The organism is Skermanella stibiiresistens SB22, assembly GCF_000576635.1.
Lineage (GTDB): Bacteria > Pseudomonadota > Alphaproteobacteria > Azospirillales > Azospirillaceae > Skermanella > Skermanella stibiiresistens.
Map to the genome: position 1 here is coordinate 171,770 of NZ_AVFL01000011.1, position 44,867 is coordinate 216,636.

Annotated in this window: 36 protein-coding genes (1 of these 36 cut by a window edge); 19 read left to right on the forward strand and 17 right to left on the reverse strand. The window is 65.3% G+C overall.

Annotated elements, in window-relative coordinates; all coding sequences use genetic code 11:
* Positions 1–744, reverse strand: partial view of a TonB-dependent siderophore receptor gene (locus tag N825_RS16655; protein ID WP_157619289.1) — the 5' end (the start) only. It extends 1,425 nt beyond the left edge of the window; only the first 744 of its 2,169 coding nucleotides appear in the window; it begins with the start codon at positions 742–744; its stop codon lies beyond the left edge, outside the window.
* A gap of 155 nt (positions 745–899) precedes the next feature.
* Positions 900–1,406, reverse strand: coding sequence for an RNA polymerase sigma factor (locus tag N825_RS16660; protein ID WP_037454092.1), 507 nt, complete (start codon positions 1,404–1,406; stop codon positions 900–902).
* Between the two features lie 205 nt (positions 1,407–1,611).
* Between N825_RS16660 and N825_RS16665 the strand changes: the two genes are divergently transcribed.
* The 6 genes from N825_RS16665 to N825_RS16690 all read left to right on the forward strand — a co-directional run bounded on the left by N825_RS16665 (position 1,612) and on the right by N825_RS16690 (position 7,612).
* Complete coding sequence (locus tag N825_RS16665; protein WP_037454096.1) at positions 1,612–2,850, forward strand: putative DNA modification/repair radical SAM protein; 1,239 nt, start codon at positions 1,612–1,614, stop codon at positions 2,848–2,850.
* A gap of 12 nt (positions 2,851–2,862) precedes the next feature.
* A complete protein-coding gene (locus N825_RS16670) occupies positions 2,863–4,269 on the forward strand; it encodes a UdgX family uracil-DNA binding protein (RefSeq protein WP_037454099.1) in 1,407 nt (468 codons plus the stop codon).
* Between the two features lie 44 nt (positions 4,270–4,313).
* Positions 4,314–4,544: a hypothetical protein gene (locus N825_RS16675; protein ID WP_037454102.1), complete on the forward strand. Its 231-nt coding sequence runs from the start codon at positions 4,314–4,316 to the stop codon at positions 4,542–4,544.
* A gap of 333 nt (positions 4,545–4,877) precedes the next feature.
* Positions 4,878–5,603, forward strand: coding sequence for a phosphatidylcholine synthase (gene pcsA, locus N825_RS16680; protein WP_037454105.1), 726 nt, complete (start codon positions 4,878–4,880; stop codon positions 5,601–5,603).
* Between the two features lie 249 nt (positions 5,604–5,852).
* Complete coding sequence (locus N825_RS16685) at positions 5,853–7,007, forward strand: S8 family peptidase (RefSeq protein ID WP_198038358.1); 1,155 nt, start codon at positions 5,853–5,855, stop codon at positions 7,005–7,007.
* A gap of 71 nt (positions 7,008–7,078) precedes the next feature.
* Complete coding sequence (locus tag N825_RS16690) at positions 7,079–7,612, forward strand: hypothetical protein (protein WP_157619291.1); 534 nt, start codon at positions 7,079–7,081, stop codon at positions 7,610–7,612.
* A 51-nt stretch (positions 7,613–7,663) separates the two neighbouring features.
* On the opposite strand, the gene N825_RS16695 is transcribed toward N825_RS16690, so the two are convergent.
* A complete protein-coding gene (locus N825_RS16695; RefSeq protein WP_051512471.1) occupies positions 7,664–9,475 on the reverse strand; it encodes an IlvD/Edd family dehydratase in 1,812 nt (603 codons plus the stop codon).
* A 307-nt stretch (positions 9,476–9,782) separates the two neighbouring features.
* On the opposite strand from N825_RS16695, the gene N825_RS16700 reads away from it, so the two are divergent.
* Positions 9,783–11,081 (forward strand): EAL domain-containing protein, encoded by a 1,299-nt coding sequence (locus tag N825_RS16700; RefSeq protein WP_037454111.1) that lies wholly within the window; start codon positions 9,783–9,785, stop codon positions 11,079–11,081.
* 30 nt (positions 11,082–11,111) lie between these two features.
* Here the strand turns inward: N825_RS16700 and N825_RS16705 are convergent, their stop codons facing one another.
* The 11 genes from N825_RS16705 to N825_RS16755 all read right to left on the reverse strand — a co-directional run bounded on the left by N825_RS16705 (position 11,112) and on the right by N825_RS16755 (position 26,869).
* Complete coding sequence (locus N825_RS16705; RefSeq protein WP_037454114.1) at positions 11,112–11,813, reverse strand: hypothetical protein; 702 nt, start codon at positions 11,811–11,813, stop codon at positions 11,112–11,114.
* Between the two features lie 111 nt (positions 11,814–11,924).
* Complete coding sequence (locus N825_RS16710; RefSeq protein WP_037454116.1) at positions 11,925–13,106, reverse strand: polysaccharide pyruvyl transferase family protein; 1,182 nt, start codon at positions 13,104–13,106, stop codon at positions 11,925–11,927.
* 53 nt (positions 13,107–13,159) lie between these two features.
* A complete protein-coding gene (locus N825_RS16715; RefSeq protein WP_084164794.1) occupies positions 13,160–14,569 on the reverse strand; it encodes a glycosyltransferase family 4 protein in 1,410 nt (469 codons plus the stop codon).
* Positions 14,566–16,785, reverse strand: coding sequence for a glycosyltransferase family 2 protein (locus N825_RS16720; RefSeq protein ID WP_051512472.1), 2,220 nt, complete (start codon positions 16,783–16,785; stop codon positions 14,566–14,568). The genes N825_RS16715 and N825_RS16720 overlap by 4 nt, the downstream gene beginning before the upstream one ends.
* Complete coding sequence (locus N825_RS16725) at positions 16,782–18,077, reverse strand: glycosyltransferase family 4 protein (RefSeq protein WP_037454118.1); 1,296 nt, start codon at positions 18,075–18,077, stop codon at positions 16,782–16,784. The genes N825_RS16720 and N825_RS16725 overlap by 4 nt, the downstream gene beginning before the upstream one ends.
* A complete protein-coding gene (locus N825_RS16730; protein WP_084164795.1) occupies positions 18,074–18,988 on the reverse strand; it encodes a class I SAM-dependent methyltransferase in 915 nt (304 codons plus the stop codon). The genes N825_RS16725 and N825_RS16730 overlap by 4 nt, the downstream gene beginning before the upstream one ends.
* Positions 18,985–21,282 carry a glycosyltransferase gene (locus tag N825_RS16735; RefSeq protein ID WP_051512482.1) on the reverse strand — a complete coding sequence of 766 codons (2,298 nt, stop codon included), beginning with the start codon at positions 21,280–21,282 and terminating at the stop codon, positions 18,985–18,987. Before N825_RS16735 ends, N825_RS16730 begins: the two co-directional genes overlap by 4 nt.
* A gap of 85 nt (positions 21,283–21,367) precedes the next feature.
* Positions 21,368–22,243, reverse strand: coding sequence for a calcium-binding protein (locus tag N825_RS16740; protein WP_084164796.1), 876 nt, complete (start codon positions 22,241–22,243; stop codon positions 21,368–21,370).
* Positions 22,244–22,509: 266 nt separating this feature from the next.
* The gene (locus N825_RS16745; protein ID WP_037454312.1) at positions 22,510–23,763 is read right to left on the reverse strand and encodes a glycosyltransferase family 4 protein; all 1,254 of its coding nucleotides are present in this window, start codon (positions 23,761–23,763) and stop codon (positions 22,510–22,512) included.
* Between the two features lie 14 nt (positions 23,764–23,777).
* Positions 23,778–25,121: an HlyD family type I secretion periplasmic adaptor subunit gene (locus N825_RS16750; RefSeq protein WP_037454119.1), complete on the reverse strand. Its 1,344-nt coding sequence runs from the start codon at positions 25,119–25,121 to the stop codon at positions 23,778–23,780.
* Positions 25,118–26,869: a type I secretion system permease/ATPase gene (locus N825_RS16755; protein WP_037454121.1), complete on the reverse strand. Its 1,752-nt coding sequence runs from the start codon at positions 26,867–26,869 to the stop codon at positions 25,118–25,120. Before N825_RS16755 ends, N825_RS16750 begins: the two co-directional genes overlap by 4 nt.
* Positions 26,870–27,350: 481 nt before the next feature.
* On the opposite strand from N825_RS16755, the gene galE reads away from it, so the two are divergent.
* The 5 genes from galE (at position 27,351) to N825_RS16780 (ending at position 33,055) form a co-directional block, all read left to right on the forward strand.
* Positions 27,351–28,376 carry a UDP-glucose 4-epimerase GalE gene (gene galE, locus N825_RS16760; protein ID WP_037454123.1) on the forward strand — a complete coding sequence of 342 codons (1,026 nt, stop codon included), beginning with the start codon at positions 27,351–27,353 and terminating at the stop codon, positions 28,374–28,376.
* Between the two features lie 374 nt (positions 28,377–28,750).
* Positions 28,751–29,320 (forward strand): MarR family transcriptional regulator, encoded by a 570-nt coding sequence (locus tag N825_RS16765; RefSeq protein ID WP_084164797.1) that lies wholly within the window; start codon positions 28,751–28,753, stop codon positions 29,318–29,320.
* A 34-nt stretch (positions 29,321–29,354) separates the two neighbouring features.
* Positions 29,355–30,542: a DUF2336 domain-containing protein gene (locus N825_RS16770; RefSeq protein WP_037454126.1), complete on the forward strand. Its 1,188-nt coding sequence runs from the start codon at positions 29,355–29,357 to the stop codon at positions 30,540–30,542.
* A gap of 114 nt (positions 30,543–30,656) precedes the next feature.
* A complete protein-coding gene (locus N825_RS16775) occupies positions 30,657–31,346 on the forward strand; it encodes a gamma-glutamylcyclotransferase (RefSeq protein WP_245613143.1) in 690 nt (229 codons plus the stop codon).
* Positions 31,347–31,471: 125 nt separating this feature from the next.
* Positions 31,472–33,055: a GMC oxidoreductase gene (locus N825_RS16780; protein ID WP_198038359.1), complete on the forward strand. Its 1,584-nt coding sequence runs from the start codon at positions 31,472–31,474 to the stop codon at positions 33,053–33,055.
* Between the two features lie 40 nt (positions 33,056–33,095).
* Here the strand turns inward: N825_RS16780 and N825_RS38935 are convergent, their stop codons facing one another.
* Positions 33,096–33,251 carry a hypothetical protein gene (locus tag N825_RS38935; RefSeq protein ID WP_157619295.1) on the reverse strand — a complete coding sequence of 52 codons (156 nt, stop codon included), beginning with the start codon at positions 33,249–33,251 and terminating at the stop codon, positions 33,096–33,098.
* A gap of 184 nt (positions 33,252–33,435) precedes the next feature.
* Between N825_RS38935 and N825_RS16785 the strand changes: the two genes are divergently transcribed.
* Positions 33,436–35,922 (forward strand): cation:proton antiporter, encoded by a 2,487-nt coding sequence (locus N825_RS16785; protein ID WP_037454128.1) that lies wholly within the window; start codon positions 33,436–33,438, stop codon positions 35,920–35,922.
* A 16-nt stretch (positions 35,923–35,938) separates the two neighbouring features.
* Here N825_RS16785 and N825_RS16790 read toward each other — a convergent pair whose 3' ends face one another.
* Positions 35,939–36,685, reverse strand: a complete 747-nt coding sequence (locus tag N825_RS16790) for an SDR family oxidoreductase (RefSeq protein WP_037454322.1) — start codon at positions 36,683–36,685, stop codon at positions 35,939–35,941.
* A gap of 190 nt (positions 36,686–36,875) precedes the next feature.
* Here N825_RS16790 and N825_RS38940 point away from each other — a divergent pair, with 190 nt between their 5' ends.
* The 4 genes from N825_RS38940 (at position 36,876) to N825_RS16805 (ending at position 39,548) form a co-directional block, all read left to right on the forward strand.
* Positions 36,876–37,070, forward strand: coding sequence for a hypothetical protein (locus tag N825_RS38940; protein WP_157619297.1), 195 nt, complete (start codon positions 36,876–36,878; stop codon positions 37,068–37,070).
* An 83-nt stretch (positions 37,071–37,153) separates the two neighbouring features.
* Positions 37,154–38,341 (forward strand): acyltransferase family protein, encoded by a 1,188-nt coding sequence (locus tag N825_RS16795; protein ID WP_051512473.1) that lies wholly within the window; start codon positions 37,154–37,156, stop codon positions 38,339–38,341.
* Positions 38,342–38,460: 119 nt separating this feature from the next.
* The gene (locus tag N825_RS16800) at positions 38,461–38,910 is read left to right on the forward strand and encodes a hypothetical protein (RefSeq protein ID WP_037454130.1); all 450 of its coding nucleotides are present in this window, start codon (positions 38,461–38,463) and stop codon (positions 38,908–38,910) included.
* A 128-nt stretch (positions 38,911–39,038) separates the two neighbouring features.
* Positions 39,039–39,548 (forward strand): GlcG/HbpS family heme-binding protein, encoded by a 510-nt coding sequence (locus N825_RS16805; RefSeq protein ID WP_037454131.1) that lies wholly within the window; start codon positions 39,039–39,041, stop codon positions 39,546–39,548.
* Positions 39,549–39,638: 90 nt separating this feature from the next.
* Here the strand turns inward: N825_RS16805 and N825_RS16810 are convergent, their stop codons facing one another.
* On the reverse strand, positions 39,639–43,373 hold the full coding sequence (locus N825_RS16810) for a vitamin B12-dependent ribonucleotide reductase (protein ID WP_037454133.1): 3,735 nt from the start codon (positions 43,371–43,373) through the stop codon (positions 39,639–39,641).
* A 506-nt stretch (positions 43,374–43,879) separates the two neighbouring features.
* On the opposite strand from N825_RS16810, the gene N825_RS16815 reads away from it, so the two are divergent.
* Both N825_RS16815 and mlaD read left to right on the forward strand, forming a co-directional pair.
* Positions 43,880–44,269, forward strand: coding sequence for an NADH:ubiquinone oxidoreductase subunit NDUFA12 (locus N825_RS16815; protein ID WP_037454136.1), 390 nt, complete (start codon positions 43,880–43,882; stop codon positions 44,267–44,269).
* A 59-nt stretch (positions 44,270–44,328) separates the two neighbouring features.
* The coding region (gene mlaD, locus N825_RS16820; protein WP_051512474.1) for an outer membrane lipid asymmetry maintenance protein MlaD at positions 44,329–44,867 on the forward strand (539 nt) is incomplete at its 3' end.

Genomic DNA, 44,867 nt, shown 5'->3' on the forward strand with positions numbered 1-44,867 from the left:
GACCTTTCCCGCGTTATGGGTGGTGTCGATGAAGGTGTCGCGGTCGGTGAACACGCCGACCGCCCGCGCCCGCGCCTTGCCAGACTCGACGAGTGGACCGGTCACGTCCGCTTCGGCGCGGTAACTGTTCCACGAGCCGGCCGTTCCCGATCCGCTGGCGGAGAAGGTGCCGAGCGCCCGCTTGCGGGCGAGGTTGACGGTTCCGCCCGGCTCACCGGTCCCGGAGAACAGGCCGGCGGGGCCGCGCAGCACCTCGATCCGATCGAAAGGCGCCAGATCCGGCTGGGTGCCGTAGACGCTGGACAGGGGCGACGGCAATCCGTCCACCATATACGCGTCGAGCTCGTAGCCGCGCGAGAAGATGCTGGAGCGCCCGTGATCGTTGGTCAGGATGGTCGTGCCGGTCGCCCGCCGAAGGGCGTCCTCCAGCCGCGTCATGTTTTGGTCCTCGATGCGCTGGCGGGTGACCACGGTGACGGACTGCGGAATATCGCGGAGGCTGACCGGCCCCTTGGACCCGACCGACGCGACTGGGCTGGTGTATGAGCGCGTCGCCTCGGTGCTGGCCGCGGCGTTCGCCGAGCCACCGCGGCCTTCGACGGTCAAGGGATCGAGCGTCACCGTGCCGCCCGCCTCGGCGGACGGATTTGCGGTCGTGGCATTCTCAGCCGCCCAGGACTGACCGACCGAACCGGCCGACACCAGCGCCGCCGCCAAACCAAATCGCACCCAAACAGTCTTCATCGCGGCATAAACCTTCTTTGGTCCATCATTCCCGAACACGAAATGGTGCAAATGACTATCATTCTTAACTGACGTTCGAGGATCGGCTTCACGACAGTGTTATTTTTTGGTGTTCGCTTTTTTCCCGCCGTGGATCAGGGGCGCGCTTTGGGCGGTCAGTGCGCCTTGTGGCAGCGCTGGCAGTGGCGGATCGCCCGCATGATGTGCTTGGACACCATGCTGGAAGAGACGCCGAGACGATCAGCCACCTCCGCGTGGGTCATCCCATCGACGCGGCTCAGCAGCAACGACGCCCGGCAGCTTTCCGGCAGATCATCCAGGGCGTTCCGCAGCCGCGCCATGCGCTGCCGTGATTCCAGCGCGGCCTCGGGCGAGGGCTGTGGGTCGGCGAGATGGTTGGCCATGTCCTCCAGCACGGCATGTTCGCCGCGCCGCCGGTCGCGGCGGCCGACATCCGCCGCCAGATTGATCACGATGCGGCAGAGGAAGGATTTGGGGCAGTCTATCCGCGAGCCGTCCGCCGTGTTCGCCATGTCCGCGTACCGGATGAAGGCCTCTTGCACCACATCGGCGGCCACGTCATGGCGGCCCACCCGGCGGTAGGCGAGGGTGCGCAGCTCGGTGTGGTGTTGGCGGTACAAGGCGTCGAGACGGTCGGTCATGGTGGTCCAGTGCCGGCGTAGGGGTGGCAGTCCGCATATCGCGATCGAAACGCGAGGCGATTTTTTGGATCCTATTGATTGTAAGAATCATTCTCAAAGCACTTTTGGCACCTTGGTCAACCTGCCGCACCACGGGTGGCTAGATCGAATACTGGGATACTCCCCTTGACCAACCCGGAGATCGAACTAGAACAATATGTGAACAATGACGGGTGGATCCGTGGAACTGCGCGAGAAGTTGGAGATTTTGGCCGATGCCGCCAAGTACGACGCGTCCTGCGCGTCGAGCGGTTCGGATCGCAAGACCTCGGCCGGGACGAAGAACGGCATCGGCTCGACCGAGGGCATGGGGATCTGCCACGCCTATGCTCCGGATGGCCGCTGCATTTCCCTTCTGAAGATCCTGCTGACCAATTTCTGCGTCTATGACTGCCTCTATTGCGTCAACCGGCGGTCGAGCAATGTCCGGCGCGCCCGGTTCACCCCGGAGGAGGTCGTCAGGCTCACCCTCGGCTTTTACCGCCGCAACTACATCGAGGGCTTGTTCCTCAGTTCGGGCATCATCCAAAGTCCCGATCACACGATGGAACAGCTGATCCGGGTCGCCCGGATGCTGCGGGTGGACCATGGCTTCCGCGGCTATATCCACTTGAAGACGATCCCCGACGCCTCGCCCGACCTGCTGACGGAGGCGGGGCTGTACGCCGACCGGCTGAGCATCAACATCGAACTGCCGGCCGAACAATCGCTCGACCGCTTGGCACCGGAGAAGGACGCCGGCGCCATCCGTCGATCGATGGGCCGGCTGCGGCTGCGGATCGAGGAGGCCAAGTCCAGCCCGAAGGAGCCCCGTTTCGCTCCCGGCGGGCAGAGCACGCAGATGATCGTCGGAGCGGACGAGACCGACGACCAGGGCATCCTCGCCACCAGCGACCGGCTTTACACCGGCTATCGCCTGCGGCGTGTCTATTACTCCGCCTTCAGCCCGATCCCCGATAGCAGTTCAAGCCTGCCGCCGGGAGCGCCGCCGCTGATGCGGGAGCACCGGCTCTATCAAGCCGACTGGCTGATGCGTTTCTACGGCTTCGACGCCGGAGAGATCGTGCCCTCGGGTGGGTTGCTCGATCTCCAGATCGATCCGAAACTCGCCTGGGCTTTGGTCAACCGCCACCTCTTCCCGGTCGACGTCAACAAGGCCGACCGGGAGAGCCTGTTGCGGGTGCCGGGCATGGGGGTGAGGACGGTCGACCGCCTGCTTTCGATCCGGCGTCACAAGGCGGTTCGGATGGAGGATTTGGGGCGATTGCGCGTCCAGCTTTCCAAGGTGGCTCCCTTCGTCACGACCGCCGATCCGCAAATCGGCCGCTCGTTGCTGGACCGCGTCGACCTGCGCCAGCGACTGGCACCGAAGCCGGCGCAGCTCAGCCTGCCGCTGCTGGCCTGACGGGTCTCGGGCATGCACGCGGTCGATCTCGCCCACCCCGTCGACTACGAGGGTTGGCGCGCCGCCGCCCGTCGGCTGGTGCTGGCCGATGCCCGGCCGGAGTCGGTCGATTGGCGTGTCGGGCCCCAGACAGGATTGTTCGGTGACCCGTCGGCGGTCCCGGCCATTCCCGCGGTGTCGCGGAACCGGGAGTTCTCGGTTCCGCGCGACTTCCTGGATTTGGCCGAGACGATCACCTGCCATCGTGATCCGGCGCGCTTCGCCCTGCTCTACAGCCTGCTGTGGCGTCTGACCCATGGGGAGCCCAAGCTGCTCGACATCGTGTCGGATCGGGAGGTCAGCCGGGCCGAGGCGATGGCACGGGCGATCCGCCGGGACATCCACAAGATGCACGCCTTCGTCCGCTTCCGGGAGCGGGAAGGGCATTACCTGGCGTGGTTCGAACCCGATCATTTCATCGTGGAACGCGCGGCGCCGTTCTTCGCCCGCCGGTTCGCCAACATGGACTGGTCGATCCTGACCCCAGACCGAAGCGTCCACTGGGATGGCGAGACGCTTCACTTCACGCCTGGAGCCAGCAAGGCGGATGTTCCGGACGACGACGCGCTGGAGGATTACTGGCGCAGCTACTATTCCAGCATCTTCAACCCGGCGCGTCTCAAGATCGAAGCCATGAAATCGGAGATGCCGCGCAAGTACTGGCACAACCTGCCGGAGGCGCGGATGATCCGTCCGCTGATCCGAGACGCCGGGCGCCGCGTCGCGGAGATGGCCGAGCGTGGCGCGACCTCGCCCTCGCCGAAATCCGAGCGCTGGGCCCTCGCGACCGTTCCCGAGCCCACACCGGAAAGCGGACTCGACAACTGCCGCCGCTGTTCGCTGTGGCGGAACGCGACCCAGGCGGTGCCGGGTGAGGGGCCTATGGGAGCGCGGCTGATGCTGGTCGGCGAACAGCCCGGCGATCAGGAGGATCTGGCGGGCCGCGCCTTCGTCGGCCCGGCCGGGCAACTGCTGGACCGAGCGATGGTCGACGCCGGCATCACGCGGGCGGACTGCTATGTCACCAATGCCGTCAAGCACTTCAAGTTCACGCCGCGCGGCAAGCGCCGCATCCACCAGAAGCCCGACGTCTCCGAGGTCGAGCACTGCCGCTGGTGGCTGACGGAGGAGGTCGCGGCGGTCCGTCCCCGTCTGATCGTGGCCCTGGGAGCCACGGCGGGAAGGGCTCTGCTGCGCCGGGACGTGGCGGTCCAGCGGGAACGCGGCGCGATCCTTCGGCTTGGCGGGGGCGGCTCGCTGCTGCTGACGGTTCACCCGTCGTACCTTCTGCGGTTGCCCGATCCCGCCGCCAAGGTCTTGGAATATGACAAGTTCGTCGCCGACTTGAGGACCGCTACCACCTATGCGATGTCCGCGTGAGCCCCGTTGGATGGCATTCTCCAACCATCCCAGGGAGATGTACGATGCGACCGCGCAATGGTTTGATGGTGATGACCGAGGACGATCGCCGCCGTCTGCTCGATCGGCTGGAACGGCTGGGCGAACAGAAGGTGCGGCTGATGTCCGGTGTCGACTGCGTACGCTTCTTCGGCAACTGGCAGGCCGCGGAATTGGTCGAGGAATGGCTTGAGTTCAAGTCCGTCGAGCGCCAGGAGCAGACCGGATTGCTGGGGCGGCTGTTTGGCAGACGGTGAGGAGTACGCCGCGTACGGACGGACCGATTGACGGCGACTCTTTCGCACCCGTGGGAAATATAGCCAGTCAAGAGTACAGGAAGCGGTACTATCCCTTCCCGTCGACCCGTTGTGACGCTACTATGTCAAATTCCGGTTTGCGGCGCCGGGATTGAACATTACCTGATCGCCGTATGTTTCAAACGAACCATGTCACTGTCCTTGAAGGCCATGAGCCCCGACGCCGAGCTTGGCGCCGCGAGAAGATAAAAGGCTGACGATATTGGCCGAAGATTTAGTCAGCGCCGGGCGTGATGCCGGCGCGGAGATGCGCAGGTGGAAATGACTTCCAGGATGACCGAAGTGACCGAGCCTTTTTCCCATGTCCAGAAGGCCGCCGCCTGGGTGGTCCACGCCGTCACGGCGAGTGGGGTCGTGCTCGGGCTGATGGCCCTGCTGGCGCTGGTCGACAGCAATCCCAAGGGATGCCTGCTGTGGCTGGGCGCCGCCTTGCTGGTCGACGGGGTGGACGGCACGCTGGCGCGGAAGTTCTCCGTCAAGCGGGTGCTGCCCAACTTCGACGGCGCCACCCTGGATCTGGTCATCGATTACCTGACATACGTCTTCATCCCGGCGATCTTCATTTACCGATTCATCCCGCTGCCGGGACCGCTGGAACTGGTCGCGGTCGCGTTCATCCTGCTGTCGGCGCTTTATTGCTTCTGCAATGTCAACATGAAGAGCAACGACAACTACTTCGTTGGCTTTCCAGCGGTTTGGAACGTGGTTGCCATGTACCTCTTCATCCTGGATCTCGATCCGGAGATGACCTTTGGCCTGATCACCATCTTCGCCATCATGACCTTCACCACCGCCAAGTTCGTCCACCCGTTCCGTGTGCCGCACCTGATGCCGGTCAACATCGCGATGACCGCCGTCTGGATGATCAGCAGCCTGTTGCTCATCCTCCGCCAGCCGGATGATCCGGTGATCCTGATGGTGCCATGGATCGTCTCCTCCGCCTGGTTCACTGGTATCTGCGCTTGGCGGACGGTGCTGGGGTACAAGCGCGGGATGTGATCCGCCGCTTTCCCAATTTGGCGCAAGTTGAAGAGAGGCCTGGGGATTTCCCAGGCCTCTCTTTTTGTTTCGCTCGTTTTCTCATTGGACGGGGAATGACGCCAAGAGCAAGCTTCCCGGGATCCACCGACAAGCATCAGTAATAGTTGGCTTGAGCACCGCCATGGTTTCATGAGAAACTTGGCGGTGAGTGGTGGAAACTTGGCCCGAGGAAGCTTCTTGATGCGTAAATATACTATTTTACGAAACATGAGCGCCGCGTCCACTGTCGAGCCTTTTGGCCGCCGGGCCCGGAGCCTCGCCCGTGAGCCGGTCGCCGTGCCTCCCGTTCCTTTGGTCGATGTCGCGCGGCTGACCTCCCGGCAGGTCCGCGAGATCGCGCGCGACCCGGAGGTTCAGGGCATCGCTCCCGTCATGCCGATCTCGCTGATCCGGCCGTTCGAGGTGGCGTCGGCCCAAGCCGCGACCTCGGCGTGGGGCATCAAGGCGGTCAAGGCCGACACGTCGGACTTCACCGGGGCTGGCGTCACCGTGTCCGTGTTGGACACCGGCATCGACGCCAGCCATCCCGCCTTCCAGGGCGTCGATATCATCCAGCGGGACTTCTCCGGCTCCGGGATCGGCGATGTCCAGGGGCACGGCACGCATTGCGCCGGGACGATCTTCGGACGCGACGTCAATGGCACCCGGATCGGCGTCGCGCGCGGTGTCGGCAGGGCGCTGATCGGCAAGGTGCTGGGTGACGACGGTAGCGGCGACAGCGACATGATCTTCAAGGGCATCCAATGGGCCGTCCAGGAGGGCGCCCAGGTGATCTCCATGTCGCTGGGCTTCGACTTTCCCGGATTGGTCGCATCTTTGATCGCGGACGGCTGGCCGCCCGAACTCGCGACATCGGTGGCGCTGGAGGCCTACCGCGGCAATCTCCGCATGTTCGACGCCTTGATGGAGATGGTCGAGGCGCGGGCCGCCTTCTCCGCCGGGACGGTCCTGGTCGCGGCGGCGGGCAACGAGAGCCGGCGCGACCAGAACAAGGACTTCGAGATCGCGGTGTCGATTCCGGCCGCCGCCCAAGGCATCATCTCGGTGGGCGCCTTGGGCGAGAAGGGTGCCACGCTGGACGTGGCGCCGTTCTCCAACACCTTTCCCCAGGTCAGCGCGCCGGGTGTCAACGTGCTGTCGGCCAAGCGGGGAGGCGGGTTGGTCGCCTTCAGCGGCACCAGCATGGCGACACCCCATGTCGCCGGCGTGGCCGCCCTATGGTGGGAGGCCCTGAAGGACACGCCCACCGGCATCGCGGCGGCCGCCGTTTCGGCCAAGTTGCTGGCCACCGCCCGAACCGACGTGTTCACGCCGGAAGTCGATCCGGCGGATCGCGGGTTGGGACTGGTCACCTCGCCGTGATCGCTCGGGCTTGGTGAAACTCCAAGCGGGCACGGCGTGTTGTCGAGGGTACCCCCATCCGCGAGGTTCTTTTGAAACGCGTCGTCCTCGGCCTGCTGCTTTTGATCTCCGTCACGGCTTGCCAAGCCCCTGTCCGAATGGCGAACATGATCGTTCCCGGTGACGAGGAGATCGCTGGACAAGCGGATCGGTCCCTCGCCGTCGAGGTTGGTTCCGTCACCGGCGGCAGTTCGTCCAACCTCCTCAACCAGATCGAGATCTCCGACCTGGACCTGCGCGAGGCGATCATCAATTCGTTCGCCGTGCGTGGAGCCTTGGCTCCCAGCCAGCCGCGCCACCGTGTCGACGCCGAGCTGATCCGGTCGAGCCGGGGCATCCAGGAGATCCTGCTGGGCCTCAGCGTGACTGCGGAGGTCGAGATGCGCTATCTCGTCACGACCCCCGCCACCGGCGCCGTCGTCTTCTCCAAGCCGATCCGGTCGACGGGCTTGGCGACATCATCGGATTTCTTCAGCCCGACCGAGCGGACCCAGGTCGCGACCGAGCGGGCCATCCAGGACAACATCCGCCTGTTGCTGGCCGAGCTTTACCGCCTTCCGACTTGAGGAGACCGCGCCGCATCGAGGCGGCGCGGTCCGATCTCCCAGTCCTGGGCGTCAGTGCGAGTGGCGCGGCATGCCGCTGGTGTGTACGACGTCCTGGTACTTGACCGCCATCTCCAGGCAGCCGCCATCCGAGAGCTGACCGACCAAGCCGCGGTAGATTTCCTGCCACGGTGTCTGATTCTTCAGTTCCGGCAGCTTGAGCGCCGCCCGGCGGGCCGCGATCTCGTCCTCGGAGGCGACCAGATCGACCCGACGGTTGCGAAGGTCCACCCGGACCCTGTCGCCGGTCTTGAGGATCGCCAAGCCGCCACCAACCGCCGCCTCGGGCGAGGCGTTGAGGATCGACGGGCTGGCCGACGTGCCGCTCTGGCGTCCGTCGCCGATCGTCGGCAAGGAGATGATGCCCCGCTTGATCAGGTGATCGGGCGGCTGCATGTTGACGACCTCCGCCGAACCCGGATATCCGACGGTGCCGCAGCCGCGGATGAACAGGATGCAGTTCTCGTCGATGTCCAGCGATGGATCGTTGATCCGCGAGTGGTATTCCTCCGGTCCGTCGAATACGATGGCGCGGCCGATGAAGGCCTCGGGATCGTCCGGATTGGAAAGGTACTGCGCGCGGAAATCCGGGCTGATGACGCTGGTCTTCATCACCGCCGAGTCGAACAGGTTGCCGCCCATCACCAGCATGCCGGCGTCTTCCATGAGCGGCTTGCCGTAGGGCCGGATCACGTCGTCGTCGGGCTCGGGTGCCCGCTCGACGTTCTCGCCCATCGTCTTGCCGGTCACGGTCGGGGCCTGGGTGTGGATGCGGCCCGCCTTGATCAGCTCCTTCATGACGGCGGGGATGCCGCCGGCGCGGTGGAACGCCTCGCCCAGATAGAACCCGGCCGGCTGGCAGTTGACCAGCAGGGGAACCTCCTGTCCGACCCGCTGCCAGTCCTCGAGCGTCAGTTCGACGCCGACGTGGCGCGCGATGGCGATCAGGTGGGGCGGACAATTGGTCGAGGCGCCGATGGCGGAAGCCACCACGATCGCGTTCTCGAACGCCTCCTTGGTCATCACCTTCCGGGGCGTCAGGTCCTCGCGGACCATGTCGACGATCCGCTTGCCGGTGAGATAGGCGATCTGGCCGCGCTCGCGGTAGGGACCGGGAATGGCGGCGCAGCCGGGCAGGGACATGCCGAGCGCTTCCGCCAGGGAGTTCATCGACAGGGCGGTGCCCATGGTGTTGCAGTGTCCGACGCTGGGTGCCGACGAACTGACCATGTCCATGAACTCGTCATAGCCGATCTTGTCGGCCGCGAGCATCCGGCGCGCTTCCCAGACGACGGTGCCGGAACCGGCCAGCTTGCCCTTGTAGTGTCCATCGAGCATCGGACCGCCCGACAGGACGATCGCCGGGATGTTGACGGTGGCGGCGCCGGTCAGCATCGCGGGCGTGGTCTTGTCGCAGCCGGTGGTCAGCACGACGCCGTCCAGCGGATAGCCGTACAGCACCTCGACCAGACCGAGATAGGCCAGAGTCCGGTCGAGCGCCGCCGTCGGGCGTTTGCCCGTCTCCTGGATCGGGTGGACCGGGAACTCCAGCGGGATGCCGCCCGCCTCGCGAATGCCGTCGCGCACGCGGCTCGCCAGTTCCATGTGATGCCGGTTGCAGGGCGCCAGATCGCTGCCGGTCTGGGCGATGCCGATGATCGGCCTGCCGGATTGGATCTCCTGCCGGGTCAGGCCGTAGTTGAGGTAGCGTTCGATATAGAGGGCGGTCATGTCGGGGTTCGACTTGTCGTCGAACCAGGACTGGCTGCGCAACCTGCCGCCGCTGTTGAAGCCGGCGTCCTTCGGTGATGTCTCTGAGGTCATGTTGATCCCCTCCCTCCGTTCTTTTGTGAGGGCCAGTGTGTCTGGTATGGCAGTCATGGACAATAGGGCGGCGTCGATAAATCCGCCACCTCGGCGAGGACGCGTTTCGATTGTTGGACATCGTCGCGGTTTCGCGCGTATTAGATAAAATGCGCGAGAATTAACGTTTTGTTGCCATACACGTGCTATCCTTTGGAACCTTGATCAAAAATTGTGTCTTCTCCGCCTGATGTTACTTCAGATTGAATGAAAATGGTTCGGGAAGGCAGATGAGCGCTTTCGAAGATTTGACTGGACCCGCGACACCATGCTGAACCGTCCCAAGCAGGATCGGCAACCGCGCGACTGGGTGCGCGTCAAACCGGGCGAGAAGGCGGCGGCCGTTCCGGAAAAGCCGGAATACGACGATGATCGCCTGCTCAAGCTGCTGCAATCCTCCAAGCGGGAATTGCAAGGGCTGCGCTTGGTCCATCTGCATTTGTCTCTGCTCCAGGACAAGAACTATGGCGATGTCCACGACATCCGGCGGACGGTCCAGTCGATCGCGGACAATTCGGCTTTTCTTCAGATGTTCAACCTGTCGAATGGCGACGCGCTCATCCTGTACAAAGGGATCAAGTTCTCGACGATCACGGAGGCCTGCCAGAAGATCGAGACGATGATGCTGGCCCGGACGAAGCTGACCGGGCCGAATCCCTACCGGGAAAACTCGCTTTATTCGATCATGGAGTTGTCGCTCAACTTCGCGACGATCATCCGCTTCATCGAAGGGCTGGCGCAGCAGGCGGGTGGCGCGGATGGGTCCGCCAAGGCCGCGACGAAGGAGCCGATCAGCCTGGAGGAACTGGCCAAGATCGAGCGGCAGATGGGCAATTTCGACCTGTCGCCGTTCATGCTGAACCAGCCGATCGTCGATATCCGGGATGATCAGAACAACCGGCGCGAATATTTCGAGATATACATCGCCGTGAAGAACCTCGAGGACCGCCTCAGTCCCGAATTCGACCTGACCGCCAATCGCTGGCTGTTCAATTATTTCACCGCCAGCTTGGACCAAGCGGTTTTGAAATCACTCAACCACGGTGTCGACTTCATCCGCGGCCACAAGATCGGCCTGAACGTCAATCTCAGCACGATCATGTCGGCGGCTTTCGTCAGGTTCGACGAGCGGTTGAGCATGGACTTGCGCGGCAATGTCGTGCTGGAGATCAACAAGGTCGATCTGGTCGAGAACATCGACACCTACAAGGAGGTCGTGGAGTTCGCCAGGAACCGCGGCTATTCGATCTGCATCGATGGCATCACGCCCATGTGGGTCGAGCACATGGACCTGGAATACATGGCCTGCGACTACGCCAAGATGTTCTGGAGCAACGAGCTTCAAGACATGGACGAGGCGGAGCAGGAAAAGTTCGGCGCCAAGATCCGCGAGCAGGAGAACTGCCGGTTCATCCTGGGACGGTGCAGCGGCGTCACGGCATTGCTGTTCGCCCGAAAGCACGGCATCCATCTGGTGCAGGGCCGCATGGTGGACAACATCCTGAGAAAGGGCGTCCGGCTGTCAGACGCCCTGAATACGGCCAACGTGCTGGAAACCGACGATTGAGCACCGCGCCGGCCCACCCACCACCCGTTTTCAGAACCTCATCCACGCCATGGCGGCGCCCGTCGCCACGACCGCCGCGGCGAGGCAGGACAGGGCGATCCACACCCGCTTGTCCGCGCTGGCGGCCGGCCGTTGCTTGAGGCTGACGTTCAGGTCATGCAGGCTCTCGTCGATCCTCAACAGGAACACCTCGATCCCGCTGACCTGACGCTGAAGCTCCTCCTGTGCCGCGACGATGCCATCGATCCGCGCGTCGTTCCGCTGGTCGTTGGCGGGAGCCGCCTGACCCTGCTTCAGCAGCTCGCGCAGTCCGCGCAGGACCGTCTGCTGATTGCGCTGCGTCGCGTCCATCAGCGCCGACAGGCGGAGCAGGACCGGGCCGATGACGTTCTCCGCCACGGTTTCCACATCGGACGGCATCCGGAGCGGCGCCATGTCACCGGTGACCGGTGACCGCGCCAGGGCGATGGGCGTCTCACCCTCCGCCAGTTCCAGCGCCAGTTCGAAGGAGTGGCAGCCGTCGCCGACGCCGTTGGCCTTGAGGTCGTCCCGCGGCTGGTTGGCGAACACGGTGGTGACCAGCCGATCTCCGACCCTGATCTCCACCTCCAGGTGATCGCTCGGCCGGGCTCGGTCCCAGGCCCAGCCGTAGAGCTTGCCACCGGTGATCGCGTCGATGCGGCCCTCGATATCGGCGGGTTGGGGGGCGAGTGTTTGGAGCGCTGCGGACATCACTTGTTTCCCGTGCTTCGAAACGAGAACGGCATGGCGCCAGGGATCGGTCCCGGTGCCATGCCATGCTCGGTATTGCGGAATGCTCCCTTTATCGGGCCATTCCCATCATCACGCCACTTGAAGTTGCCGCGGGCGGGCGACGCCGTGGTGCATCTTGTGATCGATGAAGTTCTCGTCCAGGAACGCCCGCATGTCGCGGAACCGCTGGTAGTAGGTGCGGTTGAAACGCTCGAACTTCGCTTGGTCCCAGTACTCCTCCAGCACGAACGGCTTCTGCGAGAAGACGTCATAGCAGGGAATCGCGAAGGTCTCGGCGAACTCGACCGTCCGGCTGTCATAGCTGAAGTAGATCGACGGCGTGCGGTTGGCCAAGGCCATCAGGTTGCCGTGCAGGCGGTAGCCCAGGACCATATCCTTGGAGCGGACGAGCGCCTCGTAGTCGGCGACGACGTCGGAGTACCAGAGCTTGGTCTTGTAAAGCTCCTCCATCTCCTCGTCCAGGAACCACTTGCCGATCCAGCCATTGTTCTTCAGCTCGGCCAAGGCGTGGGCCTTCTGCTCGTCGGTGCCCCAAAGCATCTTCTTCTCTTCGACCTCGCCCTGCATCATCATGACGATGTCGAACCGACGGGCCATTTCCTTGACCACGTCGCGATGGCGGGTCAGGTAGGTCTCGATGTTCTGGGCGTAGGCGGCCGAAACCTCGCGGCGCATGGTGAAGCCGACGTTCTTGACTTGGTCCAGCGGCGGCAGGTCGATGCGCAGGTCGGGATCGTTGTTGCGGAACGCGGTCGGGCAGCCGACGATGCGGACATTCTTGATGCCCAGATCCCACAGCACTTCCGCGGTGTAGGTGCCGCGCACGCCGAGCGAGGCCGACTTGTCGGCTATGATATTCCAGATCCGCTTGCTCTGTTCGGATAGCTGGAGCTTGCCCTCCACCGGCGCCTGCGCTCCGACGCCGAAGGCGAGGATCGGAATCTTCAGCTTGGGCAGGACCTGTTCGGCGTTCTCCCACTCCATGTGGCTGTGGATATAGTTGGAGCCACGCAGGAAAACATAGTCGTATTCGGCGTTGTAGCGCTCGACGTCGCCGGGCTTGACGTTGCGGATCGTGAGGACGTCGAGCTTGTCGTAGTTCAGCAGCTTCAGGGACGAGTCGAAGACGAACGCGTCACCGATGTTGTGATAGTGATCGATGTGCTTCTGAACCTGCTGGTACTCGTACCAACGGACGCAGTCGTGATTATAGACTTCGCCCGACGGGATCATGACGAGGATTTTGGCCAAGGGATTCTCCTGGGTACGGGATGGTCAGGGTAGCTAGGAAAGGTTGAAAAATGTTAAAGCGGCTGGGCGACGGCCCGGTCGAGGACTTGGGTCCCCTGTGCCGATACCGCCCGCGCGGATGTTTCCTCGCTGGCTTTTCCGGCCAAGAGCGCGTCGAACACCTCCGAGTGCCGGCGGGCGCATTCCCGCCGATCGATCGGACGCTTGATGCGGGCGCGGAGCCGGTCCCACAGGTCGGGAGTGCGCAGCACGTCGGTCAGGCGGTCGACCAGATCCTCGACGCTGGCATTGCGGAAGTGCAAGCCATCGACGTTGTGGGTGACCTTCTCGGCCATGCCGCCGATGTTGCTGGCGATGATCGGGCGGCCGTGTAGGAAAGCCTCCTGGATCACGACCGGAGAGTTCTCCCACCAGATCGACGGGATGATCAGCCAGTCGACGTCCTTCATCAGGCTGGGCAGCTCCGACGACCGGTAGCTGCCATAGAAGCGGACGCGGTTGCCGGCCTTCTCGGTCAACTCGTTGAACTTCTTCTGGAAGGCCTCGGGCTGGCGCTCCAGGTTGCCGCCGAAGATCATCAGGGCGCTGTCGTCGCCCCAGTCCTTCTCCGACACGCGCGAGACCGCCTCGACCAGCACGTGCAGGCCCTTGAACTCGGTCACCTGGCCGAAGAAGCCGAAGCGGTTGCGGCGGCCGGCCTTGGGCAGCGGGCGTGGCGGCACGATGTCCTCGACGGTCAGTCCGTTCTCGATCATGCGGAACTTCTCGCGCGGCAGGCCCCATTCGACATAGCGGTCGATCAGGAACTCGCTCGGGCTGATATAGTAGTCCGCCATCTCCAGGAAGGTCTTGAGGAAGGCCTCGCGCTTGAAGAACTGGCTTTCCGGAATGTGCGGAAAGCAATTGGTGCATTCCGCCGGCGACGACTTGTAGCACAGCGTGTTGCGGCTGGTCTTTACCATCTGCCCATGGTGGTGGCAGATCGACAGATACTCGTGGAAGGTCACCACGATCGGCACGCGCGGCAGCGCCTGCTTCAGCGCGAAGATGGTCTCGACCCCCAATCCCAGGAAGTGGTGGAAGTTGATCACATCCGGCTGCAGGTCGACCACATAGCGGACGAAATCCTGGCGCAGCCCCGGCAGGTTCTTGTTTGAGCAGCGGAAGTGGTCGTAGTCGTTGGCGTAGTAGAGGATCTCGCGCTCCTTCTGGCGAAGGCTCATCAGGGCGCTGTCCTTGTGCCGGTTGACCGGCGGGCCGACCCGGGCGAGATAGAAGCTTTCCCAGCCCGGCAGGTCGTGGATGCCGTTGAACAGGTTGTAGGACGCCACCTCGGCTCCGCCCAGCGAGAAGGTCGGGTGGCCGTGGCTGATGATCAGGACGCGCTTGTCCCTTGCGGTGGAGCCCTTCGGAGCGGGTTCCTTTTTCGCGACGTCCTTCTTCGCGAGTTCCTTGCCGGTCATCGGTCAACGCTCCCCTGGGCTTGAGTGGCGGTGGAGTGGGAGGAAACGAGGCGGGGCCACTTGCGCTCGAAGCCCCAGCGATCGACCAGCCCACCGGTCTGGAGCCAGTATTCCTGGGCCTGCTCGCGCGGGGTCTCGTCCAGGGCGATCAGTTCCACCGTCGGCAGCCACAGGCAGACATGTCCGGCGGCCCGCAGCTTCAGGCAGAAGTCGACGCTCTTGAAGTCGGAGCCGACGAAGTCGCGGCTGAACCCGCCGGTCTCCAGATAGAGGGCTTTCGGAATCAGCGCGCAATCGGTGGTCGCCGCCTGGACGGTCGCGATCTCGCGGCCCCTCAGCCAGTCGCGCGAATAGCCCGCGTATTGCGACACCGTCGCCTCCGAGCTGATCCGCTGGATGCCGGCGAACCGGATCGAGTAGTCCTCGTACAGCAGCGTCGGGCTGACCATGCCGGGCTTGCCGCAGGTCTTGTAGGCCCATTCCAGCTTCGACAGCCAGCCGGCCGAGGTGGGCAGGACGGACGGCGACAGCAGCAGCAGCATATCCGAGCTGGCGTGACGCACACCGGCGTCCATCGCCTGGAAGGCGTCGTGGGCGTGCGGGCAGGGGATCAGTTTGATCGACAGGTCGTAGAACTCGGCGAACCGGCGGAGCGAGGGCGCCAGCCGCTCGTGGGCCGAGGCGCCGGCGGCGATCACGATCTCCACCCCGTCGAAATCGCGGTCGACCGCCAGCTTCGCCAGCGTCACGTCGATGTCGTCGCGGGCGTCCGCCACCGGGATCACGACCGACAGGCGCGGCGCCGTCAGCGGCGCTCCCATCACATAGGACTGGACGTTGATCTCCGACGCGACCGGCAGGCGTCCGGCGGCTTGGACCAGCGGGCCGATGTGGCGGGAGACGATGGTCTCGGCGGCCGGGTCGTTCAGATTGATGGTGGACAGCAGGCGGCGGAGCGCGGGGGCTCCCGCCTTCGAGGTCGGCACCGGGATGAAGGCGCAAACGTCGTCGGTCAGCGACAGTTCGAGATAGCGTTCAGACTGGTCGGCCGACGCGGCGGGTTCCGGGACGAAGGCGAGGAAACCGTGGGAGTCCTGTCCAGGCGTGATCTTACCGGCGAACAGCCCGTCCTTGGCGAAGGCCTCGCTGACGTCGCGGCGGCTGGTCCTGCACCAATCCTGGTCGATCCGGGCCGAGACGCCGATGCCTTTCAGCATGATCGACATGACGTGGTGGTCGGGGTCGAGCACCCAGCCTGTCACCAGGGTGCCGGCGCCGGGCACCCGGACGGCGGTGTCCAGGCCGACGCGGACCGGCAGTTCCAGACGGCTGACCGTCTCGAAGCCCTCGTACTGGGCGTTCGACAGCCGCTTCAGGGTCCGTAGGACGGCGGGCTCGCCGGTCAGGGTCGGCAGCATGGCGCGCAAGTGGGGCACCGCGCTCTGGTCGTTCAGAAGCGTGCGATTTTCGAAGATCTCGAGATAGCACCAGCCCTTGGCGGCCTTGTAGTAGATCCGGCGGATCGCCGGCAGGTCGACCGTGTCGGCGCCATGCATGACGCCCAGCACGCCGCGCGCGGTGGAGGGCAGGTCGGACCGCTCGAAGCTGCCGATGGTGCCTTGGAAGGTGGCGCAGCCATCCGTCTCGATGATCAGGTCGCGCTCACCGGCGGCGAGGTTGAACGACCAACCCTGGACCAGCGCCCCCAGGCTTGGCATGCGGCCGAAGATCTCGGCGAAGCCGTCCGGCTGCGCCATCGCCTGGAGGAAGGCCAGCATCAACCGGGTCACCCGCTCCGACGGGCCGGGATCCTTGGCGGCGTTCCTCGACAGGGTCGCGTGCAGGAAGTCGAACACGACCGGCATCGCTTCCGGCAGGTCCTCCTTCAGGGTGGACAGCAGCGTCCAGGGGTTGATTTTGATGTTCTGGATCGCCGGGATCGCGTAGCGGGAGCTGCGGTCGGCGCCGGTGATCGACAGCCGCTGGGGCCGGATCTGCGCGATGTTGTCGAACCGCAGCAGCGCCACGAACCACTGGGAAACCTCGTCCCGATGCCAGAACCGGGCGTCGTAGGTGCCGGCGTTGTCGGCGCCGTCGGAGAAGCTGGCCGTCCCGGAGGTCGGCAGCGCGCGGTCGATCCAGCCGAACAGCAGCAGCGTCTTCTCGTCGACCAGCACCGCGATCTGGATATCGGCCTTGGGATTGATCTCTTTCATCGTCTGGAACTCCGCGGAGCGGCGGCTGGCGCCAGCCCGTCGTAGAGACGGCGGTGATCGGCGGCGCTGTCGGCCACCGTCGATACCGGCGTGATATTGGATGACAGGCGGTCCCACAGGGCGGGTTCGGCCATCGCCTCGCGCATCGCGCGCGCCAGATCGGCGGCGTCGCCTGTGCGGAAATGCAGGCCGTCATGATGGTCGGTGACCGCCTCGGCCATGCCGCCGATGTCGCTGCAAATCACGGGACGGCCCTGCTGGAACGCCTCCTGGATCACCAGCGGCGCGTTCTCCCACCAGATCGACGGGGTGATCACCCAATCGACCGCGCCGAGCAGGCGGGCCATCTCCTCGCGGCGATAGGCCCCGTGGCGGATCACCCGGGCGCCGGCGTCCTTGGCCAGCCCATCGACCTCGGCCTTGAAGGCGTCGCTCTGGAACGGCATGCCGCCATGGACGTGGAGTATGAAATCGGCGTCGTCGGCGGCCAGCGACTTGGCCGCCTCCAGCGCCACCCGGATGCCCTTGTAAGGGCTCAGGTTGCCGAAATAACCGAACACGTTGGCATGGCGGCTGCGGGGCCGTATGGTCTCCGGCGTCACCGGACGACCATTGCGAACCACCGTGATCCTGTCCGCCGGCAGGCCCCAGGCGATGTAGCGCTCGCGGAGGAAATGGCTGGGCGCCACGAACTGGTCGACCATAGACAGCATGCCCTTGAGGTGCTTCTCCCGCAGGACGAACTTGTCGGGCGTGCGCTCGGGGAAGCATCGGTGGCAGGCGTCGGGCGAGGCGCCGCCGCACAGCCGGTTGCCGTCGGTCGTGACCATCTGGCCGTCATTGGCGCAGATCGGATAGTAGTCATGCAAGGTGTAGACGATCCGGGCGTGGGGCACGACGCGCCGGATCAGGAACAGCATCTCGACACCCAACAGCAGTGTGTGGTGGATGTGGACGATATCCGGCCGGAACGTTTGCAGCAGGGTCGACAGATCGGGAACGATGCCGTGCAGGTCGATCTGGCTTTGATAGAAACGGTCGAAGTGTCCGGCCCACAGCACCAACTCGTCCGAGCTGCGGCCGACCGTCTGAAAGTTGGTTCCCGGCTTCTGGTCGCGGTGGACCTTGTTGGTGCAGGCCAGGAACATCGCCTCGATACCGCCCTCATCCTTCATGTGGCGGAACAGGTCGTGGGCGAAGATCTCCGTTCCGCCAGGGTGGAAGCTGGGATGGTTGTGGCAGATGAACAGGACGCGCGGCGCGCGCGCGGAGCGCGATTTCGGAGCCGTCATGGCAGGGGCGCCTTCTCGAGCACCAGCAGGTCCTGATAGCTGACGGCGTTGGGTCGGCCGCACCAGGTGCCGTAGACGATCGGCTTGGCCGGCTTCAGCCCGACCGAGGCGAACATGTCGAGCAGGAATTTCTCGTCATGGGCGACGGCGGCCGATGGGATCTCCGGGTTGGCCAGCCAGGTCGGGCCATCCTCGTCCGGCTTGAAGTCCAGGCGGCGGTCGCCGGCGCGCAGACCCTCGCGGGCGCTGTCGTTCATCAGGAACAGGCTGAGGAAGCAGCGTCCACCGGACCGCAGCAGCCGGCTGATGTCCCAAGCGTAGGCCAGGGTCTCGGCCGCCTGGAGATGGGTCAGGACGGAGGTCAGCAGGACGAAATCGAAGCTCTGATCGGCGAAGGGCAGGGTGACGGCCGTCGACTCGATCCGACCCGCCGGATTGTACAGGTCGTTCGCCACGTCCATGTGATGGAACCGGAACGTCGGATACACCGGGGTGATGTTCTGGCCGCACCACGTGATGCCGTCGGCCACCACGTCCATTCCGTCATAGGTGCCATCGGATAGGTATTGGGTCAGCGGCAGGGCCATGCGGCCGATGCCGCAGCCGATCTCCAGCACCCGGTCGGTCGGGCGCAGATCGCCCAGCTTGACGAAGTGTCGGAGGAACTCGGCGCCGATCGCTCGGAAGTCACCGTCGCCGACGAAGATGTTCTCCGATGGCGGCACCGGCATGAAGCGGTTGCGGGCGATGTGCTCGCACAGCGCGTCGAGCCGCTGCGCGTCGCGCGCGTCCTGGCGGACCAGCAGCTTGATGACGCGCTGGTTGGCGGGCACGGCCGAGGAGACTGGCGATGAATTCGCCGGTGACACGGTCGGGGAAATGGCCGAGGAAATGGGCTGGGGCGTGCTCATGCTGCCGAAATCTTTCTATCGCGGTTGCGGCGCCGGGGTGAAAGGGCGGTTGGCGGATCGGCCGGCCAATCCCGGCCCATCAGGTCCTCCATCAGGCCGGACCAGCGGCCCGCGTGGAGCCAGGCGTTGTATTCGGAGGCGACGCCGCGGGTGTAGCCGGCATGGCGGCTGATCGATTGGCGTTCCAGGTGGTACAGCTCGACGGCCGGCACGTAGCGGATCGACCGGCCCGACGCCCGGATCTTCAGGCACAAGTCCGAGTCCTCGTAGTCGCCGATGATGTAGTCGGTGGTGAAGCCGCCGACCTCGTCGAACACGGCGCGTGGCATCAGCAGGCAGGCTCCCGTGACGCCCGGAACGGCGCGGGGCGCCAGGGCTGGCGCGAAGTCTCGCGGCATTCCCTTGTGGTAATGCTGGTTGATCCAGCGGCCCCGGAAGTCGCGGCCGAAATAGAGGCCGGCGTGCTGGAGCGAGTCGTCCTCGAACAGCAGCTTGGGGCCGATGCCACCGATCTCTGGCGACGCCTCCAGCGCCGCCATCAGCACCGGCAGCCAGCCGGGCTTGTCGGGGATCACGTCGGAGTTCAGGAACAGCAGGTTCCGTCCGCGCGCGACCGCGGCGCCGGCGTTGTTGGCGGTCGAGTAGCCATGGTTGGCGGCGTTGACCACGAGGGTCAGCGGCAGGCCGTACAGGCCGAACAAGCCGTGCAGATAGTGCTTCAGTTCTTCCCGCTGCTCGGGGCTGTCGAGCACCAGGATGATCTCCGCGCCGCCCGTTCCATCACTCCCCAAGCCCCCCATCGCCCGGTCGATCGCGAAGGCACCGAGCTGGAAGCGGAGGAATTCCAGGTTCTTGTACAGGGGGATCACGACCGAGACGGCGGGGTCCACGACCGGAGTGCCATGGCGGACGACTTCCGGCGCCGGAAGATTGGCCATCATGGCGGCGTGGATCGGCGCCACCGCCGGCGCGACGCAGCTTTCCAAGGCGGCCTGGGTCACGAAGGCCGGCGGCATGGCGCCGAGCACGGCGGCGCGGACATCGGCCGGGTTGAGCGGGCGGGGCGGCGGCACGATGTCGATCCTGCCGCCCGAGCGCAGCAGCAGTTCGCAACGGTATTGCAACGCCGGCGCCGGCTCGGGCGAGCCTGGAACGAAGGTCGCGAAGCCGGCTTGGGCGTTGGACTTGTAGATCGCGGCCACATCGTCGCGCGGAAAGCGGTGGGGCAGGCTGGAAGTGATCCGCTGGTCGCCGAAGGGCGAGGTGACCCGGATCGACTCGATCATGTCATGGGGATCGTGCAGCCAGCCGGCCAGGAACAGCCCACCATCGCCGGTCGAGACGGCGACGTCGATGTCGCCGCCGACCGCGCGGTCCGGCGCGGCGACATGGCGGCGTGGCAGCGGCATCAGCACCTGAAGCTCGCGTAGCGCCGCCGCCGCCTGCGGCTCGTCGGTGGCGCGGACCGCCAGCGCCCGCATCAGGTGATCGCGAAGCGATTGCGGGCATGGCTTCCGCCGCTCCAGCCATTCCAGCAGGGTCGGGATCTCGGCCACCGTGGGAGCGACGGTGCGGCAGGCGAGCCCCGTGCGGCCAAGCAGCACCACCAGCGTCTCGGAACCACAGAGCGCCCTGTCCATCACGAGGTGGAGCGGCAGGCGGCCCCGCTTGTCCGGCACCGTGCCGATCGCCGGCGAGACCTCCAGCCGGCGCATGCCGCTGGGGGTCAGCACGACGGTCGCCATGATCTCGCCGAAACCGCCCGAGACACCGCCCTCGCACAGCGCCAGCTGGCGGGTCGGGGCGCAGCGCACCGTCAGGGACGAGGGGGTGGGCGATAGTTCCAGGATCAGCCGGCGGCAGAGCTGGGCGAATCGGTGGTCGTTCTGCAGGCTGAAGGCGCCCCGGCAGAAATCCAGCAGCAGGCGGACGACCCGCAGGCGGGCGCCACCGTCCAACCCGCTCATCAGCAGGGCCGCGTCGAAATCGGTCAGGCTGGATGGAAAGGCCGTAGCGACCGGACACGCCGCCTCGTCCCGCAGGGTGATCGTCCGGGATCCGGCCGGACAGCGCAGCACCGCGATGGTTCGCTCGCCGCCCCAACCGGTCGGAACCGTCAGCAGGGTATAGGGCCGCGGGGCCTCGACGCCGTCCACGGACGGGACGATGCGCCGCGAGACGCCGACCGTCGCGGTCTCCCATACCGCCATCACGAAATCGCCGCCGACACCATGCAGGCGGGCGGTGGGAACGAGGGCGTCGCCGGGAGGCGCTAGGCTGGTGGTCGGGGACATCGGCATCCGTGTCGGTTCGGGTCGGGGAGAAAGGGTCGCTTGGACGTGATCCGACGGCGGTCCGGAGACCGCCGCCAGCTGGCGCTTAGCTGATCACGAAGAAGGCGTTGGGGTTGTTCTGGACGTCCTGGGCGTTGACGTTCATCAGGGTGACGGTATCGCCATTGCCCAAGTCGATGACCGCGTTGCCGCCGACATCCAGGACGCGGGCCGCCACATCGTTGGCGCTGCCGATGTCGAGGCCGTTGATGTTGCGGGCGATCTGGAGGATGTCGTCGCCCTGGCGGAAGTCCATCACGACGTCCTGACCACCACCGCCCGCGAAGACGAAGGTGTCGTTGCCGGCACCGCCGAACAGCGTGTCGTTGCCGGCGTCGCCGTGGATGATGTCGTTTCCGGCACCGCCATAGATCACATCGTCGCCGGCGCCGCCGTACAGCACGTCGTTCCCGGCGTCGCCGCGGATGATGTCGTTACCGGTGCCGCCGAAGATGACGTCGTTGCCGGAGCCGCCGGACAGCGTGTCGTTGCCGGCGCCGCCGTCGATCACGTCGTTGCCGCCATCACCGGAGATGACGTCGTTGCCTTCGCCGCCGTTGATCACGTCTTCGCCGGCACCGCCGGACAGGGTGTCGTTGCCGTCGCCGCCAAGGATGACATCGTTGCCGGCACCACCGGAGATGATGTCGTCGCCCTCGCCACCGTTCAGGATGTCGTTGCCGGCGCCGCCGAGCAGGATGTCATTGCCGGCACCACCGAACAGGATGTCGTTGCCGGCGCCGCCGTCGAGCAGGTCATTGCCTTCGCCGCCGAACAGCATATCCGCGCCGGCTCCGCCGAGGAGCTGATCGTCGCCGCCTTCGCCCATGAGAATGTCGTTGCCGCCACCACCGAAGATCACGTCCGCGCTGGAAGTGCCGGTCAGGTAGTCGTCGTATGAACCACCGGGAAGGGTTGCCATTTCTATGCCTCCAGTAAAGGGATCAGCGAAGCGTCGTTTCCGTTTCTCGCACAGAAGGAAACTAGCGTCCGAAACATTAATCAGAAGTTAAATGCTGATAAGAAAATGGTGCATCGCAAACACTATAATATACATCTGAAAACATCAAGTGTAGAACCCTTAAAACGGATGTCTATTATTTTGAAACGCGAATTCAAAAGTTGGAGATTTGTTTCGAAAATCGAAATAAATACGCGAGCCTCGCCGCCGGGCCTCGATGCGCGGGATCAAGCCGTCGCGGCGAGTTCCAGTTCCGCCACCTCCGCCATCCCGACGCTGCCGGCGAGATGCCGGATCAGTTGGAGATGACGGGGCAGCAGGTCGGCCAGCGCGTAGCGTTCCAGCACCCGGCGCCGAGCCGCCGCCCGCATCCCCTCCGCGGCGCGCCGCTGGTCGAGCCCGCGGATGACCTTGGCCGCGATGTCGTCGGGCGAGAAGAAATCGGCCAGCAGGCCATTGACGCCATGATCCATCACCTCGCGGACGGCGGCGTTGTCGGCGGCCACCACCATGCAGCCGGTCGACTGCGACTCGAGCAGCGACCACGACAGGACGAACGGAACGGTCAGGTAGACGTGGACGTCGCTGGCGCGCAGCATGTCGCGGTAGAGGGGGTAGGCGAGGGGGCCGACGAAATGCAGGCGGGAGAGATCCAGCCCAGGCAACTCCTCAAGCATCATCCGCTTATAGGTCTGGCCCGGCGGCGGTAGCCGGCTGTACGACACGCTATCGTCGCCACCGACGATGATGTGCAGGTCGGGCCGCCGCCTCAGCAGGATGTCGGCGGCGCGCATGAACTGCGGAAAGCCCCTGTAAGGCTCCATTCCGCGGGTGGCGTAGGTCACGACCTCCTTGGCGCCGGACAGGTCGAGGCCGGGTAGGATCATGGGGGCCTCGGGGTCGGGCGAGAAGAAATCGGTGTCGATCCCGTCATGCATCAAGGTCAGCTTGTTCTGGAACGCCGCTGGGAACTGTCCGCGTTGGAACACGGTCGGGCAGAGCCCCCAGTCGCAATTCGCCAACTCCATCTGGATCGCGGCGTTGCGGCTTCGGATTCGGCAAGCATCGTCGGCGCCGACGGGACCATTCAAGTAATCCGCGTCGCTGCCCTTGGCGTTGTAGAACCACTCGAAGTACCCGAGCAGCGGCGTGTCCGGGAAGATGTCCTTGATGTACAGGCCCGGCCCAAACCCCGCGTGGGCGCAAACCAGATCGGGCGTGAAGCCCTCCCGCTTCAACTTGTCGCACAGGCGGTAGACCGCCTGACCGTGCAGGACGGCGTCCTCGAACGCCCGGACGTAATGGTGGGTTCCGGGGGCCGGCCCTCGGGCGGGCGTGAAGACCCGCTTGTCGACGCCCGGGATCGATCCGGAGGGGTCCTTGGTGATGAAGACGACCTGGTTGCGCGGGTCGGCGGCCAGCGCCGCCGCCACATGCTGGTAGTGGCCGGGAAAGTGATTGTGGACGAAGAGTATCCGCATGGTTCGCCGTTCGGTCATTCCTCGCGGAACGACCGCCTCATGCTGTCGGTGATGGGGCTGAGGAAGTAATCGATCGCGCGCCGCTTGGCGTTGATCATGATGACTTCGGCGGGCATTCCGGGGATCATCTGGACGTGATGGAGATCCGCCAGCGATTGGGCGTCCAACTCCACCCGCGCGGTGAAGTAGGCCTGTCCGCTCCGCTCGTCCATCGTCTGGTCCGCCGCGACATAGACCACGTGGCCGTCGATCGTCGGGACCTTCCGCTGCTTGTAGGCGGTCAGGCGGACATTGGCGATTTGGCCGACCTTGACGCTGTCGATGTCGGACGGGCTGACCTGCGCCTCGACCACGAGATCGTCGTCGACCGGAACCAGATCCAGGATCGGCGCGCCGGCGCCGATGACGCCTCCCGGCGTGTGGAAGCGGATGTCCGTGACCTTGCCCTCCTGGGGCGCCACGACATCCTTCCGCTGGAGGATGTCGGTGGCGCCACGCGACCGCTCGGTCATGTCGGCCATGGTCGACTGGGTCTGCTGGAGGTCGTTGGCGATCTCGGTCCGGCGGGTGTGCTTGAGCGACAGGATCTCGAGTTCGGCCGCCGCGATCGCCTGTTCCGCCTGCGCCTGATTGGCGGCCAACTCGCCGACCTTGCCCTTGAGTTCGGCCGACATGCGCTGCATCTCCAGCATGCGCGGTCGACGCTCGTAGCCCTTGTCCAGCAGGGCCTTGATCGTCCCCAACTCCTCGTTGGTGTAGCGGAGCTGATCGATGGCGGCGTTGGCCTGGGCCTTCAACGCCGAGATTTGCTCACGCAACTGGTCGATCTTGCGCCGGTTGATCGCCAGCGATCCGTCATAGCCGTCCCAGCGCGCGGCGAACAGGCGCTGCTCGGTCGCCATCGCGTCCGCCGCGACGCCGCTGCGCCTTGCCGCATCGACCAGATCGTCGGGGAAGACCAGCGAGCGCTGGTCGGCCTGCTCGGCGCGGAGCCGGGCGGTCCTGGCCTGCGCGGTCCACAACTGGTTCTCGACCTGACCCAACTGGGCCTGGGCCTGGGTCCCGTCCATCCGCAGCAGAACCTGGCCCGCCTTGACGAGATCGCCCTCCTTGACCAGCAACTCGTGGAGCATGCCGCCTTCGAGGTGCGAGACCGTCTTGCGGTGGCTGTTGGCGATGACGGTGCCGGTCGCGATCGAGGCGCTGCTGAGATCGGCGACCATCGCCCAGCCAAGGAAGCCGCCGAACGCCACCAGCACCGTCACGGTGCCGGCGATCATCGTCTTGCGCAGCGACGGCTCGGCCGGCTCGGCCTCCAGCGTGACGGTCCAGACGGGATTGGATGTTGGCAGGGTCATGATGCCTGCCCCACGATGGCCTGCTCGCTCTTGACCAGGCGCGCGACGTTGGGCGCGGTCGCGACCTGCCGCGCGCCGGGCGGGGCGGCGATCGCCTTCAGCACGTCGGCGCGGGCGCCGAATTGGTCGATCATGCCGTCCTTCAGCACCAGCAGCTTATCCACCGCCGCCACCACCGACGGCCGGTGGGCGATCAGCACCACGGTGGTGCCGGCCGCCTTGGCCTTGGCGATGGCGTGCAGCAGGGCCTGCTCGCCGGCGCTGTCCAGGTTGGAGTTGGGCTCGTCCAGCACCAGCAGGCGGGGATTGCCGAACAAGGCGCGGGCGAGGCCGATCCGCTGGCGCTGCCCGCCGCTCAGGCTGTAGGCGGCGTCGCCGATCGTCGTGTCGTAGCCGAACGGCAGCCGGCCGATCATCTCGTGGACGTCGGCCATCTTGGCCGCGTTGACGACATCGAGCGGGCTCGCCTCGGTCATGCGCGATATGTTGTCGCGGATGGTGCCATCCAGCAGGGAGACGTTCTGCGGCAGGTAGCCGACGCTGTGGCCGAAGCTCTCGCGCTCCCACAGGAACGTGCTGTGGCCATCCAGGTAGATGCCGCCAGCGGTTGGTTCCCAGATGCCGACCAGCAGACGGGCCAGGGTCGACTTGCCGGCGGCGGACGGGCCGATGATCCCCAGCGTCTCGCCCGGCTCCAGGGAGAACGAGATGCCCTTCAGGACCGGGCGCTCGACGCCCGGCGGGATGTAGACCAGCCGGTCGATCGTCAAGCGGCCTTCCGGACGGGGTAGGGGCATGCTCTCGCGGCGCCCCTTGGTTCCGTTCAGCAGGCCACGCACGCGATTGAGCGCCGACAGCGCGAACACCCATTGGCGCCAGCCATCGATCAACAGCTCGAAGGGATGCAGGACGCGGCCGATCAGCATGCCGGCCGCCATGGCGCTGCCGGGCGACGCCTCGCGGTTGATCACCAGCAGGCAGGCGGTCGAGATCATGGCGAGCTGGAGCATCAGCCTGATCGACCGCGACGCGGCGCTCAGCGCCTTCGACGTCGTGTTGCCGCGGTTCAGCAGGTCGATCATGTGGTATTGGCTGCGCTCCCACCGCTTGGCGACGGCCGGCAGCATCCCCATCGCCTCGATCACCTCGGCGTTCCGCACGGTCGACGCGATGTCGCTGAACGACCGCGCCGCCGCCTCGTTGGCTTGGGCAAGGGGGCGGCGGGTCAGGATGTCGGTCAGCACGCTCATGAGGAACAGGAAGATGGCGGCGCCCAGGGCCAGCCAGCCATAGATCGGGTGGAGCAGGAACAGCACCACCAGGAACATCGGCACCCACATCACCTCCAGGGGCACCGTGATGGAGCCGCCGGTGATGAAGGACCGCAGGTCGTTGAGGTCCCGGATCGCCTGCGTCGAATTCCGCTGGCTGCCGTGCAGCGTGTCGATCACCGCGGCTTGCAGGGTGGGCACGTTGAGCCGGCGGGCGATCATGTCGCTCATGATCAGGAAGACCTTGGTGCGGATGTAATCCAGCACCGCGTAGACGCATAGGCCGCCGACCGCGACGATCGCCAGCATCACCAGCGTGTCGGTGCTGCGGCTGGTCATCACCCTGTCGTACACTTGCATGGTGTAGAGCGGCACGATGAGCATCAGGAGGTTGATGAAACAGCTCAGCACGGCGGAGAAAACCATGCCCTTGCCGAGATGCCGCAGCGTGCCGCGGAGTAGTGCGTTGTCGATCATGCGGGGGGCAAGCTCCAAAGCGGATGCTGGGTGCGATGCAATATTACCCCTATTTATTAAACGGGCGTTAAACGGCCGTTTCCTTGACAGTCACCGCAGGTGAGAACCTGAGTATGTTCAAGGGAACGTGATAAATTCGAAACAAATCAAATGCAATGTTTGAGTGATGTATTGAGTGATCACACATCGCGCCACCGAGCATTGCCTTCGAAATGGTTGGATTTTCAACCGAGTTTGGATCTGGATCAGCATTAAGTGAATAGCGAAATTCAATAAATAAAAATCGACGTTAGTCTATCAATACTTCGATCCCGATTAACACACGGGTAAGAGTCGTGTGATAATTTTGAATTCAACGGAGATCGGGACCAACCGGCTCCACAGTTTCCCGCATCAAGAGCCGCCGATGTCGCCGCGGGAGCCCAAGGGTTCCCGCGGCAGACCCCTGGTCTTGTCGAGCGGCTCAGTAAAGGAGCTTTGCATGCCTCACCACCAAACTGTCCTGGTCACGGGCGGCGCCGGTTTCGTCGGCAGCCATTGCGTGGCCGAACTGGTCGAGCGCGGCCACTCCGTGGTCGTGTTCGACAATCTCCAGCAGGGTCATCGGGCGGCGGTCCCGGACGAGGCCGAGTTCGTCGAGGGCGACCTCGCCAGTCCAGCGGCGCTGACCCGCCTGTTCGGCGCCTTCAAATTCGACGCGATCCTGCACTTCGCGTCGAATTCGCTGGTCGGCGAGTCGATGCGCGACCCGCACCTCTATTTGCACGACAACGTGGTCAACGCGCTCAACCTCGTCCAGTTCGCGACCGACAACAAGGTCCCCCGCTTCGTCCTGTCATCAACCGCCAACCTGTTCGGCATGCCCGACCGGATGCCGATCGACGAGGACACCGAGATCGATCCCGGCAGCCCCTATGGCGAGTCGAAGTTCATGATCGAGCGGATCCTGCACTGGGCCGACAAGGTCCATGGCATGCGGTCGGCCTGCCTGCGCTATTTCAACGCGGCCGGCGCCCATCCGGACGGCCACTTGGGCGAGGACCATGATCCCGAGACCCACCTGATCCCGCTGGTGCTCGATGTGGCGGCCGGTAAGCGGCCGCATATCGAGATCTTCGGCGACGACTATCCAACGGTCGACGGGACCTGCGTGCGCGACTACATCCACGTCTCCGATCTGGCGGACGCCCATGTCCGCGTGCTGTCGGCGCTCGATCACCGCAGCTGCCGCTACAACCTGGGCAATGGCCGGGGCTATACGGTCCGGCAGGTGATCGAGACCGCCCGCGCGGTCACGGGACGCGATATCCAGGTCAGGATTGGCGCGCGGCGTCCCGGCGATCCCCCGGTCCTGATCGCGTCGAGCGAGCGTGTCCGCGCCGACCTTGGCTGGAACCCGCGTTTCCCGGATCTGGAAACAATCATCCACCACGCCTGGGATTGGCGCCGCCGCAACCCGGATGGTTACCAAACGCATCCTGTCCGTCAGCTGATGGCGGCGGTTTGAAAAGACAGTTACGGGCCATTTACTGTTCTTTTACAACTCTGGGCAAGGGTAGATATCGAAAGTGTAGGGTCTACCCTGTCGGGGATGGGAAAGAATGAGTGGGATGCTCGCGGAAAAAAATAATTCGAATTTAGCGATAAAATCCCACTCGGATGTTTGCTGGGTGGCAATGGCTGACCGCGATACCCGGTGTCGACCACGGAGCGAAGCTTTATTACCTCGACGAGGAACACAACGTGCCTACGAATGGACTTGCCTTGAAGCGCGGCGATCTGTCCGCACAGTTGGAAAGGATGTCGCATGACGTCCCCCCGATGCCCAGCCGAGCGGGTTTGCCGCGCCAAGGCCAACGGCCAAGTCTGGGAGAGGACGGTATGAGCGGTGGAATTTCCCCACTCGAAACGGACTCGGCCGAGCAGGCGGCGGATCGCGCCGAGGAACATCGGTCGCAGGACGATCACCGGACGGGCCGCGTGCCCGCCACGGCGATCTATCACGACATCGCGCGGATCGTGGAGCGGATGCACCGCCGCTTCCTCGACGTGGTGCGGGTGGAACTGGGGCGCGTCGGCATCGATGACATCAGCCCGGTCCAGGTGCTCATGCTGATGAACATCGGGACCGAGGAGCTGTCGGTGCGCGACTTGATGGAGCGCGGCTACTATCTCGGCTCCAACGCGTCGTACAACCTCAAGCAGTTGGTCGAGACCGGCTACGTCGACCGGGCGCCGTCGCTGCGCGACCGCCGGTCCGCCCGCCTCCGCCTGTCGGAGAAGGGAATGAGCCTGTGCGCCGAGCTGCGTCGGCTGGAGGCGACCCAAGCCGATGTCCTGATCCGCACCGACGAGGACAACGCCGATTTCGACATCACCTACCGGACCCTGCGCCGGCTGGAGCGCGCGTGGAGCGACATCATCCGCTACGACGGCCGGGAATTCGACTGAGCCACCGACGTTTTCCGCAGCGGAAGTCACCGCCATGACATCGACCGCCACCAACCGGGCGTTGAGTTCCGCCGACGTCCGGCGCCTGCTGTCCGACTCCTCGGCCCAGGCCCGGATGGAGACGGTGTCCAAGCTGGTCGCCGACTTGGAGAACGGCTCGCTGGCCGGCCCCGAGAAGGCCATCGCGACCGACATCCTGCATAAGCTGGCGATGGACGCCGAGGCCTCCGTACGCGAGTCGGTGGCCTGGCAGATCCACAACAGTCCGCTGCTGACCGACACGCTGGCCGCCCGCTTGGCGCGCGACATCGGCCGCGTCGCGTTTCCCGTGCTCCGCAACGTCGCCCGGCTGACCGACGACCTGCTGCTTCAGGTCATCGCCGATCATGACGCCGAGAAACAGCTCGCCATCGCCGGACGGCAGGAAGTTTCCCCGAGTGTGGCCGACGCCATCGTGGAAACCGACAATGTCAGGGTGATCACCCGCCTCCTTCGCAACGACGGGGCCACCATCGCCGACGCGACGCTCCACAAGGCGCTGGACCGCTATGGCATCCTGGCTCCCGTCAACGAGGCGGCGGCGTCACGTTCCAACCTGTCGCTGGAGGTGATCGGAAAGCTGATCGGCTATGTGTCGGATGAGATCAAGGCCAGCTTGGTCGAGCGCCACCGCCTGTCGCCCGTGCTGGTCGCGGAGATGGTCGAGCGGGGCCGCGAGGCCGCCACCATCCTGCTGATGAAGCCGCTGGCCGACAGTTCGGCCGACCTTCAACTCGCGGCGCGCCAGCTCGACCGCGACGGCCGCTTGAGCCCGACGATGATGCTTCGGGCGCTCTGCGCGGGCGAGACGCGTCTGTTCACGATCGGCCTGGGCGTCCGCGCCGGCATCTCCGCCGAGAGCGCGCGGCTGCTGGTCTGGGACGACGGCCCCCTGGGGCTTCGCGCCGTCTTCGAGAAGGCCAAGTTCCCGATGGCCTTGCTGCCGCCGTTCCGCGTCGCGATCGAGGTGGTAAAGGAACTGGCCTATGGCGGCGGCGACGCGGGGCGGGAGGATTATCAGGTCGCCGTCCTGGCGCGCGTGTTCGAGGAATGCGGCGCGATCGAGGACCGCATGGTCGACGACCTGCTGCTCCAGCTGTTCGATCAGAAGTCCGACGAGGTGATCGAGCGGGCGATGGAGCGGGCCGGCATGCCGTTCCACCCCATGCGGGCGGCCCACTGACCGTTCCTCCTCCCTGATTGGACCGAATGATCCTGGCGGCGGCGTTGAAAAAGCCGTGATGCCTGACAATGTTCGGCACCACCGCATTCCGTCTCCGGTACAGATCCGCTGTTCATGCCCCCTTCCGACTTACCGACCCCAATCCCGCTGACCCGTGAGGAATTGCTCGACCAGGACCGCCGACGTTCCATGCTGGAGGCGTATCCGTGGATGAAGACCTGGACGGACGAGCAGTTGGACCGCTCGCTGGCGGAGACCATGCGGTCGCATCCCGCCGGCCAGGACGTCTGGGTCTTCGCCTATGGCAGCCTGATCTGGAACCCGACCTTCGCCACCGTCGAGCGCCGCGTCGCCCGCATCCGGGGCTATCACCGCCGTTTCTGCCTGCGCGCCGACATGGGTCGCGGTTCCCTCGAACGGCCGGGCCTGTTCCTGGGGCTGGACCGGGGCGGACAATGCGCCGGCGTCGTGTTCCGGGTCGCTGGCGAACAGGCGCCACACGAGTTGATGCTGTTATGGCGCCGGGAAATGCTGACGGGGGCCTATGTGCCACGCTGGTTGAAGGCGGAGACCGACGATGGGCCGGTGCGAGCCATCGCCATGACGATCAACCGCGATTACTCGCGCTATGTCGGTGATTGGACCGCCGCGGAGACGATCGAAGCCATAGCGACAGCTGAAGGGCGGTTCGGTCGCTGCTCCGATTATTTGTTTAGTACGCTTGAACACTTGAGGGAATTGGGGTTACGCGATCGCATGTTGGAGCGCGTTGCCGCGGGAGTACGCCGATTTCTTGCCGAATAGCGTCGCTCGCTTGCCACACCTCCAAAGAGAGAGTGGACATTGCGCGGGCATACCGCCTTACTTCATGGGCCTGAAACCGATTCCCGCCAACCTGTATCCGGTTACGTCCCCTAATGATCACAGACGTGCGCAACTTGTCCGATGGGACCGTGGTGGATGCCGACATCTGTATCGTCGGCGCCGGTGCCGCCGGAATCACGCTGGCGATGGAGTTGCTTGGCCATAATCTCAAGATCGCCCTGTTGGAGAGTGGCGGCTTGGATTTCGAGGACGACATCCAGGCGCTGAACGAGGGCGACTGCGTCAGCGAGCACAAGGTCGACTTGACCTGGACGAGGTTGCGTTATTTCGGCGGCACGACCGGACATTGGGGCGGCAACTGCGCCCAGCTGGACGAGCACGACTTCCAGGAACGTTCCTGGGTGCCCGACAGCGGCTGGCCGATCGAAAAGCGGGATCTGGAGCGGTTCTATCCGCGGGCGGGCCAGTATTGCGAGCTGCCGTCGGACAACTATTCGACCGATCACTGGGCGGAGGTGTCGGCCGAGTTCCGCGCCAGCCGCATTCCGGTCACCGGCGAGTCGATCGGCGAGAAGCTGTTCCTGAAGAGCCCACCGACCCGGTTCGGCGATGTCTACCGCGCCCAATTGACGCGGCCGGGCAATCAATGCACCGTCTATCTCCACGCCAACGTGACCGAGATCGAGACCGGCGAGGACGTGTCCCAGGTGCTGGGCTTGCGGACGCGCGATCTGGACGGCCGAAGCCGCCGCTTCACCGCCCGGATCTACATCCTGGCGAGCGGCATCGAGAACGCCCGCCTGCTGCTGCTGTCGAACAAGGTCCGACCGAACGGCTTGGGCAACGACCACGATGTCGTCGGCCGCTACTTCATGGCCCACTCCACGATCCGGACGGGCAGGGCGCTGCTGACGGTGCCGCGTTCGACCGCGCGGTTCTATGGGCTGGACAGCTGGGCCTCCCGGTTCGAGAGCGGCGGCGCGCCGTTCGTCAACGCGCTCCAGCCACCCTACGCGGTACAGGAGCGGGAGGAGATGCTGAACAGCGTCGTCTTCTTCGATGAATCCTACGAGGGCGAACGGGCGCCCGGCTTCGTGGCGCTGCGCCACATCATGAAGCAGATCATCCAAGGCCGCGTGCCGGACAATCTGGGTACGGACCTCGGCAAGGTGCTGGCCGATCTCGACTCGGTGGCCAAGGCCCTCTACGCCCGGGTCAGCGGCGACAGCCAGTACAGGGCGCTGGAACTGCGCTATTTCGCGGAGCAGGCGCCCAATCGCGACAGCCGCGTCATGTTGGGCGCGGACCGCGACCGGCTCGGCCAGAACAAGCTGGTGCTCGACTGGCGGCTCCAGCAATTGGACAAGCACACGATCCTGCGAACACAGCAGTTGATCGCCCAGGAGTTCGGCAAGTTGGGCGTCGGCCGCCTCAAGGTCGATTTCGACAACGAGAGCGATCCCTGGCCCAAGGCGGTCGATTCGTCGGCCCATTTCATGGGGACGACCCGGATGCACCGCGACCCGCGCCACGGCGTCGTGGACGAGCATTGCCGCGTCCACGGCATCGGCAATCTTTATGTCGCGGGGGGCTCGGTGTTCCCGACGGCCGGGGCCACCATGGTGACGATGAACATCGTGGCGCTGGCGGTGCGGCTGGCCGATCACCTGATCGGCAAGTTCGCCTGACAGGCCGGTTCCAGTCCGGCCGGGTCCAGTCCGGTCGCTCCTAGTCCGACAGCGGATAGGTCACGATATCGACGGCGGTCTCGGTGACCGACACGGCGGCTGAACCGACGGTCGAAACCACGCCGACGGTGGTGCCGACGACGCCGCAGCCGGAAAGTCCGGCGATCACACAAAGTAGGGCGGTCAAGCGGAGCATGGATGCGCTATCCTGGAGCGGGCCGGCACCTCGTTGGTTCCGGCACTACTCCCTTTGATGCACCAAACCGCCGGCGGCCACAAGTCCGTCATGATCGATCCTCAAACTGTCCCAAGCCTCCGCGCCAGGGTTGAGCCACCTTGATCGCCGATTTGTCCAGCCGCAGCATTCCGGGTTTCTCGACTTGAACGATCTCATCTATTTCATCCTGGTCATCGGCGCGCTGCTCGTCGTCGCCAGCGTGCTGCAACCCCTGGCGGAGCGGCTGCGGCTGCCCCATTCCGTCCTGCTGGCCGCCGTCGGCGTCGCGATCGCCGTTGGTTCGGTGACGCTGCTCCAGACCAAGGAGCCGCGGATGATCAGCGAGGCGGCCGCCGCCATCGCCGACATGTCGTTCAGCTCGTCGACATACATCCTGGTCTTCCTGCCGGCCTTGCTGTTCCAGGCGGCGTTGACGATCGACGTGCGCCGGATGATGGAGGACGCGGCCCCCATCCTGCTGCTGGCGGTCGTCGCCGTCTTCGTCGCGACCGGCGTGATCGGGCTGGCGATCTGGCCGCTGACGGGAGTGCCCCTGGTCGTCTGCCTGCTGCTGGGTTCGATCGTCGCGACCACCGATCCGGCGGCGGTCATCGCCATCTTCCGCGACATCGGCGCGCCGGCCCGGCTGGTCCGGCTGGTCGAGGGCGAAAGCCTGCTCAACGACGCCGCCGCCATCGCCATCTTCTACGTCCTGCTGGAGATGATCGTCTCCGGCGACGACCCCGACCTCCTCAAGGGCGCCTGGGATCTCGCGGTCGACCTCGGCGGAGGCACCATCCTGGGGATCGTGGCGGCGCGCCTGGCGGTCTCCGTCATCCCGCTGTTGCGCGGCAGCCGAACGGCCGAGGTCACGCTGACCCTGGCGCTGCCCTATCTGATCTTCGTCTCCGGCGACCATTTCCTGGGCGTCTCCGGCGTGGTCGCGGTGGCCGTGGCCGGTTTGGTGTTCGGGGCCGGTAGCCGGTCGCGCCTGTCGCCCTCGGGCTGGGCCTATCTGGACGCGGTGTGGGAGCAGGTGGCCTTCCTGGCGGGTTCGCTGGTCTTCATCCTGGCCTCGCTGATGGTGCCCAAGCTGCTGGTCAATGTCAGCCTGCACGACGGTTTCCTGCTGCTGGTGCTGATCGCCGCGGCGCTGGTCGCCCGCGCCCTGGTGCTTTTCCTGCTGCTGCCGCCGCTGACCCTGTTGAAGCTGTCGGCCAAGATCAGCAACTCCTACAAGCTGGTGCTGACCTGGGGTGGCCTGCGCGGCGCCGTGACGCTGGCCTTGGCCCTGTCGGTGACGGAGGCGCGCGGCATCGACGGCGAGGAGCAGCGGCTGGTGACGGTGCTGGCGACCGGCTTCGTGCTGTTCACCCTGTTCGTCAACGGCACCACGCTCCGGCTCGTCATCAAGCTGCTGGGCCTCAACCGGCTGTCACCCCTCAACCAAGCCTTGCGTTCCCAAGTGCTGGCCCTGTCGCTGGCCGATGTCCGCGACTCGATCCAGCAGACCGCCGTGGAGTACGAGTTCCCGCCGACCGTCTCGCGCGCGATCCAAAAGCCCTACGAAGCCCGGATCGCGGAGGTCACCTCCGCCGGCAGCCTGGAGGAGCGGATCTCCGACCGCGACCGGATCACCCTCGGGCTGATCTCGCTGGCCAACCGGGAACGCCAGCTCGTGCTGGAGCATCACGGCTTGCAGACGGTGCCCGGCGACATCATCGAGGCCTTGCTGAGGAACGCCGGGGAAATCTACGACGGCGCCCGGACTGGTGGCCGCATCGGCTATAACCGGGCGGCGCGCAAGATCCTGCGGCTGCCGCGCGCCTTCCGGTTCGCCTATTCGCTCCACCGCTGGACCGGGGTGGAAACTCCGTTGGCCCGGCAGGTCTCCAAGCGGTTCGACAAGTTCCTGGTCCGTCGGCTGGTGCTGGACGAGTTGATCCGATTCAACAGCCGCAGCCTCAAGCCGCTGCTGGGCGAGCGCGTCTCCCTGCTGCTGGGCGAGGTGCTCAGCGGCAGGATGGAGGCCTCGTCCAAGGCCCTGGACGCGCTCGAACTGCAATACCCCGACTACGCCGAGGCGCTGAGCCAGCGGTTCCTTCGCAAGTTCGCCCTCCGCCAGGAGATGCTGCGCTACGAGAGCCTGTTCGATGACGGGTTGATCGGCCAGGAACTGTTCGAGGACCTGCGGCGCGGCGTCGAGTCGCGCCGCCGCTTGGCGGACCGCCGGCCGAAGCTCGACCTCAAGCTGGACAAGGTCGCCTTGATCGCCCAGGTGCCGCTGTTCAACGGGTTGGAGCAGAAAGACATGGCCCGGCTCGCCCGGATCCTGCGCTCGCGGCTGGCCCTGCCGGATCAGACCTTCATCCGCACCGGCGACCGCGGCAACGCCATGTACTTCATCTCGTCGGGCGCGGTCGAGGTGGTGCTCCAGGACCGCCGCATCCGGTTGGGACGCGGTGACTTCTTCGGGGAGATGGCCCTGCTCGACGGTGGCCCGCGCCGGGCCGACGTCGTCGCCTTGACCTACTGCACCCTGCTCGAGCTGCGCTCCGGCGACTTCAAGAAATTCCTGAAGGCCAACCCGCATATCAGCGAGCTGATCGATCAGGTCGCCAAGCAGCGCAGCGTCAAGCTGGTGGCGTGATCGCGATCCGCGCTCCTCAGCGGCCGCCGGATACGGGGACCAGCGCGCCGCAGACATAGGACGACTTGTCCGACAGCAGCCAGACGATCGCCTCCGCCACCTCGGCGGCGGCGCCGGCGCGGCCCTGGGGAACGCCGCCGACCAGCCGTTCCAGCCGGCCGGGGATGCCGCTGGCGTCGTGGATCTCGGTCTCGATCAGGCCGGGATTGACGGCGTTGACGCGGATCCCCTCGGGCGCCAGTTCCTTCGACAAGCCGATGGTGAAGCTGTCGATGGCGCCCTTGCTGGCGGCGTAGTGGATGAACTCGTTGGGCGAACCCAGCGCCGCCGCGCGCGACGAGACGTTGACGATCACGCCGCCTTTGCCGCCCCGGCTTTTCGCCATGCGCCGGGCGGCCTCGCGGGCGCACAGGAAGGGACCGACGACGTTGAGGTTCATCACCGTGCCGACGGTCTCGGCCGTCAGGTCGAGCAGCTTGCCGGCGGGGCCGGTGATGCCGGCGTTGTTGACCAACCCGGTCACGGGACCAAGCCGCTCGTCGACGGTGGCGAACAGGCGGATGATATCCGCCTCCGACGCCATGTCACCCTGGACCGCGATCGCGCGGACGCCCAGGGCGCTGGCCTCCGCCGCGACCGCCTCCGCCTTGGCCGCGTCGCGCACATAGTTGACGCAGACATCCCAGCCCGCCGCCGCCGCCAGGACGACGGTCGCGGCGCCGATGCCCCGGCTGCCGCCCGTGACGATAAGAACTCCACCCATCACGTCTTCTCCCATTTCTTGGTCATTCGCTTAATCAGCGGGATACGCCCCACGTTATCAACGCGGCGGGCAAAGGAAGTATCCGCCGTCACGCGCGAGGTTCCTCGATTAAGTTTCGGCGGAAACGAGCGTAGGATTGTTTCCATATGCAGCGAGTGGCAAATGCCATCCGAAGTCAAGAAACATTGAAATGACCGGAATGCGGATCTGGATCTACGGCTATCGAAGCAGTCTGGCGGCGCTGGGATTGGATGATCTCCGGTCTCCCGGTCCAATGGCCTGCCTTCGCCATGCGTCGGAAGGAGGCATGGGCCGTGGAACGGGTGGCTCCCCGCCCGTGATCGGGTTCCGTGGACAGCGCCAGCTGGTCGGCTCGCCGCCCTGACCGGGCACGGCTTCCAGGCCATGAATGGCCCGTCGCCCTTGTGACCCCACCCCTTGGGTGTTCCCCGGTTATTGGAGAATCAGTTGCGTTTCCAAGCGCTCGATAGTTGGCGGGGCCTATGCGCCATCCTCGTCGCCGTGCTTCATTTTCATGGCGCGTGGCACTTCCACGATGCCCCCGTCGTCCGCGGTGGCTATCTTTTCGTCGATTTCTTCTTCGTCCTCAGCGGGTTCGTGCTGGCCCACGCCTATGACGATCGCATCCGCGACATGTTCGAGCTCGGCGGCTTCGTCATCCAGCGGTTCGGCCGGGTCTGGCCGCTCCACGTCACGGTGCTTGGATTGTTCCTGGCGGTGGAACTGGTGGCCCTGGCCCTGGAGCCCTGGCTGGGAAGCGCGTATCCGCGCGAACCCTTCACGGGATCGCGCTCACCCTTCGCGGTCCTGACCAACCTGCTTCTGATCCACTCCCTCGGCCTCCATCAGGACGTCACCTGGAACTTCCCCAGCTGGTCGATCAGCGCGGAGTTCTTCACGTCCCTCGCGTTTGGCGTGATGATGTTGCTGACGGTGCGTTATCGAAATTTGGTTTCGGCCCTGCTGGTCCTTGCCAGCGCCGCGATCGTGCTGGCTTTCGCGAATTCCGCTTCGATCGACGTGACGGTGGATTATGGTTTCTTCCGCTGCATGGTCGGCTTCTTCCTGGGTTATCTAGCTTATCAGGTGTTCCGCGCGGCACGAGCCAAGCTGAAGGGCGTCCTTCCCGCGGCCGGCCTGATCGAAGCCGCCTGCGTCGTGCTGGTGGTGGGATTCACGGCCGCGGTCGAGGTTGGTCCCCTGTCGTATCTGGCTCCGTTCGTCTTCACGCTGACGGTCCTCGTGTTCGCCTTCGAGGACGGCTGGGTCTCGACCCTGTTGAAGAACAGGCTGATGCTGAGGCTCGGCGCCCTCTCGTACTCGATCTACATGGTCCACGCCTTCCTGCTGTTGATCATCGAGAACTCGACGGCGGTCGCCGGCAAGCTCCTGCGCGTCCAGCTGTCACACGATCACATGAGCATCGCCGGCAAGGTCAAGCTGATCGACCTCGGCGGTCCCTGGGTCATGGATGGCGTGATCGTGGCTTACCTGGTCGCCGTCGTGGCGCTGGCGGCACTGACCTACCGCTTTGTCGAGATGCCGGGTTACGCCTATTCCAAGAGGATCGCGCGCCGGCTGGGCGGCGGTGCGACCCGGACGGTGACGGACGCGGCCCAGGGGACGACGTCCTGATCGGGAACTTGGAACATGTGGCGGGTATCCATCTTCGCGCGTGCCCGTCGTTTTAAATCGCCGATAGTCGGTTTGACGCGTCCGTTCAACTGGGCGCGGCGGACAACTGAGGAAACGACATGGCGATAAAGAAAACTCTGGCGGCGCTGGCCGTCGCGGCGCTTCTGGCGGGCTGCGCCAGCCAGCAGGGAACCGGCACCGCAGCCTCGACCACCGCCGGCGTGCAAACGCCTTCGACTCCGGCGGCCCGCGTGGTCAAGTCGCGCGACGGCAGCTTCGACGGCGAGGTGATCGGTACGCCGACCGCGAATAGCCGATTCGCCAAGCTCCAGATTGGCATGACGATGCGCGAGGTCTCCAGCTTGATCGGGGCACCCGACGACATGATCCGGCACGAGACCGGCAAGCGCTGGATCCCGTTCTACTTCGGCAACGACGCCCAGCGGCTCCAGGTGATCTACAAGAACGAAGGCTGCCTGACCTACACCGGCGGCAACGTCTTCGGAGGTGGGGACAGCGAGCTGATTCGCATCACGGTGGCTCCCAAGGGTGGCTGCCTGGACACCTGACCCAGCCGATCACGGTGATGGTTTTCGTGTAACTCTCTTGATAATGTCAACCCATGCGGGTCGAGACGGGGGCGAACCGCTGATGTCTCGATCCGTCTGTGGAGAAATTTCAAGGGGAAATTGATATCATGAGTCTTGGGAGACTCCGGTCCGCATTCATTTCAGCCGCCTTGGTCGCGGTGTCGGCGACGCCCGTCCTGGCGCAGTCGAGTTTCGCGCCACCGCCCCTGGTTCCCTATGGCCTGTCGATCGACGTCGATAACGCCAAGACCGCCGCCGCCGCGGCGGTTGCCGAGGCTAAGAAGAACAATTGGAGGATGGCGGTCGCCGTCGTCGATACCGGCGGCTACCTCGTGTATTTCGAGAAGATGGCGGATACGCAAACCGGCAGCGTCGACTTGGCGATCGAGAAAGCCCGGACGTCCGCCCTGTTCCGCCGGCCCAGCAAGCTGTTCCAGGACGCGGTCGCCGGCGGCGGCGAGGGTATCCGGCTGCTGCGCCTGACCGGGGCCATTCCGATCGACGGCGGTGTTCCCATCATCGTCGATGGCAAGCTGATCGGTGCCGTTGGTATCTCGGGTGGCAGCGGAGATCAGGACGGCACCGTCGCCAAGGCGGGCGCGTCCGCGCTGAAATAAGTCCCGAATCGACCTGGGAAATAGGGCCTGGGAATAGGGAAGGGGGGAGGCCTAAGCCTCCCCCCTTTTCTTCGCCTTCCGACCGGTGGCTCAGGAGCAGCCGGTGGTCGAGCCGCAGGTGTCGCACTTCATGCAGGTGCCGTTGCGCACCAGGGTCATGTTGCCGCACTCGCCGCAGGGATCACCCTCGTAGCCCTTGGCGCGGGCTTCGCGGATGCGCTCGCGGCGCTCGTCCACGGCGGGAGCGGGAGCGGCGGCGACCGCCACCGCGACGGCCGCCTGGGACTGGTCGGGGGACAGCGCGCGGGCCGTCGCCTCGTTGCCCATCACCGCCGCCGACGCCTGGGTTCCTGTCGCCACCGCCATGGCGGCGACGGCGCGGGTCGACTGGCCACCCGGCAGGACGCGCAGGTTGGAGCGGACATAGCCCTTGCTCGCCACCTTCTGCACGGCGTCGAGCGTGTCCTTGGTGAACCGCTCCGCCGCCGGCGGCAGGGTGCCCTCGCCATCGCCGGTGCCCAGGCTGTCCGGGAACAGGTCGTCCGGAGTCGCGTGGGACAGGTCGGTGCGCTGCAGGTAGCTGATCGCCAGTTCGCGGAAGATGTAGTCGATCACCGAGGTCGCCATCTTGATCGCGTCGTTGCCCTGGACGGGACCCGACGGCTCGAAACGGACGAAGGTGAAGGCCTCCACGAACTCTTCCAGCGGCACGCCGTATTGCAGGCCGATCGAGATCGCGATGGCGAAGTTGTTCATCAGCGACCGGAAGGCGGCGCCTTCCTTGTGCATGTCGATGAAGATCTCGCCCAGGCGGCCGTCCTCATATTCGCCGGTCCGCAGATAGACCTTGTGGCCACCGACCACGGCCTTCTGGGTATAGCCCTTGCGGCGGTGGGGAAGCTTCTCGCGGTCGGCGCGCTCGCGCATCCGCTCGATGACCCGCTCCACGATCCGCTCGGCCACCATCGGCGCCCGCTCGGCCGGCGGGGCGTCGATGATGTTCTGGACGATATCCTCGTCCTCCGACTCGTCGACGCCTTCCAGGATGCTGCTCGACAGCGGTTGGCTCAGCTTGGAGCCGTCGCGGTACAGGGCGTTGGCCTTGGTGCCGAGGCGCCAGGACAGCATGTAGGCGTCCTTGCACTGCTCGACCGTCGCCGAGTTCGGCATGTTGATCGTCTTGGAGATGGCACCCGAGATGAACGGCTGGGCCGCCGCCATCATGTGGATGTGGCTCTCGGTCGACAGGTAGCGCTTGCCGATTCGGCCGCACGGGTTGGCGCAGTCGAACACCGACAGGTGCTCGTCCTTAAGGTGCGGGGCACCCTCCAGCGTCATGGCGCCGCAGCAATAGGTGTTCGCCGCGTCGATCTCGGCCCGCGAGAAGCCCAGATGGGCCAGCATGTCGAATCCGAAGTCATCCAGAGCGGCGGCCGGGATGCCCAGCACCTCGGTGCAGAACTCGGTGCCGAGCGACCACTTGTTGAAGGCGAACTTGATGTCGAAGGCGTTGCCCAAACCCTGCTCGACCGCCTTCAGCGTCTCGTCGGTGAAGCCTTTGGCCTTGAGCGCCGCGTGGTTGACGCCCGGAGCCGTCCGCAGCGTGCCGTGGCCGACCGCGTAGCGCTCCATCCGCTCGATCTGGTCCGCGTCGTAGCCGAGCTTCCGCAAGGCTTCCGGCACCACCCGGTTAATGATCTTGAAGTAGCCGCCGCCGGCCAGCTTCTTGAACTTGACCAGCGCGAAGTCGGGTTCGATGCCGGTGGTGTCGCAATCCATCACCAGACCGATGGTGCCGGTGGGCGCGATCACCGTCGCCTGGGCGTTGCGGAAGCCATAGAGCTCGCCCAGTTCCAGCGCGTTGTCCCAGGCCCGGCGGGCCGCCGCGACCAGATCCTTGTTCGGGCAATGCGCCTCGTTGATCGCCACCGGCAGGACCGACAGGCCCTCGTAATCCTGAGCCGTACCGTAGGTGGCCCGGCGATGGTTGCGGATCACCCGCAGCATGTGCTCGCGGTTGACCTCGTAGTTGGGGAACGCCCCCAGCTCCTGAGCCATCTCGGCCGAGGTGGCGTAGGACACGCCGGTCATGACGGCGGTGATGGCGCCGCACAGCGCGCGGCCCTCGTCGCTGTCATAGGAGATGCCGGCGGCCATCAGCAGGCCACCCAGGTTGGCGTAACCCAGGCCGAGCGTACGGAACTCGTAGCTGAGCTGCGCGATCTCCTTCGACGGGAACTGCGCCATCAGCACCGAGATTTCCAGCACGACGGTCCACAAGCGGCAGGCGTGCTCGAACGACTCGATGTCGAACTCGCCATCGGCGCGGCGGAACGTCATCAGGTTCAGCGACGCCAGATTACACGCCGTATCGTCCAGGAACATGTATTCCGAGCACGGGTTCGACGCGTTGATCCGGCCGGACGCCGGGCAGGTGTGCCACTCGTTGATGGTGGTGTCGAACTGCACCCCCGGATCGGCGCAGGCCCAGGCGGCCTCGCCGATCTTCTCCCACAGGTCGCGCGCCTTCAGGGTCTTGTGGACCTTGCCGTCGGTGCGGCGGATCAGCTGCCAGTCGGCGTCGTCCAGGACGGCTTCGATGAAGTCGTTGGCGATGCGGACGGAATTGTTCGAGTTCTGGCCCGAGACGGTCAGGTAGGCTTCCGAGTCCCAGTCCGTGTCGTAGGTCTTGAACTTGATCGAGGTGTAGCCCTGGCCGGCGAACTGGATCACGCGCTGGACGTAGTTCTCGGGGATCATGTCCTTGCGGGCGGCCACGATCGCCTTCTTCAGCGCCTTGTTCTCCTTGGGATCCAGCCGCTTGGGATCGGTCGGGGAGAAGCCCTCGGACGCCGCCAGCATGACCGCGTTCATGTGGCGGGACGCCAGCTTGGACCCGGCGACCAGCGCCGCGACCTTCTGCTCCTCGGTGACCTTCCAGTCGATGTAGGCCTCGATGTCCGGGTGGTCGAGGTCGACCGTCACCATCTTGGCGGCGCGGCGCGTGGTGCCGCCCGACTTGATGGCGCCGGCGGCCCGGTCGCCGATCTTCAGGAAGCTCATCAGGCCGGAGGACCGGCCGCCGCCCGACAGCTTCTCGCCGTCGCCGCGTACCCGGGAGAAGTTGGAGCCGGTGCCGGAGCCGTACTTGAACAGGCGCGCCTCGCGCACCCACAGGTCCATGATGCCGCCGTCGCCGACCAGATCGTCGCGGACACCCTGGATGAAGCACGCGTGCGGCTGCGGATGCTCGTAGGCCGATAGGGAAGCTGTCAGCTCGCCGGTGCGGAAATCGACGTAGTAGTGGCCCTGCGCCGGGCCGTCGATGCCATAGGCCCAGTGCAGGCCGGTGTTGAACCACTGCGGGCTGTTGGGGGCCGCCATCTGGCGGCACAGCATGTGGCGCATCTCATCGAAGAAGGCGCGGGCGTCCGACTCGGCGTCGAAATAGCCTCCGTGCCAGCCCCAGTAGGTCCAGGTGCCGGCCAGACGGTCGAACACCTGCCGCGCCGAGGTCTCGCCGACCAGCCGGTCCTCGCGGCTGACGCGCTTCAGCGCCTCGTCGTCAGCGACCTTGCGCCACAGCCAGCTCGGGACCGTGTTCTCCTCGACCGCCTTGAGCGCGGCGGGGATGCCGGCCTTGCGGAAATACTTCTGCGCGAGGATGTCGCAGGCGACCTGGCTCCAATCGGCCGGGACGTCGATATCGGCGAGTTGGAACACGACCGAACCATCGGGATTGCGAATCTCGCTGGTCGTCTGGCGAAATTCGATGCCGTCGTAGGCGTCCTTTCCTTCGGTCGTGAAACGTCTCTCAATCCGCATCTCAGTGATCCCTTGGCTCCGGCGCCCGCCGTGACTTCGGCGCCTGCTGACAACCCGACTAAAAATCCTGGCACGCCGGCCGTGGCCGGCCGGGTCGCGCGGAAAGACCGCCGCGATATCCTGTGCCTATATCCGAGTGTGCCACAAGTTCTGGGACTGGCAACCACATTTTGACGCCAAAACGGCGCTACCCACCAAATGCTGTGGATGACTATGTGGATGAGCGTGTGGACCGCTGGTGTTGGATGGGCTCGCAACCTTCTGGAAGTGGCTCCCGCCAAGGGTTTGGGGGCCCATGGGAAAGACACGGTAGCCACGGTTGGACCGCGCGTAAACCCGTTGACAGGGGTGCGCCGAAACAGGCTGAAACAAGATATGGAGTCGCGCTTCGGCGATTATCCCGTCGCGTCCGATGCGTCCGGCTGGACGCGGGCAAGGCCAGATGCCATATTCCGCGACGACGAACAGTGCGGAACGCGGGTTCGACGACCCCTGAGCGAGCGGCCATGAAAGAACGCATATCCTTTACGACGTTTCTGTCCAACCTACAGATCCGTATGTTCACGTGGCGCCGGGGCGAGCAGGTCGGCGTCGATCAATTCGGCAACACGTATTACCGGGACAAGAGGAAGGCCACGGGAACGCGCGAGCGCCGCTGGGTCCTTTATAATGGCGAGCCCGAGGCGTCCAAGGTTCCGCCCGAATGGCACGGCTGGCTGCACCACACCGTCAAGGAGCCGTTGAAGGCTGGCAGCCCGTTCCACAAGCCGTGGCAGAAGCCCCACCACCCGAACGCGACCGGCAGCCTCACGGCATATCGGCCCCCAGGCCACACGCTCGAAGGCGGACAGCGCGACCGCGCGACCGGCGATTACGAACCGTGGACTCCGGGCTGACCAGCCCGGTCGATCGCCCCGCGCGCGGCGCGCCGGGCCTTTCCACCGAGGAATTTTGAATGCGCAGGAATACCATTGAAACCGTGCTCGGCGGTGTCGTCATCGTCGTGGCCGGTTTCTTTTTGGTCTTTGCCTACACCAGCGCCGATCTCCGGCGGGTCGACGGCTATGATGTCCAGGCGAACTTCTCCAGCGTCGGCGGCCTGCAAAGCGGCAGCGACGTCCGCATCAGTGGCGTCAAGGTCGGCACGGTGACCAGCCAGACCCTGGATCCGAAGACCTATCTGGCGGTCGTCCACATGACGATCGACCCCAGCATCAAGCTGCCCAAGGACACGGTCGCCCTGATCGCCAGCGAGAGCCTTCTCGGTGGCAAATACATGGCGCTGGAACCCGGCGGCGATCCCGACGAGATCCAGCCCGGCGGCAGGATCGACTTCACCCAGTCCACTCCCGGCCTGGAGCAGCTGCTGGGCCAAGTGATCTTCAGCATGCAGGGCGGTGGCCAGCAGGCGCAACCGGGTCAGGCGCAACCGGGTCAGGCCGGCGGCACCGCCCAGCCGCCAGCGGCGGGCGGCGGCGCTTCCGGTGGGGCGGC

Excerpts from the sequence above, each read along its gene's own strand:
- N825_RS16660 (WP_037454092.1), bottom strand. The coding sequence starts at position 1,406 with ATGACCGACCGTCTCGACGCCTTGTACCGCCAACACCACACCGAGCTG.
- N825_RS16665 (WP_037454096.1), top strand. The coding sequence starts at position 1,612 with ATGACGGGTGGATCCGTGGAACTGCGCGAGAAGTTGGAGATTTTGGCC.
- N825_RS16670 (WP_037454099.1), top strand. The coding sequence starts at position 2,863 with ATGCACGCGGTCGATCTCGCCCACCCCGTCGACTACGAGGGTTGGCGC.
- N825_RS16675 (WP_037454102.1), top strand. The coding sequence starts at position 4,314 with ATGCGACCGCGCAATGGTTTGATGGTGATGACCGAGGACGATCGCCGC.
- pcsA (WP_037454105.1), top strand. The coding sequence starts at position 4,878 with ATGACCGAAGTGACCGAGCCTTTTTCCCATGTCCAGAAGGCCGCCGCC.
- N825_RS16685 (WP_198038358.1), top strand. The coding sequence starts at position 5,853 with ATGAGCGCCGCGTCCACTGTCGAGCCTTTTGGCCGCCGGGCCCGGAGC.
- N825_RS16695 (WP_051512471.1), bottom strand. The coding sequence starts at position 9,475 with ATGACCTCAGAGACATCACCGAAGGACGCCGGCTTCAACAGCGGCGGC.
- N825_RS16700 (WP_037454111.1), top strand. The coding sequence starts at position 9,783 with ATGCTGAACCGTCCCAAGCAGGATCGGCAACCGCGCGACTGGGTGCGC.
- N825_RS16705 (WP_037454114.1), bottom strand. The coding sequence starts at position 11,813 with ATGTCCGCAGCGCTCCAAACACTCGCCCCCCAACCCGCCGATATCGAG.
- N825_RS16715 (WP_084164794.1), bottom strand. The coding sequence starts at position 14,569 with ATGACCGGCAAGGAACTCGCGAAGAAGGACGTCGCGAAAAAGGAACCC.
- N825_RS16720 (WP_051512472.1), bottom strand. The coding sequence starts at position 16,785 with ATGAAAGAGATCAATCCCAAGGCCGATATCCAGATCGCGGTGCTGGTC.
- N825_RS16725 (WP_037454118.1), bottom strand. The coding sequence starts at position 18,077 with ATGACGGCTCCGAAATCGCGCTCCGCGCGCGCGCCGCGCGTCCTGTTC.
- N825_RS16730 (WP_084164795.1), bottom strand. The coding sequence starts at position 18,988 with ATGAGCACGCCCCAGCCCATTTCCTCGGCCATTTCCCCGACCGTGTCA.
- N825_RS16735 (WP_051512482.1), bottom strand. The coding sequence starts at position 21,282 with ATGTCCCCGACCACCAGCCTAGCGCCTCCCGGCGACGCCCTCGTTCCC.
- N825_RS16740 (WP_084164796.1), bottom strand. The coding sequence starts at position 22,243 with ATGGCAACCCTTCCCGGTGGTTCATACGACGACTACCTGACCGGCACT.
- N825_RS16745 (WP_037454312.1), bottom strand. The coding sequence starts at position 23,763 with ATGCGGATACTCTTCGTCCACAATCACTTTCCCGGCCACTACCAGCAT.
- N825_RS16750 (WP_037454119.1), bottom strand. The coding sequence starts at position 25,121 with ATGACCCTGCCAACATCCAATCCCGTCTGGACCGTCACGCTGGAGGCC.
- N825_RS16755 (WP_037454121.1), bottom strand. The coding sequence starts at position 26,869 with ATGATCGACAACGCACTACTCCGCGGCACGCTGCGGCATCTCGGCAAG.
- galE (WP_037454123.1), top strand. The coding sequence starts at position 27,351 with ATGCCTCACCACCAAACTGTCCTGGTCACGGGCGGCGCCGGTTTCGTC.
- N825_RS16765 (WP_084164797.1), top strand. The coding sequence starts at position 28,751 with ATGAGCGGTGGAATTTCCCCACTCGAAACGGACTCGGCCGAGCAGGCG.
- N825_RS16770 (WP_037454126.1), top strand. The coding sequence starts at position 29,355 with ATGACATCGACCGCCACCAACCGGGCGTTGAGTTCCGCCGACGTCCGG.
- N825_RS16775 (WP_245613143.1), top strand. The coding sequence starts at position 30,657 with ATGCCCCCTTCCGACTTACCGACCCCAATCCCGCTGACCCGTGAGGAA.
- N825_RS38935 (WP_157619295.1), bottom strand. The coding sequence starts at position 33,251 with ATGCTCCGCTTGACCGCCCTACTTTGTGTGATCGCCGGACTTTCCGGC.
- N825_RS16790 (WP_037454322.1), bottom strand. The coding sequence starts at position 36,685 with ATGGGTGGAGTTCTTATCGTCACGGGCGGCAGCCGGGGCATCGGCGCC.
- N825_RS38940 (WP_157619297.1), top strand. The coding sequence starts at position 36,876 with ATGACCGGAATGCGGATCTGGATCTACGGCTATCGAAGCAGTCTGGCG.
- N825_RS16800 (WP_037454130.1), top strand. The coding sequence starts at position 38,461 with ATGGCGATAAAGAAAACTCTGGCGGCGCTGGCCGTCGCGGCGCTTCTG.
- N825_RS16805 (WP_037454131.1), top strand. The coding sequence starts at position 39,039 with ATGAGTCTTGGGAGACTCCGGTCCGCATTCATTTCAGCCGCCTTGGTC.
- N825_RS16810 (WP_037454133.1), bottom strand. The coding sequence starts at position 43,373 with ATGCGGATTGAGAGACGTTTCACGACCGAAGGAAAGGACGCCTACGAC.
- N825_RS16815 (WP_037454136.1), top strand. The coding sequence starts at position 43,880 with ATGAAAGAACGCATATCCTTTACGACGTTTCTGTCCAACCTACAGATC.